Below are 57671 nucleotides of genomic sequence, written 5' to 3'. Positions count from 1 at the left end.
AATGAGTTGCGTGAAGTCCGGCAAGAAATTAACCGCATTCAAGCCTTTTTGTTACAGCGCCAACATGAGGATGGCACTTGGCGCTTTTGTCTGGAAAGCTCACCGATGACAGATTCTCACATGATCATCCTATTGCGTACACTGGGGATTCATGATGAGCGTTTGATGGAGAAGCTCACTGCTCACATCACGTCTCTCCAACACGCTAATGGGGCGTGGAAGCTGTATCCTGACGAGCATGAAGGTCATCTGTCTACGACCATTGATTCGTATTACGCTCTGCTGTTATCAGGCAAGTATACGAAGAACGAACCGAGAATGGCTCTGGCTCGCTCGTTTATTTTGGAAAAGGGTGGGCTTACACAAGCGAACATGCTGACCAAATTTGCCACAGCCTTGACAGGCCAGTACCAGTGGCCCTCGCATTTTCTCGTTCCCGTCGAGATTGCTTTATTGCCCCCGAGCTTCCCTGTCAGCTTTTACGATTTTGTCGGGTACGCACGTGTTCATCTTGCCCCCATGATGATTGTGGCTGATCGCAAATATGTAAAAAAGCCTGACAATGCGCCAGACTTGTCCGATCTATACGCAGATACACCCATCTCTCGCGGTCTATATCCACATCGATTCCTAGAGAATTTCCTCAAAGAAGGGCAATCGTTCCTCGCCACCATCCACGATTCCTTGCAGCGGCTCCCCTTTTTACCCGGACAACTACACAAGCTCGCCCTACGGCGCCTGGAACAATACCTCCTGGCGCGAATCGAGCCGGACGGTACTCTGTACAATTATTCGACCTCTACCTTTTTCTTGATATTTGCGCTGCTCGCTCGGGGGTTTTCTCCGAAAGACCCACTTATCCAAAGAGCGATGCAGGGACTTACGAATAGTGTTTTCGATTATGAAAGCGGCGCACACTTGCAGCTCGCTACCTCAGCCGTTTGGGACACGGCGCTCTTGACTTCTTCTCTGCAAAAAAGCGGACTCTCTACCACACATCCCGCGATTCAAAAAGCAAACCGCTATCTTCTCCAGAAACAGCAGCATACGTACGGTGACTGGAAAATCCGCAATCCAAAAGGAAAGCCTGGCGGTTGGGGCTTTTCTGACTACAACACCATGAACCCGGATATTGATGATACGACAGCTGCTCTGCGCTCACTACGCCTGCTCGCCCGGACAGATATGACAGCAGCAACCGCTTGGAAACGCGGTCTCGAATGGCTATTATCCATGCAAAACTCCGATGGAGGCTGGCCTGCTTTTGAACGCAATACAGATGCTGATTTCATTCGCCACCTGCCCATCGAAGGAGCCGATACCGTCAGTACAGATCCGTCCTCTGCCGATTTGACAGGGAGAACCTTGGAATTTCTCGGAAACTATGCCGGACGAACATTGACTGACCCGCATGTAGAAAAAGGAGTCCGCTGGCTTCTCAAACATCAAGAGTCAGACGGCTCCTGGTATGGACGTTGGGGAATTGCGTACCTATACGGCACTTGGGCTGCCATTACCGGACTGATGGCGGTTGGCTTTTCTCCTACTGATCCCGCCATCCAAAAAGCGGTTGCGTGGCTGATTGCCAACCAAAATCCCGACGGCGGCTGGGGGGAATCTTGCCAAAGCGACCAGAAAAAAACATACGTCCCCCTCGGAGCAAGCACTCCCTCGCAGTCAGCATGGGCAATCGACGCACTGATAGCCGTGTCATCCAAACCGACGACAGAGCTGAAACGAGGGATTCACTATTTGCTCACTCACAATCAAGCAAATGACTGGACGACCCGCTACCCGACTGGCGGGGGGCGTCCTGGCGGCACTTACTTTGCTTATCACAGCTATCGTTGGATTTGGCCGTTGCTGGCTCTCAGCCACTATCAGGCCAAATACGCGAATACGTAAAAACCACCGCTACCCTCTTCCCAAACCAAAGTCTAACGGTTGGATAGGAACCTGGGGTGAATAAATCACAGCATGTAGCGGCGTATCAAATATAGAGTAGCAGGAAAGGACATCGGTGTCCCCAATCAGCACAATCGACGACTTAGTTACTCCACCAAAGCTGAAATCACCGACGTCTATTTTTTTATTCGTCACCTTCATATTCATGGAACTTTTTCTCCTTTCCCTAAAACTCGCGCCTATCCATACATCGTATGCAGCTCGCACTGGTTCGGTCGCAAAAACAGGTATGAACACCCAATGGCCTACGACATACAATACAGAGAGGATCTCTCCCAAAAGGATGTGCCGAACATGCCAGCATTCGTTGGAGTCATCAATGTAAACAACGTGGACGGCGTTTTCAATGTCGGAGACGTCCGTAAAATCGCACCTACCAGCTACGCCAAAACCTTCGCGGGTGGAGGATCATTCAATTCTGGTACGAATTTGTCCTTCAAAATTCCACATAGCGTCGTCTACGTCAATGAACAATCCGAAAATGATATCCCGCTTTTTGTAGAAGAAACAAACGATTTCAGGGCAAAGGGACGAGATTTCGCATGAATTTTTTTGTTACGCAGCATATCGTAATCCATTCGCTTAAGATAGATGGCATAAGCAACTCTTCGGTGTGCCAAATAGGAAGCGCAGGGATTATCAAGCCCGTTTCCAAGCTGTACAACACCGGCGGATTCACAGAGCCAGCTCCACAGTTGGGGCCTCTTCCCACAACCGGTTCGGAAGAATTCGTGCCCCTCATTCCGTTGGTTTCTCCCTCGCGGCTTCGCTAACCCGCTTTATGCTAGATGAAGAAGGATGGTCGTCATGTACATGGATCCCGAAATGATGCAGTATTTTCAACAGTTACATGACTATATACAATTGCAAAACCAAAAGATCGAGAAGATGAAGCAAATGCTTGAACAGCTGCAGCAAGATGTAAATGATCTCAAGGAAAAACAGATCCCTTCCGTCATCAAGAACGAGTACAAATTCGATCTGCTAAAGGTTGAGCGACTGGAAGGGACTCTCAATATCGGCTTAAACCCAAAAGGAAATGATGCTGGAATCGGTGATTTTTCCATCAATCAATCGATGGATGTCCCTAATCCGCACCAGAGCAATGCCCCGCTTTTTGACCGTGTCCAGAAAGAAATTTATCAATACCTGGAGACAGATGCCTACCGCGTTCTTGAAAATATCGAAACAGAGTGCAACTATCCACTGGATAACAATTATCGGGCCTTTATTTTGGATGACATAAAAAAACAGATCGATCAGCGGATTAAGTATTACCTGAGCGAGCTCCCTACTGATGAACTAGAACCAGAGCAACTCGATGTTATTGTGCAAAACACAGTCCAAAAGGTCAAACGGGATATCAACAAGACCTGCGAAACATTCGTGAAAAATTTGCCTCGGGAGGTGAACGAACCATGATGAGGTATCAAGTGATAAACGAAGCCATTTGTGTAAAGAAGATCTCCGTCGGTGCGCTCTCTTCTGCCGCTTCTTTGTTTATTGGAGACACACAGACTGTAGACCTCAGAGCGATTTATGAAACCCCACCCGAAAAAATGATTGTCGGGGCCTCGATCCCGATTGATACTGCTCTGCCTGCTTCATAAGGAGGGTTGTCTCCATGTACCGAAGGACCAGTCATGTCCACAAGCTGGATGTTATCTCGGTCGATACCTCATCTGTTCTGCAAATAGGTGATTCCCAGCAGATTGATGCTGTCTCGAACATTTTAGCCGTCCAACGCGAACAGGCCATCTTCTATGAAAATGAATTTATGTTCGAGGATTACTCGGTCTTTTCCGTTCCTTTAACTCCTCCTAGTCTCTCAGAACCGATTTGCATTGATACGTTCCACGACTGTCCGTACATTTTCATTCAAAAAGTGGAAGTCCCTTTCGTTGCAGGAGCGTCCGTCGTCCATCTTGGTTCTAACGAATCCATTACACTCGAAACGCGTATCGTTAATATTCGTCACATTTTCCAAGATGAGCCAAACACTGGAGGGAGGAGATAGCCTGTGCCTTCTGTCATTGGAGCTGTCAATATCAATAGCAATTCAGGTACTGTTAACTTCGGAGACACCCTCAACATATCGCCAAAAACAGCCTCCAAGACCTTCTCCGGTTCAGGAGGCGGCAACACAGGTAACGTCGTGAACACGCTCAATGGTGTCAACGCAACCAATACTTTGGACCCCAATGTCGTCGATCAACCGATGTTTGGGAACATCTAATCCCTGCAGTGTTAATGTTTTTTCATTGACACTGTTTTTATTTTGGCTGAAAAACGAAACAAAAAGGAGGCACGAGGCCCCCTGACTACAATATTTCAATATACCCTTCTGTTCCATGCACGCGAATTCGTTGCCCGTCTTTTATCAGAGTCGTAGCATTTTCCACGCCGACAACTGCTGGTAAGCCATATTCACGCGCGATAACTGCTCCATGGGTCATCAGTCCACCAACTTCGGTGACAAGACCTTTTATGGATACAAACAACGGTGTCCAGCCAGGATCAGTAAAGGAGGTGACTAATATATCTCCATCTTCTAGGTCTGCATCTTCCATGTTTAAGATGACGCGTGCTCGCCCCTCTATGACGCCGGTAGAAACAGGTAGACCTACAAGCGCATTGGCTGGCAGATTTTCCCGCTTGTACTCACCAGCAATAATTTCACCATCAGATGTGATTACACGTGGGGGAGTCAGTTTTTCAAAAAACTTGTATTCGTCTTTTCGTTTGCTGATGATCTCATCATCCAATTTGTTTGTGCGTACGACCTCGTGAAGTTCTTCAAAGGTGAGATAGTATATATCTTCCGTTTCATGAATGACGCCTGTTTGTACGAGCTGTTCGGCTTCTTTCAGTAAAGCCTGCTTATAAACGAAGTAGCGATTCATCATACCGTATTTCGGATATTCCCGGTAGCCGATGAAATTCCGGATGAGGTCGATCATTTGTTTGGTTTCTTTGGCTTTTTGTTCACCATCCGGTAATTGCTTCAATCTCTCTATTAACTCTTGCTCTTTTTCCAAAGCTTCCTGTCGCCCTTGTTCGAATTTCCGCTTGCCAGCATTCGGCTCAAAGTTTTTGATGTTACCTAGAATCATGGGGACAAGCATGATTGGTTTTTCACTCCAACGCGTTTTCGTTATATCGATTTCTCCGGAACATCGCATCCCGTATTTTGTGAGATAAGCATAGATTGCGTCTTGCGTCTCCTGTCCGCCTTCAAACTGAACCAATTCATCTAAAAAGCGATCATCTTTTACATGCTGTAAAAAATCAATGACTTCTGGATAAGGACGAATGATATCTGCAACATCCATGAGCGCCAGACCCATTTCCGAAGTAATATTGTTTGACACAGATTGAGACAGCGTGTCTGCTACGTTTTTTTCCCCTAACCACATGTTCATTTTTTCATTGATCCATTTTGAAGCATTCATAGCAGCCGTAATTACACCTATGTTTTGTGGATCAAATAATATCTTCTTTAATTGCTGGATGTCTTCCCGAATAAAATCAAATAAATCCGGTCCTGATTTTGTTTGGATGTTATGCTTTACCTCTTCGATCGATCTTTGGCTGCGCTTAATCAAATCAGAAACAATTGCCGGATCGTTTTCGAATTGTTCTTGAAAACCTAAAGACGCCATGCCTTTATTGCTTTTACCGGGATTCTGTTCATTTTTATCATTTGGGGACGATTGTATAAAATCGCCTCGCTCTAGGACGGTCATAAGTGCGTCTTTGATAAGCGGATCGGATTGTCCCAGGGTATCTAATATGGTTTGTCTGCTGTCAGGTGAAGCCAACATTTTTGTAACATCAACAAATAACCTTCCACCCGCTTTGCTCATCGGTGCGGGAGTCGTTAACAGGAAAAAAGACAGTCCCAATGGTTTCATAGGGTCGGTCATCATTTGTTGATGACCAACAGATACATAGACGTGATTCTCTTGATCATTCGCTTCAGGGATCGGGTATAAAGTCGTGATCGGCCGGCTCTGGACAATATAAAAGGTATCATCAACCAAACACCATTCGATATCTTGCGGGCAACCAAAATAAGCTTCGATCTGTCTTCCAATGCGGGCTAGTTGTAAAATTTGTTGCTCCGTAAGTGTTTGGGTCTTTTGCTGATCAGGATCGATCTGCTTTGTCTCAGTTCCGCCTTCTTTTCGTCCATAGATAGCCAAGTTTTTGGTTGCTATCCTCTTATCGATGATTTCTGCTTCCTGCACTTTATAACAATCAGCAGATACCAGACCAGAGACCAGCGCCTCTCCAAGTCCAAAACTGGCATCGATGGATAGCACCTTCCGGTTGGATGTAATGGGATCAGCGGTAAATAAAATTCCGGAAGCCTGTGGGAAAACCATCTTTTGTACGATAACGGATAAATAAACATGACTGTGGTCAAATCCATTTTGCATACGGTAGATGACAGCGCGATCCGTAAAGAGGGAAGCCCAGCATTTGCTAATGTGCCGCAAGATTGCTTCTTTGCCAATGATATTTAAATAAGTGTCTTGCTGACCTGCAAAAGAGGCATGTGGTAAATCTTCAGCAGTGGCACTAGAACGCACTGCATAAGCATGCTCCTCTCCAAATTGGGAGAGAGAATGAGTAACGGCTTTCACAACATCGGAAGGAATTTCTGCTTCCATAATGTTTTTTCGAATCTTCCTGCTGATTTCTTTGATTTGTTCTCGGTCTTGTACTTTTAGCATGGTTAGTCGATCCAACAACGCATGGTGCGTTTCGTTTTGTTCGATGGCCTTTTGATATCCGACTGTTGTTACACAAAATCCTTCTGGTACTTGTATTCCTTGAATTTTTGACAATTCCCCTAAATGTAACCCTTTTCCGCCAACAAGCAAAAGCTGCGTTTTTTCCATTTCCTGAAACCCGAGAACCAAAGAACTCATTCAATATCTCCCCTAACCATTCAATTGAGAAAAAAACATTTGACAAGAGTTCACCAGTATGGTACGATTGAAGTGTAAGATGCGATATCTATAACTGTATACATAACATAAACAGTCGTGGTCTGATTATATCATCGTGTCTGTTTATGTGCAATAAAAAGAACCTGGTACAACTGTCCAGGTTCTTTTTTGATTTTCCACTACCACCTGCTTTTACAAGCTCGCCTTAAAAGTTGTTTTTCGTTCGTTCGCAGCCCTGCCACGCATCAAATAGATTTCTAACAACCCGTCCTGATACTGGGCCTTCATCCCTTTTGAACTGACGGAAACCGGTAGAGCCAGCTTTCGATAAAAGGGGCCGTAGCTTCTTTCCCCTTGCGTGCGAATCCCCTGGTGCCCACTTTCCTTGATGATCCCCTTGACCTCCAGCCAACGTTGGTTGGAGAGGGTGATCTCCAGACTATCGCGATCGAAGCCCGGAAGTTCACAGGAAACAATGACCATTTGCTCTGACTGGAAGATATCCGAGGCAGGGGAAAAATGCGAATCGTCTACCTGCACGAAACCCATCGGTTTTTCCTTCGACTTTTTTTTCCCCTTTTTCACGGGTGGTACATGTGGCGCGGCGGCGGCGGCCGTCTTTTGTGCTGCTTGCTTATTAAGCGTCGCGATATTCTCCCAAAAATTTGTATCCAACACCTGTCCCATCTGGGTCAATGCTTTCCACGGATGATCTGGGTCAAAACCGAGCTTGGACAAACTTTCGGATGCTTTTTGCAACTGCTTCATGGTCTCTTGCAAATTTTTCATTACACACGCACTCCCCTTCCCAGCAGAGGCAAGACTGTCTATGTACGATAGAATATGTGCTTTTGCCTGGGGGGTGTGCTCAAGATTATCCAGTTTGCCCAATGTCAGCACTATCTGTCGCCGGTGCAGGCGGGGCCAAAATATCTGGTGGCGGCATATTACTATCCGTCGGCCCAGGATTCGGTTCGCCATTGCCATCTGGTACAGTAGGCGGTGTTACAGGCTCCTGTGTTGGTTCTGGAGCAGGTTTTGATGGTGTCGCTGGTTTTTGTGCTTTTGGCTGTTCTTTTGCACCTGTTGTAGACTTAGGCTTCGTTGCTGGCGTTCTCTTCTCCGCTTTCATTTCGACCTTTGCTACTTCTGCTACAGCTGCATCACTGAGCTGTTCACTCGGTCCAGCTACACCCACTTCTGTTTGCAGGGCAGTTCGAACAGCTTGCATGTTCTCTCTCGGCCACAAGGAATAAGGGGAACTCCAGATCGCCCCATTATCCAAAGTAACCATGTTGCTAGACGAAAAGCTGGCAAAATCGAGTGCCAATCCTTTTATTTGATCTTTCGAGAGATCGGTTTTGATATGCTGACCAACGGTATCCAGCACAGCTGTCAAACTCGATAATCCATCCATAGACATGCTCTTTTCTGCCACGGCCCGAATCACCTGCTGCTGTCTGCGGTTGCGATCGAAGTCGCTCGAGTTGTAAGCGTCCCCACGTCTGTCGATGCGATGACGGACGAAGCCGAGTGCCTGCTCACCGTTCAATACTTGTTTCCCTTTTTTCAAACTGCGGTATACCCCTTGCTTCGGCAATTCGTATACGAGATCGCGATCTACGTCAACTGTAATGCCGCCCAGCTTGTCAATGACCGCTGTGAAGCCTTCAAAGTCAAGCTGCACGTAATGCTCAACTGAGATCCCCAGCATGTGATTTAATGTTTTTTTGAGCATCGTCATGCCATTTTCTGTGACAGGCTTCCCTTTGATTTCCGCATCCTTCCTGATATTTTCACCTAATGCAAATACTTCATTGACCTTGTGATAGCCTGGATATCCTGGGATTTGAACACGGGTATCACGAGGCAACGATACCATGCTCAGCTTTTGCGTAACCGGATTGGCGACTGCAACGACGAGTACATCCGTGTTCAACATGCCAATGTTTTTGCGCGTATCCACCCCGACGATGACAAAGGCGATTGATTTCTTTTGTTCGTACGGCTTTTCTACGACAGGTTGATTCGGCAGCTTGTAAGGGTCAACTGTTACGATGTCCAACGTCCTGTTAAACTGGTTGAGGGCGAAGCCTGCTCCTACGGCCAACAAACAGAGGAATAAGCAACCCGCCAAGAGCAGATACATCCGCTTGCTTCGCTGGCCACGCTTGATCCGTTTACGCGGCTGTTTTGCAGGAGCTTGAGGCTTGTCATTCTTGGCTTGCACGTTCGGTTCACTCCTTTTTACTATCACGGGGTCCATAGTGCTTTGGGCTATTCATTTTTCAATATATTCTGGAAAACTCCCGTCTCATTTTACCACAACATGCCGTTAAATTGTAGAATTCTGCCGATTCAACTCGATCGGTTTTCCCTCTGAGTTCTTGCACTTGCGAATCGAAACAGGTAGTCTAAAACTGAGGAAAATCGGATAGATGAATAAGGGAATCGGAGGGACTTGAGAGTGGAACACATACAGGTGCTGATCGCAGGTGGCGGCATCGCAGGGTTGTCCGCAGCAATATGGTGCCAACGATTAGGTCTTTCTTGTCTTCTTATTGAAAAAACAGATAGACTCGGCGGCCAACTGCATCACATTTACAACGAGATTACCGACTTTCCGCCCCTTGTATATGACCAGGGAGCTGCCCTTGTAAAGGTACTGATCGCACATCCTTTCATCCAGCAGCAAAACATACGATTGAACGAATCCATTCTTTCTATTGATCAGGAAACGAAACAGGTGACCACTTCGAAATCCGTTTACCGTGTGGACTTTTTACTTATCGCCACAGGAGTTCGCTGGAATGAAATACCAGCCCTAGCTGATTGTCCGAGCGTCCTGTCGCCTTGGTTTTCTACAACTGCCCAAGCACACACCATCGCTGGGCAAGATATCGCCGTTATTGGCGGAGGAGATCGTGCATTAGAGAGTGCTGCAAATGTAAGTTTGCATGCCCGACAAGTCTATCTGTTGGTTCGGAGCAGTGGGTGGCGTGCTCGGCCCGAATGGCAAAAGAAAATCACAGGCCTCCCCAACATCCAAGTCCTGTGGGAAACACAAGTAAGCGACTATCAGGAAGAAGAGGCAAGGACTGTTCTGTCACTCACCTCTACGCGCGAAGGCAATCCGCCGGCGATCGTAGTTGATTGGATTCTGCCGCGAATTGGTGTTCATGGAAACACAGCTGGTCTCGAAGGCTTGGATACGTTTGGCGATGAGTATTTGCAAACGGATTCGTATCAACGAGTCAACTCTCCATGGATATATGCAGTCGGAGACGTGAGCAACGGAGCTGCTTATGCGAGTTTGTCTCTGGCAGTTGGTCAAGCGATGAAGGCGGTCAAACATATTTCCTTGCAAATTCAAAACAACAGATCAATGAGCCTGTAGAAGGAGAGCTTTGCATGCACGCTTTTTACGACGATTATGGCTTACCTGTCAAGCTAACCTTTTCCCCAGAAGAGTATCGTAACCACCAAGCAGGTCACGTCCTGATCTTCGCTTTTTATCAAGGTAAGCTGTTATTTACGCGCCATCGTACACGTGGTGTAGAGCTACCAGGGGGAAAAGTAGAAGCAGGGGAAAACAGCCTGTCGGCAGCAGTTCGTGAGGTCTATGAAGAAACCGGCGCCATTCTGGAAGGGATTGAGCGAATCGGACAATACACCATTGACGACTCGATGCGAAAAGACATTTATATCGCGAAGGTAGCGCATTATACAAGCCAGCCAAGCGGCTCAGACGTGCTTGCCACCATTGTGTTTGCGGATATCCCTCGAGATGTAAAAGGCAATCAGGAGTTTAGTCGCATTCTGCAGGATGATGTATATCCGCTCGCACTTGAACGAGCTTTACGCCATCCCTTCGCTGAATCTCAGCCATGATAAACAGGCTCGTCCCTGTCGCTCTCCGACATTGTATTCGGTGAGAATGACCGACAGAGACAGCCTGTTTATTGTTTTTCCTTTTCCTTCTTTCCCGACAACACACGCTTGACGAGCTCGTTTGGATCAAAACCATACCTTTCCATGGCTCTCTCACGTTGTTCCTCATGTACGGTCTCTGGTTCAATTCCCAGTACCTCTGATATTTGCCGCCACGCTTTCGTCTCGCTGTCTTTTGTCCCCTGTCCTTGCTGCTCGACCTGCTTAGGCTTCAAGAAAAAGATCGCAACTACGGCGAAAACGAGCGATAAACCTGCGATTGATAGAAACATGACCGTTCGGGAAATCTCGAGCAACCAGGTAAAAATAGGCGGGCCAATCGCAACACCGATAAAACGGACACCGCTATACAAAGATGTAATCATGCCCCGCTCTGTTTTTTGTACGGCCCCAACGATCATGGAGTTCAAGCACGGTAAAATCATCCCCGTGCCCACGCTGCCGATGACCAAAATGCCTATCAGAACATAAGCCCCCTGGACAAAGCTAGCCAAAATGTAGGACGTAGCCAGCAAAAACATGCCGATAATCACAAACAGACGCATCAGCTTCAGCTTCTTTTTGATGATGATTCCTGTCACATATGCCGCAATACTCATTACGAGCAAGGGAATCGCCAAGAAAAAGCCTTTGATGACACCATCAATCTTGTATTTTTCCTCCAATAAATCAGACAGGTAAAACAGTACACCAAACAACGTGAACAAGCAGATGCTCCCAATAAAAAACGCGGGGACAAGCCATTTGCCATGCTGCTTAAACACTTGCGCAATCGAATGCATGTACTGCTTGACGGGAAGCGGCTTCTTCTCCTGTTTCTTTTCCTTGGTCAGAAATAAAAACATCAGGAGGACGACACCGCAAATAATCGGAAAAGCTAAAAAGACCATGTACCATGAAATGAGAGCAAGCAGGGAGCCAAAAATCGGACTTAATACTTTTCCCATCCCATTAGATGTCTCCAAGAGCCCCAGCGCCCTACTCTCCGAAGCCCCCTCGAACAGATCCCCTACCAAAGCCATCGCGATAGGGGCTGTTCCGGCGGCCCCGATCCCCTGCAAGACACGCCCTCCCATTATGGCCATATAAGGTTGATCCAGCCACAGCGCGGCAAGCCCTGCGACCAAACCACCCAGACCATACAAGGCAAGGGAGATGATAATAACAATTTTTCTCCCAAATCGATCCGACAAATAGCCGGCAAAAGGGATAACAATACCTGCTGCAATCGAAAAAGCGGTGATCAACAAGCTCGACTGTAAGGAAGTGAGCTTCATTTCCGTTTTCATTGTTGGCAGTACAGGGATCAACATCGAGTTGCCCAGCACCATAACTAATGGAACCCCGACAAGCCCTATTAGGTTTTTCGCATTTTGTGCCATACGAAACTCCTTGTCTTACGCATAAGCGCTACCGTCCCAGCGCAACGCGTTAATAATCTCCCAGTCAGGTTCAACGCCTATTCCCACGCCAGTAGGAAGCGTCACTTCGCCATTTATGGGTCGCAGCGGAAACAATTGTGTAAAGGGGTTCTCCATAACGTCCCATTCGACAGGCTCAATTGGATGGCCATTCATCTTGGTCCATGCCAACAAGCAAGCTTGTGCAAATAACGTATACAATCGTGCCAGCGAGCCATCAAAGGAATGCGGAGACACGCGATAACCAAACTGACGAGCCATTTGCAAATGCGTTCGATAATCGTCAATGCCTCCCGTATGCATCAGGTCAGGCTGTGCAATATCGATGGCTCCCCCTTCATACAGGGGCAAAAACTGTGCGCAACGGATCAAGTTTTCTCCGCCAGCAAGCGGGATGGATAATGACGAACGAAGCTTGACATATTCGTTTGTACGATCCATAGGCATCGGCTCCTCCAGCCAAAGCCAATTGCTATATCGGGAAAAAAGCCCCTCCCACTTCCTTGCAGTCGCACAGTCGTAGCTCTGATTGGCATCTACTGCTACTTGAACTTTTTCGGGAAGCAAATTCATCAGTTTTTCGATGTGCGTCTGATCCTCTTGAACAGAGCGCCCGCCAATCTTTACTTTCACCATCTTGAAACCATCGTCGACTTGCTGGCTGACTTGCTTCCATGACTGTTGCATCCAGTCTTCTGTTTCACGATAGGATTGGAGGGAGGCGTATACCGGGATACGCGCATGGATCTGACCTCCCCAAAACTGGCACACAGATAGCCCGGCCGCTTTCGCCAAAATTTCCGTAAGTGCCATACTGACACCTGAAGCCGATCGCTGATGCCATTTCCCTATGACATCCACAATGGCTACTCTGTTATCCACCTGCTTACCCAGCAAGTACGGAATGATGCGCTCACAAAAGCCTTTGTGGAGCGTCGGCAGCCAATCGATAATTTCTCCCCAGCCATCTATTCCAGCCCGTGTGATAATCCGAATGAGATAGCTGGTTCGATAACGCTTATACCCATTCGCATCGCCATAAGCTTGCGATAGACGATGAAGAAGCGGATACGTTTCCACGCGCTCAATTTGCAGGTCTGCGGCTGCTACCTGCTCATGAGTAGTCATCCATGCCCTCTCGCTCTGCTCGCTCTCCCTGATAATCGTCATAGGAGAGGAAGTTTCCTTTCCCTTCCCCTTTTCTCATGTACTCCTCGTACGTCCCGCTTCTCATAAAATGCACACTGTCCGGTCCGTGATAGCCCTCAATATCGGTATAACCGATCTCCTCTACAGCTTCGACAAAGCCATCCGGCTCATTGCTCTCGATATACATTTCTTCGTAATCTGTTTTGTCGGGTTCCTGGTATGAAAAAGGAGTACTGGATGTCCCCCATGACTCGACAATTTGCCAAGCATCCTCACCGTCGAATCCGTTTTGTCCTTCTTTTTCATCCAAAGATGTACGACCGAATGGTGGCTGCAAAAACTCCTCTTCAATCGGACGCGACTCATTAACTATCGGCGCTGGTGCATGCTCCTTACAAGTTTGTGCCTGAGGCAATGCTTCCAGTCGCTCTACAGGTATTTGCTCTCCACAGACTGTACAAAGGCCGTAGGTGCCTTCCTCCATACGCTGTAGCGCCTGATCAATCTCTTTTAATGTCTCACGATCGAGACTGTCTAAAGCCAAATCTTTTTCCCGTTCAAACATCTCGCTGCCGATATCTGCCGGATGATTATCGTACATGGCAAACTCCTGCAAAGAGGTTGTCATCGGTTCTCTCATGCCATAATGGTCCTGTACGCGGTCTTCCAGTTCTTTTTTCTGTTCCAGCAGCTTTTCCCGGAAGCTGGCCACCATCTTTTGGTCCACGCTGTACACCACCTTTGTTTGGTTTCCTCAACAGGTAGTATGTCTTGGTCCCGAAGGAAATATGACCAATAAAAAAACCTGCCATCCCCAAAGGGAACGACAGGTCGATCAACCGATTTTTATTCTGTTACATGTGCGTAGTGTTGTTCTACGATATCAGCGCAACGTACGCAGAGTGACGCGTGCGACTCGCGAGTGCCAACATCAGGTTTTACTACGCGGCAACGCTCGCATTTTCCACCGTCTGCGGCAGAGACCACAGCAGCAATTCCTTCGAGTTGTACTGCTTCTGCTGGAGCAGACCCGCTGTGTACATCCACGTGAGCCACGATGAACAGGTCAGCCAGATCGTCCATAGCTGCCAATGTTTTCGCAACTTCTTCCGTTTGTGGGTACAGAGCCAGCTTCGCATCAACGGAGTTACCAAATACCTTGTTGCGGCGGGCTTCTTCCATGGCTTTGAGAACCTCGTCACGGATCGCCAGGAACGCATCCCATTTGCTCTCTGCTTCTGCTGCAAAGCTGAGATGTTGTTCGTCGCCTTCTGGCATATCCGTCAACTGCACACTCTTCTCTTCCACACCTGGAATAAACGCCCACACCTCATCGGCTGTATGCGGCAACAGCGGAGCAACCAGTTTCACCAGACTGAGCAAGCAATCGCACATCACTGTCTGTGCAGCGCGGCGTTTCAGACTGTCTGGAGCTTCTACATACAGGCGATCCTTGCAAATGTCCAGATAGAAAGCGGACAAATCAATGACGCAGAAGTTGTGAACCGCATGGAAAACGGTATGGAACTGATATTCATCATACGCTTTGCGTGCACGCTTCGCGACTTTTGCCGCTTTCGCCAGAACATAACGGTCCAGCTCACCCAGCTCTTCGTACGCTACGCGGTCTGTTGCTGGATTAAATCCATCCAGGTTACCCAACAGGAAGCGGAACGTATTGCGGATTTTGCGGTACACCTCAGCGATCTGGTTCAGAATCGCATCGGAAATGCGCACATCAGCCTGATAATCAACAGAAGCTACCCACAGACGCAAGATGTCTGCGCCCATCTTGTCAATTACTTGTTGAGGCACGATGACGTTACCGAGGGATTTGGACATTTTGCGTCCTTCTCCATCCAATGCAAAACCGTGGCTCAGGACAGATTTGTAAGGAGCTGTGCCATAAACGGCAACCCCCGTAGAGAGAGAAGAGTTGAACCATCCACGATACTGGTCAGAGCCTTCCAGATACATGTCAGCTGGCCAAGCAATGCCTCTTTCGCGCAAAACAGCCTGGTGGCTGGAACCGGAGTCGAACCAAACGTCCATAATATCCGTTTCTTTGCGGAAATCCTTGCAGTCGCATTTGGTGCAAGAAAGCCCTTCTGGTACCAGTTCATTTGCTTCACGGGAGAACCATACCTTCGATCCTTCTTTGCGGAACAGATCAGCAACATGGTTGATCGTCGTGTCGTTAATGATCGGTTCGTTACACGCTTTGCAATAGAAGATTGGAATCGGCACACCCCATACACGCTGACGGGAAATGCACCAGTCGCCACGATCCGCAATCATGTTTGCCAGACGAGTTTCTCCCCAATGAGGAATCCATTTTACATTTTTAATCGCTTCGAGCATTTGCTCGCGGAATCCGTCGATAGACGCGAACCATTGCTCTGTCGCGCGATAAATAACCGGTTTTTTCGTACGCCAGTCATGTGGGTAGGAGTGAGTTAAGAAGCTGAGCTTCAAAAGCGCTCCGTTTTCTTTCAGCTTTTCTGTAATCACTTTGTTGGCATCTTCATAGAACAGACCTTCGAAACCAGGCGCTTCACTAGTCATTTTTCCTTCGTGATCGACTGGGCAAAGGACACCCAAATTGTATTTTTGACCAACGTTAAAGTCATCTTCCCCATGGCCTGGAGCAGTATGAACGCAGCCAGTACCTGCATCCAGGGTTACATGCTCACCCAGGATGAGTGGAGACTTGCGATCGTAGAACGGATGCTGAGTTTCTACACCTTCCAGCTCTTGGCCTTTAAAGGTCGCAAGAATCTCTACGCCTTCCCAGCCAATTTCTTTGCTTGCAGCTTCAATCAGACCGTTGGCTACCAGGAATTTGCGGCCATCTACCTTCACAACGTTGTACTCGAGCTCAGGGTGCAGGCTGATCGCGAGGTTTGCTGGCAATGTCCATGGAGTCGTTGTCCAAATAACAACGCCTGTTTCTGTGTCCAGCTTGCCTTTTCCATCTGCTACCTGGAAGCTGACGTAAATAGAAGGGGAACGCTTGTCTTTGTATTCGATTTCTGCGTCAGCCAGAGCCGTCTCAGAAGACGGAGACCAGTACACGCAGCGCAGACCTTTGTAAATATAGCCCTTTTTCGCCATTTCGCCGAATACGCGAATTTGGTTGGCTTCATACTCAGGCAAAAGTGTTACATAAGGGTTTTCCCAATCTCCACGAACGCCCAGACGCTTGAATTGGTCGCGTTGCTTGTCGATATAGGACCAAGCATATTCTTCACAGCGTTGGCGGAAATCGTTCACTTCGATGCTGCGACGATCCAGACCTTGTGCATTGATAATCGCTTGCTCAATCGGCAAACCATGTGTATCCCAACCTGGGATGTACGGCGCATAGAAGCCTGCCATGGATTTGTAGCGAACGATGAAGTCCTTGAGGATTTTGTTCAGTGCGTGACCGATATGGATGTCTCCATTCGCATATGGAGGGCCATCATGCAAGACAAAAGACGGGCGGTCTTTTGTACGATCCAACACTTGTTGGTAAATATTTTGCTCTTCCCATACCGCTTGCATCTGTGGCTCGCGGCTTGGCAAATTTCCGCGCATGGGGAAATCTGTTTTTGGTAGCGCTAAGGTTTTGCTGTAATCCATGGCCTGATTCACTCCTTAAATAAATAAAAGCCTTCACTCATCCCCTAAAAGGGACGAGAGAAAGCTCCCGTGGTACCACCCTGATTGAACAAACCCGTACGACAAAAAAGCCTGCATCGGATTCGCTCCACTTCACTCATTCGTAACGGGAATGACGCGCTCACTTACTCACCTGTGCAACCATCAAGGTTTTTCGGTTTTCGGATATTGAACTCCCGGGTGATTTTCTGCGAAAGCAACTGGCCGGGTTTTCACCTTTTCCCGACTCTCTAGGCAGTGCTGGCTCACGTACTCTTCCCGTTCATCGTCTATGATTTGTATAAGCGTTTTCTACTTCTATAAGTGCTTTATTTCAAAAAAGTTGTCTTTCATTATAATACCATCATTGCTCGAACGTCAATGATTTATTCAACTGTTACAGGCGAATCAACTTGTGGTTGTTCAATACTGTCCCAGTCGCCATTCTCCAGCATTTCCAACTGTGCTTCCAAAAGTGTCCGAAAGCGCATACGGTAAACCGAAGCACGTTTTTTTAATTCTTCGATTTCGATTGCGATTTTGCGCGACTTCGCCAATGCTTCATTGACGATTCTGTCTGCATTTTTCTCAGCTTCTTTTAAGATGAGCTGCGCTTCCTTGCGGGCATTCGACTTCACATCCTCAGCTGTCTCCTGCGCCACCAGAATCGACTTACTCAAATTTTCTTCCAAGCTCTTATAGTAATCTACGCGCTCATTCAGAATGGCTACGCGCTCTTCCTGTTCTTTTTTCTCTTTTATCAAGAGCTCAAAATCTTTGATCACCTGATCGAGAAATTCGTTCACTTCGTCAATGTTATACCCACGAAAGCCTGTGCTGAATTCCTTATTGTGTATATCCAACGGCGTTAAAGGCACATGAACCCCCCACTTTTCCCGATAATTCGTCTTCAATCATTTCGACAGGATTAGCAGTGTTTCCTGCCGTATTTTACAATTTTTTGCGCCTTGGTCCATCTTATGTAACCAGTCCGACAATCATGCGCAGTCTTCCACTGCGTGTCGGACCTGCTACCTCAAGAATTTTGAACCGACCATAGCCTGCAAGCGAAACCATATCACTCATCTGGAGTTGATAAGACGGGTCTTCGATTACTTTCCAGTTGATTTTTACTTTTCCCGCTCGAATTGGCACCAGTGCTTTTGCGCGAGACATATTGTGTACTTCTCCAATGATCGCATCAATTCGCGGTGATGGCACGGTGATCGTCTTCTCTACAAAATTGGGTGCAGGCGGTGTGAACGCCTCCCATGCTACCCGCTCAAACTGAACAGATGCCCGATGAATTTGCGTCACCTGCGCACAGACAAAATCAGCGACCTCCTCTGCTACAATCGCATAGCTGCCAGCGGAATCTGTCAGCATATCTCCGAATTTCTCCCGCTTCATCCCGACACCCAGCATCGCCCCCATCACATCTCGATGCTCTAGCACATGAAAGCGCTGATCAGCCTTGATTGCCAACAAGGTAAGGCGATAATCATCAGGCTCGACTGGGAGGTACTCCGGATGGATGATAATACGAACTCGCTCGGCACCCTCATAGCCTCCATATGGAGAAACCTTCACATCTCTTACTTGTGAGGATAGACTCTGAAAAATCATCAACTGTCTAGGGTCTACAAAATCAGTAAGGCGCATGGCCTGCTTCCGCTCTACTTGCGTCAGCATTTCCAGCGCCCGTTCAACAAAGGGACGTTCTTCTTTTGAAAAATGGTCAAATATGCTCATCGTTTCACTCGCCTAGAACATGATTTGTTCCAAAATAGCGTACAGGCCAGATTGGGCAAAACGCAGGGCAATCAATGCGACAATCGGGGAGATGTCGATGAAGCCGAGCGGTGGGATAAACCGGCGAAATGGCGCCAAATAAGGCTCAACCAGTCTTTCCAGTAGCTGACCAATGCCTGTACCTCTCATTTGAGGAACCCATGACATCAAAATGTAAGCAATAATCATGTATTGATATACCGTGAAGGCAAAATTTAAAATCGAAATGACAGCAGTCATTAGCTCACCCTTTTACATTCGTCTTAAAAGGCTACTCTTCCAACACACTGGAGATCGTACCCTGAATATCTACATGGTCAGGTGTGCACACGAAGATCGTGTCTCCGACCTTTTGGATATCGCCGTTTAACGCATATACCGTCCCGCTCAAAAAGTCGATAATTCTCTTGGCTTGGTCTTTTTCCACGCGATGGAGATTGACCACAACAGGTCTACGATGACGCAGGTTATCAGCGATATCCTGTGCGTCACTGTAATGACGGGGTTCACAGAGAATCAAACGGATTCCCTCCTTTTCCCGTGCTTGAAACGGTACTACGTTGTTAGTTCGACTAATCGCTGGCTGGCGTTTGTGCGAGGACTCTTGCTCTTCTCTTTCCTCTTCCACCGTTGTCGTCTCTTCGATGTATTCCTCGTTTTCTAACCCCAGAAACCCCATCAATTTATTCATAACACCCATACTCTTCCTCCTCTCTTACTCCGTGGCTTGGTCTGCTTTCCTTTACTCCGGCTTGACCAATACCGATCCTAAACGAATATATGTAGCTCCCTCTTCAATGGCCACTTCAAAATCACTAGACATACCCATGGACAGCTCTTCCACCTGTGCGTGCGGGAATGCCATTTCGTTAATCCGTTGCTTCCACTCATAGAGTCCACGGAACACCTGTCTGGCTTCCTCTTGATTTTCGACAACAGGCGCCATTGTCATTAATCCAACGATACTTATATGTTTCATATTACTGGTTTCGCGCAAAAAAGCCAATACGTCATTGGGACTAAGGCCAAATTTTGTCTCTTCGCCGGATATATTGATTTGTAAAAAGCATTTTACGACATGATCCAGCGCTTCACCGCGTCGATTCAGCTCTTGTGCCAAAGAAAGTCGGTCAAGAGAATGGATGTACGGGAATCGTCCTACGACTTCTTTTGCCTTATTCGTCTGGAGATGCCCGATAAAATGCCAGATCCCTTTATCGCCGTGTAGCTGGTGCTTGGGCAGGGCATCCTGCACGCGATTTTCCCCGATATTCTCTACGCCTACAGCGAGCAAGTCCCCAATGGCATCTGCATCGACATACTTGGTCACGGCTATAATTTTTACTTCCTCACGTTTGCGGTTCGCCCGATCGCAAGCAGCCTGAATTCTTGCTTCGATGGATTGCAGTCGTTCTTTTAACAATTGTTGTTCCTTGGTCATAACGAACCCTTCCCTTTCTTTTACAGGTTTTCCTTCCAGCCGATATAGGAAGCCATGCGTCCAGTCGTCCCTTGTATCCCAGCTTCCTTGCGATGAGAGAAAAACAAGTCTGTTCTGCAGCTTGTACACCAATCCGTGGATAAAATATTCCCAGAAGAAATTCCTGCTTCGAGCAATATCTCTGTGTTCAGCTGACGAAGGTCCAGCATATACCGCTCTCCTGTAGAGGAGATGACTGCTTTTTCCCAATCGGCTGTACAAGTGCGTACCTGCGTCATGATTCGCTCATCGACTTCATAGCAACAGCCGCCAATGGATGGGCCAATTGCGACGAGAATGTCCTCTGGCTTTGCCTGATAGTGCTTCGTCATTGCCTTCACCATTTCCTCGGCAATACGGCCGACTGTCCCCTTCCAGCCTGCGTGGGCAAGTCCGATTGCACCTGATTGGCGGTCTAGAAAATAGAGGGGAACACAATCTGCATAAAACGAGGTCAGCAAGACTCCTTTTTCAAGGGTAAACAAACCATCTGTTGCAGATATGACGTCCTCCAGACTTTCTTTTCCGGCACCGCCTGCTGTGACCTGGCATACCCGATTCCCGTGCACCTGATCGGCGCAAGTCCACGCCGTAAAAGACATCCCGACTTGTTCTGCCAGCTTGCGTCTATTGGCTACTACGTTTGCAGATTCATCACCCACATGCAGCCCCATATTAAAAGACCCGTACGGTTGTTCACTTTCCCCGCCTGAGCGAATGGTAAACCCCGCCACTAATCCTGGAAATTGTTGCTCCCACTCTGTTAACGATAAGATTGACTTATCCTCTACCCTGACAAATGGTTCTCTCATGTTGTCACCTTCCTCATATGGCTAATCATACCATAGCCGAAAAGAAAAGAAAGGCCATCCGTGCCTTTCTCCCTTTACTCCTTAGTATTCATCTCCACCTGAAGTTTTTACTTCAACTTTAAGTGCTTCTTCCATCCGAACAAGCACCACATCTTTCCCGATCTTCACAATATTGCGCCAAGGAATGACATAATCGTTCCCGGCAGAAAAGAAGCCGAGAAACTTGCCTGGCCCCGGGACGACGATAGCTTCTACGCGCCCGTGACGCAGATCGATCTCCAAATCTGAAATTTGCCCAAGCCGTTTCCCATCAAGAATATTTACCACTTCTTTGGTCTGGAAGTCAGAGATTTTTACCATTCTTCCTCACCTTCTTTTCTCCGTTACTTTCAGTATATGAGTCCAAAGAGGAATATGTCCGCTTCTTTGGCAAAAAGTCAGGCGTTTGAAAACGAACTTTTCCGCTCGTACAAAAAACCCGAACGGTACAAGACCGCCGGGTCACCTATGTGGTTTCTCATTACGATTGAACGTGCTTTTGCATATGGGCAATTGCCGCTTTTTCTAATCGGGAGACCTGAGCCTGTGAGATACCGATTTCCTCTGCTACTTCCATCTGCGTTTTTCCTTCATAAAAGCGCATGGATAATATCATTTTTTCTCGGTCACCTAGCCGCTGCATTCCCTCACGAAGCGCAATTTCCTCTACCCACGTGACATCTTTGTTCTTCTCGTCACTAATCTGATCCATGACGTAAATCGGATCGCCACCATCCTGATAAATCGGTTCAAACAATGAAACCGGATCTTGGATCGCATCGAGAGCAAACACAACGTCTTCTTTTGCTACGTTCAATTCCTGAGAAATCTCGATAATGGTAGGCTCTCGCGAATGTTTGTTGGTCAGATTGTCACGCACCTGCAGGGCCTTGTACGCGATGTCTCGCAAAGAGCGGGAAACGCGAATCGGGTTGTTGTCCCGTAAATAGCGTCGGATTTCTCCGATGATCATCGGTACGGCATACGTGGAAAACTTCACATTTTGCCCGAGATCAAAGTTGTCGATCGCTTTCATCAACCCGATGCAGCCCACTTGAAACAAGTCATCCACGAACTCTCCACGATTGTTGAACCGTTGGATTACGCTTAGCACCAGTCGCAAGTTGCCGTTGACCAGCTTCTCGCGGGCTGCCAGCTCCCCACTTTGCAGACGCTCAAACAATTCCCGCATCTCTTTGTTTGTCAACACCGGAAGCTTGGAGGTATCTACCCCGCATATCTCTACCTTATTGCGCGTCACGTCTTTCCCTCCTCGAAGCAAGAAAAAAGTCCCTAACCCGGTTGTCTTGAAAGGCCGCGTAACTGACGCGTAGCCGACCAAGAAGGTGGCAAAAACCACCATCTGTTTCGGTTTAGGAACAGTATCCCCCCAAGCTGGGAAAATATGCGTTAGACCATCTTGTTGAATTCTTTTCGCAACCGTTTTATAATTCGCTTTTCCAAACGTGAAATATACGACTGTGAGATTCCCAACAAATCCGCTACATCCTTTTGTGTCTTTTCCTCTTCTCCCGCTAAGCCGAAGCGCAGCTCCATGATAATTCTCTCGCGGTCAGACAATTTATCCAGTGCTTTTTTCAGAAGCTTTCGATCCACTTGGTCCTCGATGTTTTTATAGATCGTATCATTCTCCGTACCCAAGACATCTGACAGCAACAGCTCATTGCCATCCCAGTCAATGTTAAGCGGTTCATCAAAAGATACCTCTGAACGAATTTTATTATTGCGGCGAAGATACATCAGAATTTCGTTCTCGATACAACGGGAAGCATACGTTGCCAGCTTGATGTTCTTGTCTGGATCAAAGGTATTCACTGCCTTGATCAGGCCGATGGTACCAATGCTGACCAAGTCCTCAATGTTAATTCCCGTATTCTCAAACTTGCGGGCGATGTAAACGACCAGACGAAGATTGCGCTCAATTAGCATACCGCGGACAGCCGGGTCACCGGACGGCAATCGTCCGAGCAGCAGCTCCTCTTCTTCTCTGGTCAACGGTGGAGGCAATGCTTCACTCCCGCCAATATAATAGACTTCTTCGGCGCGTACACCAAGCCAGAGCAAGATTCGGTACCAGGTCAATTGGAGTTGTAGGCGAAGTTTTACATACATGATTAGCCCTCCTGTTTGAGAATAAAGGTTGATTCTTCTGTATAAGTTTCCAACAAGGCTGGGTGCACGATGGCCTGATACTTGCCATCAGCGGCCAATGGGATCGGGTTCAGCCCGATCAGCACCCGTTCTGTTTCAAAACGAATCCCGTCTTGCACGACCATGACACGGTCTGGTTTGATTGCGAGTAAAAAATCCATTCCTCTTGACACGCTGCGATACGGGATCAAGCGTACCCGAGACTGCCATTCCAGCGGCAGATGGTCCCAAGATCCGTCCAGCTTCTCCCACACTCCACCGTTTTCATCGGCTTGTCGGAGAAGCGACGGCGGAAGCAAATGAGCGAACATGCGATTTTCCATAATCATGACGGGTATGCGTGTAATTGGCTCGTGGAGCTGATTTCCTGTGTCCACAAGTCCACGGCAAATGACTTTTTCCCCAGCCAGAGTAACGACGACATCGACAAGAAAGATTTCCATTCTTCGCGGTTCCTGGATCGCACGGTAGCTCTTTTTCCCAAGGAAAAAGATCAGGATAAAACCGATCAGAACAATCCCCAAAGTAGGCTTGAACCCAACGCCAAACCCATCATTATGTGTGACAACCAGTCCATTTACAATTTCACTCTGCGGTGCCAAAAAATACTGTAGCCCAAGCACTCCCCCTCCAAACACAAATGCGACGAAGTAAAAAATGATCAAGTTTTGCGCAAAGGACAACAACCTCCTGTTCCCAAAAGCAATCCACAGCATGATGACAGAAAAGAGCAATTTGACCCACCATTGATACATGGAAGAAAACACAGGAAAAAAGAAAAAGACCAGATACACGGAGCCGAACAGGGAGGCAAGTATCATTCTCCACCACACCATGCGCTCTTTGCGAAAATAAGCAGTAAACCAGAGTAACAAGGTATCAATAGCCACATTCAGGAGTAGAATGATATCAAGATACACAACCACTTGCTTTCCCCCTCATCTTTTGACCGACTTGGCAGCAAGCATGTGTCCTAGCAAAAATGGGAAATAGTAGGACGACTTCTATCAGTAAAAGCAGTATATATCAATGTGTATGTAAAGTCTGTCAATTCTTGACGGTGTTTTTTTGGTTTTTTTGTCTAACATTTTTCATCCAATCAACGAAAAAAGCCTTGTCCCCACTGACGGGAACAAGGCTTTTGACAGTCGTTTTTCGCTTTAGTTTTTGTTGCGGCGGCGATTGCGCAGGAATGCTGGAATATCCAGATTATCCAGGTTGCCCATGGAGAAGAAGGACTTGTCTTCCTCTTCTTCCTTCGCACGGCTGTTATTCGTATTGGAAACTGGTGTCGGACGATTGCCAGGCGTGTTGACCGCCTGTTGTTGACGGCGAGGGGCTTCCGGAGCCCGTTGAGCATGCTCGAAGCCTGTGGCAATAACTGTCACGACCAATTCATTCTTTAGTTCCTCGTTAATAACAGCACCGAAAATCATATTCACATCTGGGTCCGATGCGGAAGCCACGATGTCAGCAGCTTCGTTTACTTCGTACAAACTCAGGTTGGTACCGCCTGTGATGTTCATGAGTACACCACGTGCACCATCAATGGAAGTCTCGAGCAGTGGGCTGGAAATAGCTCGGCGAGCAGCTTCAGCCGCACGATTCTCCCCGCTGCTTACACCGATTCCCATGAGAGCGGAACCACGCTCAGTCATGATCGTCTTCACGTCAGCGAAGTCCAGGTTGATCAAGCCAGGTGTTGCGATCAAATCGGAAATACCTTGAACCCCTTGTCGCAGAACGTTGTCTACTTCGCGGAATGCTTCGAGCATTGGCGTATTTTTATCAACGATTTCCAAAAGACGATCGTTAGGAATCACGATCAGTGTGTCTACCTTTTCTTTCAAAGCAGCGATACCGATTTCACCGTGCTGGGAACGTCTGCGACCTTCAAAAGAGAACGGACGGGTTACTACACCAACTGTAAGAGCACCCATTTCCTTTGCGATTTCTGCAACAACAGGTGCTGCCCCTGTACCCGTACCACCGCCCATACCAGCAGTTACGAATACCATATCAGCTCCACGCAGAGCGTTCTCAATCAAATCACGGCTTTCTTCCGCCGCTTTTTTACCGATCTCAGGATTCGCACCTGCTCCCAATCCACGTGTCAGCTTTTCACCGATTTGGAGCTTCATATCGGCGTTAGAGAGTTGGAGTGCTTGCGCGTCAGTGTTCAAGGTGATGAACTCTACACCTTTCAATCCTCCCGCGATCATTCGGTTTACTGCGTTACTACCGCCTCCGCCGCAACCAATAACTTTAATTCGTGCAAAGGATTCCATATCCATATCAAATTCCAGCATATTGCTAGTCCTCCCCAATTCAACATAAGAAAACTTCGTGGCTACAGAAGCCTGTCAACTAAACACAATGGAACGAATCGATACCCGCATTCGTCATTGTAGTTAAGCTCGGTAAAGCGAAATCCATTAAATAAATTCGCTGAACCAGTTTTTTACTTTTTCCATCAAACCGCCGCCTTCTTTTGGCTTAGACGAGACGGTTTGCTTCTGAGTGCCCTTGAATGAGGGGGTGACGCGAATGCTGCGGCGCTCCATCAACTGCAAGGCATATTGAATCAAACCTACCCCGGTGGTGTAGGCAGGATCTCGCACTCCGATGTAATCAGGAATCGCAATTCGAACAGGTGCGTCCAATTCTTCTTTTGCCAATTCCAACATGCCCGGCATAGCTACGGTACCACCAGTTAGAACATAGCCACCTGCAATTTCGTCGCGATAGCCTAATTTGTATACAGCATCCTCGACTAATTGGAATATTTCCGCAGCGCGCGGCTCGATAATATTGGCCAAATCCACTTGCGTAAATTGCTTTTCGACCTCACTGCCAATCCGGTTCACCTTGAACTTCACATCTTCGGATGCTTCGTCAATAAGGGCACAGCCGTGTTTGGTTTTCACACGATCTGCCACATCTGTATGCGTTCGCAGTCCGAGTGAAATATCGCTCGTAATGTGGTCGCCACCGATGCCGATCACGGTGGTCGCTGCCAGTTTCCCCTGCTCGAATACACCGATCGTGGTAGAACCCGCACCGATGTCGACAAGAACGACACCCATATTTTTGTCATCTTTGGACAAAGCAACAGTGCTAGCCGCAAGCGGTTGCAAGAATATTCCAGCTACACGCAGATTGGTTCGTTGAGCACAGCGAACGATGTTATGTACGACCGTTTTCAACCCGGTCACAATGGTCCCTTCCATTTCCAGACGGACACCAATCATCCCACGCGGGTCCTTAATGCTCCCTTGTCCATCAACGATGTACTCCTTCGGGACTACCTCGATGATTTCACGGTCTGGAGGAATAGCCACGACCTTCGCTGCCTGAATTACGCGTTGAATATCTTCTTCTCGTATCTCACGGTCTTCGCTGGATACAGCGACAACCCCTTGGGTTTCATGCAGATCGATATGGTTTCCAGTGATCCCTACATACACTTCTTCGATTGAAACGCCAACCATGCGCTCTGCATGATCAACCGCTTCCCGGATGGCATGCACGGTTTGGTCGATGTCTACAATCACGCCCTTCTTGATGCCTTCTGAGTGTGATTGTCCGACGCCGATGATGTTGATGGAACCGTTGTTGATCTCGCCGATCATGACGCGTACTTTGGATGTTCCAATGTCTAGGCTGACTATGAATTCATTGCTTACCAAACCTGTGACACCTCCCCTGCTACGTCTTTTTTCTTGCTAAAGTGAGAACACCTGCATAAATTATTCCACACAGGACAACCATTCCCTTTTTTTCTTATTGATTTTTTGCAAAAAAATGACCATCTTCCCATTTTTCTTTGCGTTATTCTTGCTGATTGATCCATTTGGATAGAACAATTCTCCTAATGACTGCGAGATTGTTAAACAAGCGAACCCCAAAAGCCACGATCGCAGCCAAATACAGATCAATTCCCAAAAACCCTCCGATGAAGGCCAAGCCTGCTGCAAAAAGTGTGTTGAAAAAGAATCCAGACATGAAAATACGAACGTTAAAAGTACGCTCTAGAAACGAACGAATCCCCCCAAAGATCGTATCCAATCCAGCCAAGAGGGCTATTGATAGATAGCTGCTATACTCCTGGGGCACACGCCAATCCAGCAGGAAGCCGACAACAAGACCGACAATCAGTCCGATAAGCGGGAGCCACATGGTTACGAATCTCCTTTTTGTTTCACAGGTTTCATAAATTGAATGACACGTGTTTCGTTATTCGCTGAAATCATCAGCTTGTCCCGTTTTTCTGCCAGCACCTTTTTATTCGCCAGCTGGAAATTCTCCTCTACGCCCTCCAGCTTCAATGCGGACAATAATACTTCAGGCTCCCCCAATGCTTTTATCTCATACGGAGCTCTGATCGTCCTGGTATCGATTTGGATGACGTCTCCCACATTACGGATCGCAGTGGTAGCAATCAATCGATGTCCATTAATGGAAACTGCTTGTGCTCCGTTTGCAAACAGGATATTTACCAACCAGCGCAAATCTTCATCGTCAATCGTATAGTCTCCTACAACAGGCACAGGCATATGTTCATCCGTAACCGGTTCTTCAGGCGTATGGGCATCGACAACATCAATGATGATGCCTTCTCCCTCCGCTCCTACCATACCAGCCATTCGGCGAGTCCGTGCCAACTCCTCTTTCATAACGGAGATACTTTCATCTTCACTGAGTGAGGTTTCGTATTGGTAGTACAGCTGATTATACTTTGAAATGTCTGCGAGCAGGTTTTTGTGTTTCTCCAGTTCTTTTTGCAACGTGGTCCGAAGTTCCGCGATGCTGCGAGACTCTTTATGAATAGGATGAAGACTGCTTCGTAATTGCACAGTCAACATCACACCTATGATAGCACTAATAATGGCAAGAATAAATGTGATTTTACGGCTTTTTTGTAACATAGGTAAACGCATCCTTTATTTAGGAGTGTTTCGTTTTCGCGTCACCAACAAAGGCAGGCAGCTCGACCTTCTCTTTTTTGGCTACGCTTATTTGGACAAAATCTTGCAAGGAGTGCAAAACACCTCCCGGCAAGTTCAAAGCACTGTCTAGTGTGTCGGGATTCCCTATCGCTGTTACTACGAATGGAGCGGCCGACTTGATGCCGTTTACGATGATCGTAGGTCCAATGCAACGAATCTCGGAATTGCTCACCACACGCTGTCCGTTAATGCTGATAGCCTCTGCTCCTGCTGCACGCAGTTCATTGACGACTAGGCGCACATCCTGCTCATGCACGATGTAGTTCGCGATGTCTGCGCTGTTCGCTGCATTCTGGCTATCCTGCATCGTTATGACGATACCTGGTCCTTCGACAGCGACTACACCTGCCAGCATACGCGCTGCCTCCAGTTGACTGAGTGTATCAGCTGCCTCCGATTTGCGCTCCGCCATCGCCTCTTCCACTTTTCCCACCTGACGCTGCAAATCGAGCAGTTGATTTTCCAGATGCCGATTTTGCTCCTTCTCAGACAAAATCCGGTCATTCAATTGCGTTTCCTGTTGGAACAGCTGATCATTCATCCGTTCTTTGCGCGTAATCTTGTTCGTTTCGAAGGAAGTGGCCACTAGAAAGCCGGTAGAAAACGTCACGATGGTTAAATATAAATGAAATTTGCGACGACGACTCATTGTCTACTTTCCCCTTTTTCATTTACTGCTGTGGCTGCTCTTGCCCTTCCTGTATAGGAATAGCCCCTTGAGCCCCGTACGGAATGAACCACGGCTGCTCAAACAAAGAGAGCACCCCTTTTGTATCTGGCGGCAATTGTTTCACGATCGCCGGGTACCAGTTCATCATCTTGTCCAGCTTGTAGATGACGCTTCTTACCTCATTCCCGTCGCGCATGTACAGCGTTACACGTTGCTTGTCGTAAACCGTTGGCGTCAATGTAATATCCGAAATCTCCGCGAGTACGTCTGGCGATAATTTCGATAGAGACTTGGCGAGATGGGGAAGTAGCTCAGGTGAGGCCCACGAGCTAATCAATGGCCTGTCCACTACGCGCTTGGCGAAATTAACCTGTTTGAGCACATAGCCATTGTCCAGTAAGGCATAGCGGCTCCTGTCCTGCCCACTCCAAAAAGCGACGCGCTTTTGTTCGGTGATATGTAGCGTAATCAATCCGGGGAAAGAGCGGCTCACCGTCACATCTTTAATGGCCTCTAATGGTTTCAAGTTATTTCGTACACTGTTCTCCCATACGTTTAGAAACTGCATGTCCTTTATTAAGCCAGATTGTGCAATGATTTGCTCCGTCGTATAAATATCATTACCAATGACTCGAATCTCTTGCACCTTACTGTAAGGGGAACGGATAAAAACGATGATGAGAATGGTAAGAAAAAACAATACCAGCAGAAAGACCAGCTTGCGGTTGCCCCTTCTTCTGGGGCGTTGTTGCTTGACTTGCGGAATGCGTTCCTCATTTACCGCCATGGCCGTACCCTTCCTCATGTTTTTTAGGCTCATTGCCCAGACAGATGTAAATGACTGGATGTCCTTCGAATAAATGTCATTGAACAAAACAGGGAAAGCGGCATAACATTATGCCGCCCACTCTCCCTCGGTTAAATCGATACTCGTGATATATCGGCTCCTAATTGGCGCAACTGCTCTTCCAGCCGATCGTATCCACGATCGATATGATGGATCTGATTCACCGTGGTAATACCTTCTGCAGCAAGCCCTGCGAGGACTAAGGCAGCACCTGCTCGAAGATCAGTAGCTTCGACATTCGTAGCGGTCAATTTGTTGACACCCCGAATAATTGCGGAGCCAAGATCTACGTATATAGAGGCGCCCATTCGCGCCAATTCATTCACATGTTTGAATCTTCCTTCAAAAATAGTCTCTTTGATGACACTCGTTCCCCTAGCCTGTGACAGAAACACCATCAACTGCGCCTGCAAATCGGTTGGAAACCCAGGATATGGCGAGGTGATGATCCGGTCGTAGGCACGTGGACGGGAGGTGCTTTTGATTTCCATTATATCATGGTGGGTCTTGATTTCAACACCGCAGCTACGGGCGACCTCAATCAGTGCCATCAATTGCTCAGGCAGTGTATTAGTCAATTCGATATGTCCCTGTGAAATACCGACAGCCAGCAGATAGGTTCCTGTCACAATCCTGTCCGGTATGATCCGGTAACTGACGGAACGCAAACGAGGTACACCACTGATCTCAATCGTATCGGTGCCTGCCCCTCTGATCCGCGCTCCCATTGCATTCAGGAAATTCTGGAGGTCGATGATTTCCGGTTCTCGTGCTGCATTACATATTCGAGTCGTGCCTTTTGCCAGCACAGCCGCCATCATGATATTTTCCGTCGCGCCCACACTAGGAAAGGAAAGAAAGATATTGGACCCACGCAATTGTTTGGCCCGAAATGTAATGTAGCCTTCCGATTCTTCGATTTTGGCTCCCAGCGCAGTCAATCCAGCCAAATGCAAGTCAATCCTGCGCTCTCCAATGTCACATCCACCTGGCCTGGAAATCGTGACCTCACCCAGACGCGCCAGGAGTGGTCCCGCCAAAAAAATCGAAGATCGCATTTGGCTCATTAAATCATCCGGCACCTGCGGGACACAGACAGACGTTGTATCCAGATCGACACATCCGTCCTCATGCTTCGTATTCGCCCCAAGCAATGTCAAGATTTCAAGCATGACCTTAATGTCTTTTAGATGGGGGACGTCATAGATATAGAATTGCCCTTCCGCGAGCACAGCAGCGGCAAGAATGGGAAGAGCAGCGTTCTTAGCACCTTGGATCCGAAGCGAACCGGACAGAGGTCTTCCGCCTTCGATCGCAAAAGTCTCCAAACTTTCACCTCCGTGTTACCCCTCGCCCACCACCAGGACTTCCGGATGCAGGTCAATCCCATTTTTCTCGAGAATGGTGCTCCGAACGTGATTAATCAAGGTGAGGACGTCGGCAGCCGTTGCCCCTCCGCAATTCACGATGAAGTTGGAGTGTTTTTCTGAAACCTGAGCTCCTCCGATCTGATAGCCCTTCAGCCCAGCTGCTTCAATCAGGCGACCTGCGTGGTCATTGGGCGGATTTCTGAACACACTGCCAGCACACGGCATCTGAAGTGGCTGTGTATTGCGCCGTCGTTCCTTATTGGCAGCGAGTGTGGCCGCAATCTCCTTGCGATCGCCCGTCCTCAATTGAAAACGGGCCTCTAGCACGATCCCTTTTTGCTTTTGCAAAAGAGAAGTCCGATAGCTAAAGCTCAGTTCCTCGTTACTCAACACTTTACTTTCGCCGTTTTCGAAAAGGATTTCGGCATCAATAAGAATACGTGAAAGATCAGATCCGTGTGCCCCCGCATTCATATAGACGGCGCCGCCTACCGTACCAGGAATCCCTCCTGCAAACTCCATACCTGTTAATCCCATTTTGCCTGTCTCCACCGCCAGGCGGATCATGGAATATCCGGCACCCACACACACCTCTTCGCCCCTGAACTCACAGTGGCTCAAGCCCTCGGCCACTTTAAGCACGGCTCCACGTATCCCTCTGTCCCTCACCAGAAGGTTTGAACCGCGCCCGATTACACTCCAAGGAATTTCATGACGATGGAGGATCTGCAAGGCTTTTTGCAAGGATGCTTTATCCTTGGGTTGGATTAACAAATCAGCAGGACCCCCGATCCGCCACGTTGTATGATTAGCAAGGGGTTCATCGGTCCACACTTTTTCGATTCCTGCTTGCATGAGTTCATCTGCGATCTTTTTCATTTGTGAACCTCCTGATACGTTTGCTAGGTCGGACCTAGTCTTCTCACGTGTTTGCTCCATACTATGCGTTCGCCCAGATCGGCGTGACAATCGCCTATCTGATCATTTTTTTCGTGTAATTGCCTCTAATTGACGGACAATCTCCGTCGCCGCTTGCGGCATCCCCAAGGAAAGTGAACTATTTTTCATCTCTTCCCATTTCGCTGGATTGGCAAGGATATTTTCCAAGGAAAGCAGCAAGCTCTCTCCGGTAAGCTCCCGCTCTACGATAACATGAGCTGCTCCTGCGCGCTCCAATCCCCTTGCATTTTTCTCTTGATGGTTGTTCGTGACGTATGGGGACGGAATCAAGATCGAAGGCACACCTAGTGCCGTTATTTCTGCCAAGGTAGATGCTCCTGCGCGGCCAACCAATACATGCGTCGCTGCCAAAACATCCGGCATATTATGGACGAACGGAAGCACAGAAATGTTACTTGGAAGTGTTCCCAGTTCACGAAGCTGTGCCGAAATCGTTTCAAAATGAACGTCGCCCGTCACATATACAAAATGAGTATCGGCATATTTTCCCAACTGCGTAACAACCGAGAGCACCGCCTCATTGATTGCGCGCGCTCCCCTGCTGCCACCGAAGATCAGCACGATTTTTTTGTTGTTCTCCACGCCCAAAAAGCTACGGCCCGCCTCTGCATTACCATGCATGACTTCCGTTGCACGCGGATTTCCGGTCAGTACCGTTTTTGACGGGGGAAAATGAGCAAGCGATTCTTTGAACGAAACAGCCACACGTGTAGCTGAACGAGAAAGAAACTTATTGGTCAAGCCCGGCACTACGTTTTGCTCATGGATCATAGTTGGAATCCCCAAGCGCGAAGCTGCATATACGACTGGACCACATACATAGCCACCCGTACCAATTACGACATCCGGTTTGAAATCGCGCAGCATTTTCTTGGCATCACCAACAGCCCGGACGAATTTCCACAAGGTCTTCAGGTTGTCCAACGACAGCTTGCGTTTCAATCCGCTAATTTCTACCGATTGGAAAGGAATGTTTGATCTCGGAACCAAACCTGCTTCCAAGCCTTTTTTACTGCCAATATACAAAAAGGCAGCCTGCGGATTTTGGCGGGAAATTTCCCTCGCCACCGCAAGCGCCGGATAAATATGACCACCTGTGCCACCGCCTGTTAAGACGACACGCATACGTTCACACCCTTTTTTGAGAAGGAGTAGCAATAAGCTGATGTACATGCCTATTGCGTACTCCTGTTGAGGTTTCTATTATCGAGAAAAACGAGAGATGTTCAACAAGACGCCTACACCAGTGAGCATCAGTGTCAAGGATGAACCGCCGTAGCTTAAGAACGGCAACGTGATTCCTGTCACCGGAAACATCCCTGTCACAACACCAATATTGATGACAACCTGGATGGCAATCATCCCAATGATTCCTAGCGCAAGCAGGCTTCCGAACAAATCTGGAGCCGTAATCGCCGTCCGCATTCCCCTCCATAACAAGAGGAGGAAAAGCAGGAGAATGAGCGTGCCTCCAATAAAGCCAAGCTCCTCCGCGACAATTGAGAAAATAAAATCATTGTAAGGCTCTGGCAAGTACAGATGCTTCTGTCTGCTTTGTCCAAGACCAAGACCCAACAAACCGCCAGGACCTATTGCGTAAAGGGATTGGATGATTTGATAGCCGGTATTGAGCGGGTCAGACCACGGATCGAGGAAGGACGTAATCCTTTTGATTCGATAAGGGGCTGACAAAACCAAGCCGATGAAGCCAACAACTCCGATCATTCCCAATCCGACAAAATGACTGACTCGCGCACCTGACGCAAAAATCATGACAACTGCCGTTCCCATCAAAACCGTCCCAGTACCCAAATCCGGTTGAAGCATGATCAAGCCAAAACACAGAACGGGGATTCCCAAGGCAGGCATAAGACCTTTTCGGAACAAGACAATTTGCTTCTGATTATCTGAGAGCCACCTCGCCAAGAATGCAACAACTCCAAGTTTTGCAAACTCACCTGGTTGAATTCCAAAAGCTCCAAAACCAAGCCAGCTTTTCGAGCCATTTACTTCGATACCGATGATCAGAACCAGAATCAACAGACCGATGCTCACCAAATACCCTGGCTTGGCCCATTGCTTCCACACCCAGTAATCGATATTCATCGTAATGTACATGGATGTAATCCCTAACAGAGCGAAGATCAGTTGCCGTTTGGCAAAAAAATACGGATCGGAAAACGGTGGCTTTTGCGCCACGATCGCGCTGGCACTGTACACCATCACGATGCCAATTCCCAATAAAAAAAGTGTTGCAAAAATAATTACGAAGTCGGGGGCAGAGCGCACCTTGCTCATTGTGCCAGGTCATCCTTTCTCATGCCGTCCCGCTTTTGTCATTTTCGTGATGGTACCAATGGGACGTTATGCTAGGCTTGTTTTAAGTCTATGCACGCCGTCCTTAAACATGCTCCCCCTTGTCTCAAACGAAGGAAACATGTCCCAACTCGCACAAGCAGGGCTCAGTAAGACCACATCGCCTGATTCGGCCAACTGGGAAGCAGCAAGAACGGCTTTTTCCACAGTATCGACATGGATACGCTCATTAATCCCTGCTTCCTGAGCACGTTCCAGTAAAATCGGAGCTGTTTGCCCGAGAGCGATGACTGCTTTTACCCTGCCTTGGATTACAGGCAGCAGTTCCCGAAAATCAACACCACGATCCAGCCCGCCGCAAATCCATACGACCGGCTCCTTGCATGCTTGCAAAGCGCGCGATGCCGCTTCCGGATTGGTTGCTTTTGAATCGTTGAAGTATTTGACACCCCGAATCGAATCTACGAACTCCATCCGGTGCTCTACCCCTGGAAAGGTAGTAAGAACTTGTGTAATGGATTGCTTGTCCGCGCCTACGAGCTTCGCAACAAGAATCGCTGCCAGTGCGTTGTCCAGATGAGGAACGGTAATATCCTCTATCGCAACGATTGGCTCTGTATTCCCATTCCCATCCGCAAACAGGATCAAACCATTCTTGACAAAAGCTCCCTTTGGCACCTCTTGACTCTTGCTAAAATAGTAGATGGCTGCAGGGAGGTCTTTGCATTTTTCTACGATCTCAGGCTGGTCATATGGCAAAATAGCTGCGTCATCTGGCGTTTGGTTGGCAAACATTTTCAGTTTGGCTGCCAAATACTCTTCCATGGTGTGATGGTAATCCAGATGAGCAGGGTACAGATTGAGCAAAACACCGATATGCGGGCGGAATTCCCTCGTCCCCATCAGTTGGAAGCTACTCAATTCGGCAACGAGAAATTCGTCGGGACCAGCTTCCTCCGCCAGGCCGCACAACACGGTGCCAATGTTGCCTCCTACCTTGGCATCCAGACCCGCTTCTTTGAAAATCAGTCCGACGAGCGTCGTAGTCGTGGTCTTGCCATTGGAGCCTGTAATGCCGATAATCGGTGCCTTGGCAATCTGGGAGGCCAACTCCACCTCCGTCACAACAGGAATGCCTAGTGCCTGCGCCTGTTTGACGGGTGCTGCTTCATACGGAATCCCCGGATTTTTGACCACAAGGGATACGCCTTCATGAATGAGATCATCTGGGTGATAACCGCAAATGACCGGAATCCCCAACGATTCCAGCTCTTCTATCCCCACTGCTTCTTCACGCGGCTTTTTATCATTTACGACGACATGCGCACCAAAGCGGTGTAGCAGTTTTGCCACTGCGACACCGCTCTTTGCCATACCAATAACGACGACATGCTTATTATGAAAACGCATCATCTGATTGTCACCACCTCAAGGTATACACCCAATCCAGCAAAGAACATACCGACGAGCCAGAACGTAACAACCACGCGCCACTCTGACCAGCCTGTTAATTCAAAATGATGATGCAGGGGACTCATACGGAAAATACGCTTTCCACGTGTCTTAAAGGAGACTACCTGCATAATAACAGAGAGCGTCTCAACAACAAATACCCCGCCGATAATAGCCAAAAGCAATTCCGTCTTGGTCATGATTGCAATCCCCGCGAGCGCTCCACCAAGTCCGAGTGAACCGGTATCACCCATGAACACGCGTGCCGGATGTGCATTGAAGACGAGGAAGCCAAGTAGCGCACCTACAACAGCCGCACTAAAAATAGCAGTGTCATAGTCTTGACCAAACCATGCGATGATCGCATAAGCACCGAAAGCAATTGCTCCCGTCCCTGCCAGTAGTCCATCCACTCCATCTGTGATGTTAACGGCATTCGTTGTACCTACCAAGAGGAACAGCAGGAATGGGAAGTAGAAATAGCCGAGCTCCAGCTTCCACGGTGTGCCTGGCAGATGAATGGACGTGTCATGCCCCATCATGAGCAGCAAAATATAAGCGCCGATTGCCAAGACAATCTGACCAGCAAACTTCTGTTTGGCGGTCAACCCGAGGTTGCGTTTTTTCTTGATTTTGATGAAATCATCCAAAAACCCGATTAAACCGTATCCGAGCGTCACCAATAACAGGAAGTAAACTTCGATTTTCGTATTGGCAAACTTCAACACGGTAAATATGAGTGCCAAAAGAATGATGGTTCCTCCCATGGTGGGAGTTCCAGCCTTCTTATAATGGGATTGCGGTCCTTCCTCACGAATTGCCTGCCCAAATTTCAGGCGGCGAAGGAAGGGAATAAACAATGGGCCAATGAGTACAGCGATGAGAAACGCAGCGACGATCGTGACGATTAGGACGTTGTCAACGAACATGCCCGAGCCTCCTTTCTTTCGATGCAGTGTGTGGCATCTGTTCTATTCTTTGTTGTACCGGGCAATCGCTTCGCGCGCAACTTCTCGGTCATCGAAGGGCAGCACCTGGTCTTTAATAATTTGATACGTTTCGTGTCCTTTTCCGGCGATCAAGATCACATCGTCCGGCTTTGCAAGCGAAACTGCATGGGCAATTGCCTCGCGTCGGTCTGTCAGTGCCGTATAACGTTCAGGTGCCACTTCCGACAAGCCAGCCAGCATGTCATCGAGAATCGCCTGCGGCTCCTCCGAGCGCGGATTATCTGATGTTAAGACGGTCAGATCAGCATATTTCGTTGCAATCTGCGCCATGATTGGGCGTTTGGTTCGATCCCTGTCGCCTCCGCAGCCAACAATGCAAAATACGTTGCCACGGGCAAATTCCTTGACAGTCATCAATGCATTTTCCAAGCTATCTGGCGTGTGAGAGTAGTCGACGAGCACCGCAAACGGCTGACCAGCATCTACTGCTTCAAATCGCCCGTTTACGCCCGCCACCTCTTCCAGGCTCGCTTTGATCTCTTCTAGTGGAATACCTTCTGCGAGTGTAACCGCGATGGCTGCCAAAGCGTTATACACATTGAACTTTCCCATCAGCTTCAAGTTGAGACGCACACTACCAGCGAAACTTTCGACTGTAAAAGAAGTTCCTTTACTGGTGATTTCAATTTGTTTTGCCCTTACATCCGCTGGTTGATCGATGCCGTATGTAATGACTCGCGCCGGTGTAACGGTGGCATATAATTCGGACGCCTCATCATCCGCATTCAGTACAGCCGTTTTTAGACGGTCTGTGTCATAGCTGTTGCCCAGCTGGGAAAACAACAATGATTTGGCGTATCGGTAGTTTTCCATCGTTTTATGGTAGTCGAGGTGATCCTGCGTCAGGTTGGTGAAAACCGCTGTATGGATTTCGCAACCGCGAACTCTTCCCAGCTCCAGTGCATGTGAGGAAACCTCAATAATGGCATAGTCTGTGTTTACATCGCACATGCGACGAAAGCTTCTTTGCAAATCTATGGCATCTGGAGTCGTATTTTTGACTTCCTCCGTTACGTCTCCAATTCTCATATGGATCGTTCCGATTAAGCCTGTTTGCTTGCTTTGATCGCGCAAAATTTTGTCGATCAGATGCGTAGTGGTCGTCTTGCCATTTGTCCCCGTTACGCCAATGACTTTTACTTCTTTCGTAGGAGATCCGAAAATACGATCAGCCAGCATAGCCATTGCCCGCCGGGTATCCGGTACTTTGACAATAGTCGCTGGCACATCCAGATCTTGTTCGGATAACACGGCAACGGCACCATTCTTCACCGCCTGGGCCGCGAACGTATGTCCATCCACGGTATATCCAGTCAGACAAACAAACAAGTAGCCGGGCTTTACCTGGCGCGAGTCTGCTGTCAAACCCGTAATCTCCATGCTGTCATCCCCCGAAACCGTTACTGGCAACAAAGGCATGAGCAGATCCCGTAGAAACATGAAACAGGCACCCCATTCTCCAACTAGTATAGACAGAAATTTAGACATTTGTACTAGGCTACGCCGTTCATGCAGGCGCAGTCTTGACGAACAAAGGCAGAGCGAACGTAGACAAGCCTACTCCCCTCCGCCTTCGAAATCTCATTTTATAGCTAATTGGTCGATTTGTCACCAAGGTATATGCGAATTTTTCCGCCTTGATCAATTTTTACTCCGGGTGCAGGGGACTGCTGGATGACGTACTGGCCTTTACCTGAAACGACTAGCGGCAGAGTATCGTACGTTGTCACTACGTCTCTCATGGATTGTCCGACCATGTTTGGCACTTCAATTGGCGCCCTTTCTCCAAGTGCTTTGTTAATTTCCTTGGGGATGCCATCTTTTCGTTTGGGCACATTCAAATATTGCAGGGAGGATTCCATGATACTTTTTACACTCGGGGCGGCAATCAATCCGCCAAACGCCAGTGCTTTCGGATTGTCTACGGCGAAATATACGACGATCTGTGGATCATCAGCCGGCGCAAAGCCGATAAACGACACGATGTATTCCCCATCGACGTAACGACCATTTTTTACTTTTTGCGCGGTTCCCGTCTTTCCTCCTACCCGATACCCTTCAATATATGCCTTATTTCCCGTTCCTTGCGCCACCACACTTTCCAGCGCATGCCGAACTTTGGCTGAGGTCTCCTCGGTAATGACCTGTCGAACTTCTGTCGGCAAGGTCCTCGCTACGATATCGTGTGTCACACTATCCCGCCATTCTTTGGCGACAAACGGCTTCATAAGTTTGCCACCATTGATCGCGGCTGAGACCGCAGCCATTTGTTGAATCGGTGTTACCGATACCCCTTGACCGAAAGAAGTCGTACCCAGCTCTACCGGTCCCACTTTATTCAAATTGAATAACAGCCCGTTTTCTTCGCCGATCAAATCAATCCCTGTCTTTTGTCCGAAGCCAAATTTTTTGATGTAGTCAAAAAGTCGTTCTTTTTGCAGTCGCTGGCCCATCGTAACGAAGCCAGGGTTACAAGAATTCTCTACCACTTCCAGCATGGTTTCCTGTCCATGCCCTTGGCGCTTCCAGCAACGCAATCGCTTCCCGGCCACGTTTATGAATCCCGGATCGTAAAAGCCTTCATTCAGATTGATGACCCCTTCGTTTAAAGCGGCTGCCAGTGTCACAATCTTGAATGTGGAACCAGGCTCGTATGTTTTCCAGATAGGAAGATTTCTATTGTACACCTCTGAAGGATAGTCCCTGTACGCATCCGGTTGAAAAGTCGGGCGACTTCCCATCCCCAATATTTCTCCTGTTTTGGGATTCATGGCGATCGCCAGAACATCATCCGGCTGATAAGCGACCACCGCCTGATCCAGTTCGCGTTCGATAAACGATTGGATGGTACTGTCGAGGGTTAAATACATGTCCATGCCGTTTACGGGTGCTACGTATTCTTCGGTTCCACCAGGGAGTACGCGCCCTTTCGCATCTGACGGAAATGAGATATGTCCCTCAGTCCCCATCAAGAAAGGATCGTAAATTTTTTCAAGCCCTGTCAACCCTTGATTGTCAATACCTGTGAAACCGAGAATATGGGCTGCCATATTTCCATTCGGGTAAAAACGCTTCGTATCCCCTGCCAAGTATATACCTGGCAAATTCAGTTCTTGTATTTTTCTCGCCTTTTCAACAGACAGTTTCCTTCCACCTGGAATCTGGTTGTTGCTCATTTCTTTTTTTGTAATGGCACGAAATACATCTTCTTCTTTTTGCTCCAAAATGACGGCGAGCTGCCTTGCTGTTTCTTTCGGGTCTTTGATTTGCGCCCCTACCGATACAAGGGTGGGGACCGTCATATTCGTCACGAGCTCATTGCCGCTTCTGTCTAGAATGCGACCGCGATTGGGTTGAAATTTAATTTCCCGTTTGAGCAGTTCATCTGACATTTGCGAGAGTTTCGGTCCCTCTATCAATTGGACATAACCCAATCGAGTGACAAGTGCCGAATACAAAACGACTCCTACAATCAAGATGATAAAAATACGACGGCGTACAGTAGCATTGGATACCCGCAAAGCGAGTCCCCCCTCAAATAGGTTGTCTCTTCTTAACCTTATTCGCAGGGGGGACTAGTTAGAACTATGGAGTTGTCGTTGTTTGTGTTGGTTGCGTTGACTGGTCTCCTGGTTTGTCAGGAGGAGGGGCCTGTCCAGAAGCTGGCGGCTGCGCTGCCCCACCTTGTCCAGTTTGCTGACCGGAAGATGGTGGAGCCGGATTATTTCTCCCTGTTGGATTTGTAGTTGTAGTATTATTCGACCCCGGATTGTTTGGCGTGGTTGTAGCAGGCACCGTGCTACCCTCCTGACCAGGAGGAGGTGTTGCCGGTACAGATGGTTCCGACACGGATTGAAGCGTCACCTGAAGCAACTCTGTACCCTGGAGCACCGTTCCCGGAGGAATACTTTGTTGGGTGACGAAGCCAGTTCCAGTCGATTTCATTTCGAGATTGATCAAAGAGCTGAACTCCATGACGTCCCGTAATGATTTTCCTTTGAAATCAGGCATCTTCGTTCCTTGTACCCTGTCCGTTACAAGGATAATCTGTTCACCTGAAAGCACCTGATCATAGGCTTGTGGATATTGTTTGACGATTTTCGTACCTGTTCCAGCTACCGTAACCGTCAAATTGTCCTGCTTCGCCCGCATTTGTGCAGCTGTCGTGGACATTCCTTCAAACTTTGGCAATGTCTTCGGTGTAGCTGGTGAGGATGCCTGCACTGCCTGCGTTGCTTTTTTCGACGTTTCCTTTCCACTCTGTTTATTCTTGCCTACCGACAGATCAGGCTGCTGCTGCAAATATTGCAGGCTGCGTTCCATAATGGTTGTAAACATGGGAGCGAGCATCATTTGGCCCCACATTGCATACCATGCATCTGTTTGCGGATCGTCAATGACGACATAAACCAACAGCTTCGGATTGTCTTTTGGCGCAAAACCGATGAAAGAACCAACGTAACGGCCATCCATAATTTTCCCTGTGTTAGGATTATATTTTTGCGCAGTTCCCGTCTTTCCTGCGACCTGATACCCTTCGATCTGATATAGTGTACCAGTCCCGGGCCTCTCTGAGACAACCTTACCCAAAATGTCGCGTGTCTGTTTCGCAGTCGCTTCACTTACTACCCTCTCCACAACCTCACGTTGCGAGCGATTGACGACTGCTCCCGTGTGAGGATCACGCATTTCTTTTACTATATGAGGTTTTAGAAGCTCTCCTCCATTCGCGATTGCCCCTACAGCAGCAACCTGCTGGATCGCCGTAACCGTCGCTGCTTGACCATACGTTGTTGCAGCCCAGTCACGTGGTGAACGAGGTTTCTCCAGGTTGTTCAAATTTCCTGCTTTTTCGTAAGGAAGCTCAATTCCGGTTGGTTGACCCATCCCGAATTTTTTGAAGTATTTCTTCAGACCCTCCAGCTTCAAGCGTTCATAACCCAACTTAACGAACAATACGTTACTGGATCGCTGAACCCCTTCTAAAAAGCTGATGGTTCCCCAACCGGCACCATTGTTGTGGTCACGGATCGGAATCTGCCCCTTGATGGTGTATGCACCTGATTGATAGGTTTCATTCTGATTAAACATTTTTTCTTCAATCGCTGCCGCCAGCGTAATAATCTTAAAAGTAGAGCCCGGCTCAAACATTGTGGTGACCGCATGGTTGTTGTAGTTTTCAATCCCGTTGTAGTACATATTCGGGTTAAACTGCGAGCGGTTGCCCATCGCCAATACCTCACCCGTTTGCGGGTCGGTTACAATGACCGTCATGCCCTGCGGCTTGTACTGCTGCTCCACCTTATCTAGGGCTTGTTCTACATAATCCTGTATCTGGCGATCAATAGTGAGATATACATCTACGCCGTCTATTGCCGGAATGTACTCTCCTTCTCCGTCCGGCAGCTGGTAGCCTGCGCGATCCCTTTGGTAGGAAATATGTCCCTGTTTGCCAGCCAATTCTTCGTTCAATTGCAGCTCGATCCCCATTTTCGGTTCATCATACAAATCGAGATAACCGATCACATGGGAAGCGAAGGCGTTATTCGGATAAACCCGGCGCGTCGTTTCAGTCAAATAGATTCCTGGGAGTTGATTCTTTTTGAGCTTCTCACCACTTGGCAGTGTCGGGTACTGCAAATTTAGAATTCGGTTCCTTTGTTCTTCACTGATCTTCAGCCCGTAGCGTCCCAATTCCACGACTTTGTTCGGCTTGGTCAAATTCTTCACTAATTCAGGAACAGGCGCATTCAAAATAGGAGCCAGCATATTCGCTGTGTAATAAGGATCTTTCACAAAATCTTCGTCTTTATCATTGCGCGGCTTCAGTTTTGCGTTTACCGTGTACGCCTTCCCGTTATACGCCAAAATCTCGCCGTTTCGATCATAGATCGCCCCGCGCTTCGGCTTCAAGACTTGCTGCCTATCCCACTGCACTTGAGCCGTCTCCATGATATCGGTAGCTTTGACGGTCTGAAGCCAGTAGATTCGAAAACTCAACGTCGAAAAAATCAAAATCGTACATAAAGCTACCATGAGAATTCGCCAATTTACTTTTCGCTTCCATTCCATCTCCGATCATCTCCATCGCATCCAAAGATCGCCCGCTCCCTAAGCCAAGAGAATGTATTCTTGGGGAGACGAACACAAACTAGCCGAGTCAGGAGCAGACTCTGGCCCAGCTAAGAAAAAATGTTACCGCACATAAGGCGCAGTAACATTTAAGGTTTTTTGGGTTGTGTTTGTGGCAGAGAACTCGCCTGTACTTCTGTTTTGCCGATCGTATGTACAGCAGCTGGATTGTATACCATCCCCTGCTTCTCTGCTTCTTTTTGCAGGCGATCCCGGTTAGTCATTTGTTCAATTTGCAATTTCAACGTTGCATTTTTTTCTGCCGTTACACGGTTTTCATGTTTGGTGGTCTGGATTTCGTAATTCAACTGGGAAATTTGCGAGTAGCGGACACCCACTAGACCCAAGCCGACGACGGTTAACGAGATAAATAAGAGATACAGCAATTTTTCTCCGGTCGGAATCGTTGGCTTGATTCGAACCGTGCGCTTTGTTGTCTTCGTTACAGAGCGGGATTTTTGTTCCAACTCCATAGCTAAATTTCCTCGGTAGTAATAACTCATCGCTTCTCCCTCCCCTTTCTCGTCGATCCCGGTCTACAGCTTCTCCGCTACCCGTAGTTTAGCTGATCGTGCACGATTGTTTGCTTCCAATTCTTCTTCTGATGGCAAAATCGGCTTTCTTGTAATGACTTTTACTACCGCTTTATTTCCGCATGTACAAATCGGAAAGGCCGGCGGGCACGTGCACCCTTTTGAAAAGTCTTGATAAATTTGCTTGCAGATTCTGTCCTCTAGTGAATGAAACGTGATGACACTTACGCGGCCTTCTGGATTCAAAACCTCAATAGCATCGACGACGGCCTCTTTGAATGCATCCAGTTCATCATTGACTGCGATCCGAATTGCCTGAAAGGTACGCTTCGCCGGATGGGGTCCGGTACGGCGCGCAGCGGCAGGAATTCCTTCCTTAATCAACTCAACGAGTTCACCTGTTGTTTGGATCGGCTGCTTCTTCCGTTGTTGAACGATTTGCCGGGCAATTCGCCGGGAAAATTTCTCTTCTCCGTACAGCCAAATGATCTTGGCAATCTCTTCTTCATCCCACTCATTGATAATGTCATAGGCGGACAATGGCGCTTGTTGATCCATTCTCATATCCAAGGGCGCATCCGCATTGTAGCTGAAGCCACGCTCTCCCTCGTCCAATTGTGGAGAGGATACCCCAAGATCAAATAACACCCCGTCTACACCATCCAAGCCTAAATCTCTCACAATGTCTTTGATATGACGGAAGTTGCTCTTTACCAGCGTGACTCTGTCCATATAGGAAGCGAGTCTTTCGCGGGCATTATCCAGTGCCCAATCGTCCTGATCGATGGCGATAAGTCGACCGCCCTCCGTCAGCTTGGAAGCAATCAAACTGCTATGCCCAGCTCCGCCGAGTGTACAGTCTACATAAATGCCTCCAGGACGAATGTTTAGCCCTTCGACAGCCTCATCCATCAAAACGGTTACGTGATGAAACGACAATGTCGTCACTCCTGTTCTTCTCGCTGCTACAAATTAAAATCAACCAGTTTTTCGGCAATTTCTCCAAAAGAGCCTTCAGACTGGGCAAAATAATCTTCCCAGCGTTCCTTGCTCCATACCTCTACACGGTTTGACACCCCGATGATCACACATTCTTTTTGCATGCCTGCATGCTCACGTAAATTGGGTGGTATGTTTACCCTTCCCTGCTTGTCCCACTCGCATTCGGTGGCACCTGAAAAGAAAAATCGTGTAAATGCGCGAGCATCTGCTTTTGTAAATGGGAGAGACTTGAGTCTTTCCTCTAGTTGTTTCCACTCATCTTGCGGATAAGCAAACAAACATTGGTCAAGTCCGCGGGTAATAACAAAGGAAGTGCCTAGCCCTTCACGGAATTTGGCTGGGATCGTCAGGCGGCCTTTTTCGTCGATGCTGTGCTGATATTCCCCCATGAACACGCCCTGGTCCCCCACTTTCCTGTCGGTTGGCTCCACTTTCCCCCACTTTTCCCCACCTTGTACCTATTTGTTATTATAAAAAAAAATCCTGCGTTTGTAAGCAGGATTTTTTCGCATATTTTTTTGCCGGGAAAAGACGGGATTCGAGGGACTATTCGACCCAGCTTTCCAGGTAGGATTTTTGCTCATCTGTCAATTTGTCGATTCCGATGTTCAGAGCTTCCAGCTTGTACTGAGCCACCATTTGATCCAACTCGAATGGTACGTTCAGCACTTTCTTGCCAATGTTTTTGTACTGTTCATTGACATAAGCCAAGGATACCGCTTGCAGAGCAAAGGTCATATCCATGATTTCAGCCGGATGTCCGTCGCCAGCAGCCAAGTTCACGAGGCGGCCTTCTGCGAGCAGATACACTTTTCGACCATCAGCCAAGACAAATTCTTCAATATCTTTACGCACAATACGGGAAGAAGTCGACATAGCATTCAGATCGACCTTGTTTACTTCGACATCGAAGTGACCCGCGTTGGACAAGATTGCGCCATCTTTCATCACAGCAAAATGCTCTTTGCTGATGATATCGCGGTTACCTGTCACAGTAACGAAGTAGTCACCATGCTTCGCAGCCTCGAGCATTGGCATTACTTCAAATCCATCCATGTAAGCTTCTACAGCTTTGATTGGGTCGATTTCGGTTACGATTACTTTTGCGCCCAAACCTTTTGCACGCATCGCTACACCTTTACCGCACCAGCCATAGCCAGCTACCACAACGGTTTTACCAGCTACTACGAGGTTTGTTGTACGGTTGATACCATCCCATACGGATTGACCCGTACCATAGCGGTTGTCAAACAAGTATTTGCAGAATGCATCGTTTACGGCAACCATTGGGAACTCCAGCTTGCCTTCTTTCTCCAACGCTTTCAGACGCAGAATACCTGTTGTCGTTTCTTCTGCACCACCGCGTACTTGAGACAACAGATCACGGCGCTCGCTGTGCAAAATAGTGATCAGGTCGCCACCGTCGTCAATGATCAGGTCAGGACGAGTTTCCAGTGTTTTGATCAGATGCTCTTTGTATTCAGCAGGATCTGGATTGTATTTCGCAAATACACGGATACCGTCTTCCACCAATGCTGCGCAAATGTCATCTTGCGTGGAAAGCGGGTTGGAACCAGTAATGGTTACTTCAGCGCCACCAGCTTGAACTACTTTTGCCAGATAAGCCGTTTTTGCTTCCAAGTGCAAGGAGATCGCAACTTTCAGGCCTGCAAACGGCTGCTCTTTTTCAAAGCGCTCACGAATGCGGTTTAAGACAGGCATGTGTTCTTTTACCCAATCAATCTTCAGATGGCCGTTGTGCGCCAACGACATATCTTTTACGATGCTTTCAGATACTGTGTTCATGTACGGATGGACCTCCTTTTATCTCATAAAGCAACCTTGTCTATCATATCATACGCAAGTTCAACCATCATCAGTTTTTCCAATTATTTTCCTATTATCGGCAATTTACGCTCTGCGGTTTCTACCGTAAGCAGCTCCAAAAAACGCAACAACGCCTGAGGCATCCATTTCTTTTTATGGTAGACCAACTGTCGGAAAACACGGATATCCGGATGGGAAAACGAGAGTATTACTAGTGTACCATTTTTCACTTCTTCTTGTACGACAATTTTCGGAAGCAACGCAATTCCTAAATCATAGGCAACACATTGTTTTATCGCTTCCAGACTACCAAATTCAAAAGAAGATTCCACAGTGGCTCCTGCTTCACGCAACACCGATTCCATCAGCCCTCGGTAGCTGCATCCCTTTTCTGTGAAAATCCAGGTTTCTCCGGTAAAATCGTGCGTTTCAACCTTTTCTTTTTTCACCAGCGGATGGGTAGGTGCAGCAACAACAACTAGTTTTTCCTCACCTAAAACGATACTTGTCAGCTCAGATTGATCTTGGAGCCAATCGAGCACAAAGGCGAAATCGAACTTCCCTTCCTTTACTCCCTGCCTCAAGTCTTGGCAAATGCCCGGCGCAAGCATGATCCGCATACGCGGCTGCTCCAAGCGAAATTTTTGCAAATAAGGGGGTAAATAAAAGGCCGCCAATGACTCCACTGTTCCAATACTCAACGTTCCCGCCAGTTGCGCTTGCTCTGACAAATTCGCTCTTGCCTCATCTAATACGGTTAGCAGCTGTTCGCTGTAGCTGAGAAGCACCTCGCCTGCATGGGTAAGCCTGATTTTTTTGCCCCAACGCTCGAATAGGCTGACACCGAACTCCGATTCCAGATTTTGAATTTGGGTTGTCACACTCGACTGCGCGTAGCCTAAAATTTCTGCTGCACGAGTAAAGCTTTGGCATTTTGCTACTTCACGGAAGGTTTGCAAATAACGAGTATCCAGATTCCCCCCTCATTTCATCGGAAAAATCGATTCGAATCATCTAATATTATAGATAACTCCGATAATTAAGTCTATGCTACACTTCAGTTACCAACGACAAGGTAAGTAAAAAAAGTGAGGGATCTACCTATGGGGAAATTATCTACGCAAGCCCCCGGTCTAACCAAAACACTGCGACTTCCGCACATCGTCGCCTTATACATCGGGGCTGTGATCGGTTCCGGCGTACTGCTCATCCCCGGACTCGCAGCTGAGAAGGCTGGTCCTGCTTCCATTTTAGCTTGGCTCGTCATGTCTGTTCTCGTCCTGCCCATGGCCATTACAATGGGGCTGTTATCTGCTCGTTATCCCAGCTCAGGTGGAGTCTCTACATTTGTACGGACAGCGTACGGAGATCGTTTCGGAAACATGGTAGGCTGGTTCTTTCTCTTGTCTGTCCCGATTGGCGCGCCGATTCTGAGCGTTACAGGGGCCAACTACATTGCCATCCTACTGAACTGGAGTGAGTCGCAAGTATATGCGGGTGCTGCTCTGCTCCTTCTCGCTGTCCTTATGATGAACGTTGTGGGCTTGCATGTAGCTGCGCGTGTCCAAACGATTGTTGTCTCGCTGATTATCACGATTTTGATTTTGGCCGTTGTCGCCAGCATTCCGCATGCATCTGTCACTCACTTTGTCCCTTTTATGCCAAATGGTTGGTTGAGTGTCGTGCAAGCAGCAGGTCTGATGTTTTGGTGCTTCATTGGGTGGGAAGCCGTAACGCATCTCTCAGAGGAATTCGTCGATCCTGCGAAAAACGCGATTCGCGGTGTCTTGTGGAGTGCGGGAATCGTCGCTCTCTTGTACTTTGCCGTAGCCTTTATGACTGTGGCCACACATAGCTACGGGGTCGGCATCTCCGCTGCCTCGCTCAGCGTCATGGTTCAGCTCTCCTTAAGTCCGATCGGCGGATGGATTGTAGCCGTAACCGCCTTGTTCATTTGTATCGCTACAGCCAACGCTTACATTGGAGCTGCGTCCCGCATCGCCTATTCGTTAGCCCAAGAAAAGATCGCTCCCCGCTGGTTTGGCACCCTCCACGCCAAGTACCGGACACCAACCGGCGGCCTTCTGTTTCTCGCTCTTTGTTTTGTCATTGTTCTTGGCGTACTCTATTTCGACGTGATCGACTTGTCGAGGCTCATCGAACTGCCCAATGCTACCTTTTTTGCAACTTACATCGGCGGGTGTCTGGCTGGGGTCCGGCTCTTGCACAATAGTCGCGTAGGCCGAATCGCTTCCTGGACTTCTCTCGTATGTACACTAGGACTCTATCCTTTTTTGGGGTGGTCCGCCCTCTATCCCCTCGTGATTGCACTCGTACTTTTTATCTGGCAAAAACGTCATGCCTGACACGAAAAAAGGCTGGGGTCATGTCCCAGCCTTCTTTTCTTATTCATCTTTTCCAATCAGTCGAAACGTTTTGCCATCGCTCGAGGAAAGGTAAAACGTGCGATCAACGCTTCCGCCCAAATCTCCAGCATAATATTGAACCGTCATTCTGTATTTATTCATTCCGATTTTTGCAAAGTACATCAGCTCATTAAACTGCGGAAACCGGACATAATCATACACTTCATACTGCATAAACGAAAAATGCTCGCGTAAAAACGATTCGCTCACAGGCAGGTTGTTTTTCTTTACATACGCGACCAAGTCATCAAAGCGACGAATCTTTTGCTTATCCATCACGTCACCTACAAATGACGAGACAGCTTGTGTCATTGCCTTTTTCTCGCTCTCTGTTACATTGCCAGGGTACAGCTCGTCGATTTTTGATTCCAAACGATTTAGCAGGACGACTGCCTGTGCTCTGTTGATTTTGTCATCAGGCCGAAAGCTTCCATCTGGAAAGCCAGCCAAAATCCCCATTTTGTAGGCAGGGTAGACCGTGATCACCTGCGCTTCATTTTCGACCGAAAGATCCGTGAAAAATTTCGTTGTCGTTCCCCGATATTTTTCCCCTTCGGATTGATGCCCGATGGCTGCCAGCAAGGTTCTTGCCGCTTCCAACCGCGTCATACTATCCGTCGGTTTCCCAGATGGCATGATACCCGCTGAAGCCAAATGGTGATAAGTTTTTTCCGACCAACGTCCCGCAGCAGCCGGCAAGTAGGTCTCTTTGATAAAGCTGTCAGGCTCGTTGCCTGTGAAGGAAGGTATGACGCGTTCAATCAGGGATAAAAACTGTTCTTGCGTCACCGTTTGCTCTGGCTTAAAGGTCCCATCGGGGAATCCTTTGATCAATCCTTTTTTGGTAGCAATCCCTATTTCCTTTGCTGCCCAATGTCCATTTGTGTCGATAAAAGCAGGTGAATTGGCCACGTATTCTTCCCGTGCGTCGGCCTTTTTCAATCCTGCAGTTGCGATGCCCGTCAATAAAACCGACAAGCTTACAACTAGTAGAGTGGCTTTTTTCCCGATTTGTTGTAATGTAATCTGCATCCCGAGTACCACCTTTCCCCAAAAACAATCCATTACTACTAAGACGCAGAATTTGTCAGAAAAGTTTCGGCATAATTTATAGAAAAGTTTTCCATCTGCTTAAACAACAAAAAAATAGCCGGGTCCACTTCCAGGACGATCCGACTATTTTACGCTTCTTTTTACAGGTAATAAAGTTGATGAGTACCATCATGCGAAAATGGCGCATCTACTAATCGGTCAATCAAACCAAGACCATACTTATTTGCAAACGGGAAAAACGAATGCTTTCTTTCTTGCAGCCCACCTTCGGGCAACAAAGCGGTCTCAATTCGTTGGACGCGCACATGCTCCACGTCATCTTTTTGCTGTAGCGAACGAATCAGACGCTCTTCCAAAAAGGATACTTGCTCTAACAGCAGCTTACTATTTTTCTCAGCCAGACCACGCAATCCCCCATCCAGAGAAACGACCTCCTCTACCAGCGGGCGATAGATCGACATGATCGACTCCCGTGCCGAAGCGAACTGCTGCTCCAGCGGATGTGGTGCCTGATTTTTGGACCACTCGTCTTTCCACGCGGCAAAGTCAGTCAAGACTTGTTCAACAGACAGCCCCAAGCTATCCAGCAGTCTCAGCTGAGCACCTTCCACAAGGGTAATGGACATCCGAGGCAATACGATCGGCATCTGCATCCCAAATAGCTCGAATACCTCCCGATAAAACGCCCAATAAGCTATCTCGCCCGGACCTCCAATGAAGGCAAGCGTAGGAAACAGATGCTCCTGCATCAACCCACGGGTAACAACATTTGTGCTAAAACGCTCAGGGGAATCTGCAACCTGCTTGAGCAATTCATCGCGACTGTAAGAACGTCTCCGATTAATAAAGCGCTCCCCGTGACGTTCTAGCAGCAATCGATCATCGCCCTCATAGACGAACAGGTTGGCTTGATACTCTTCTACTTGCAATTGAAGTGGATAGCCAGCCGTTGAAATCCGATCCGCTGCCCGCAGCAACACCTTCGTCAATTGCTCATTGTTTTCAATGATCTGTGAAAAAATGGGTTGCTGCAGTTCACGAACAAACGGCAACGAGGATTCAACCAGAACAAGACCGTGCTTGCCAAACAATTTTGCCATCAAGCGAGCAAACCACTCTGCGACTGTAGGCGAGTCTGCCGCAGTCTGCGTCAGCAACTCACGAATCTGTTTGGTTTCGGTAGTCTCTGTCTGTCCCTGGAAAAACTTCTCTAGGAACTGCGTACACAGTTCAGGGTCCAGCGGTAGCGTACTTGCCGATTGGCGGCCCTTCTTATTCAGAGGCAGTCGCTCCTTATGCAGGCGCTTCCCTTCGTCCGCTCCCCAGTACACATGATCGATCTCATCGATGTCATGATCTTCGCCAGCAATCCAGAACACCGGAATGACGTTTGCCTGAAGCTCGGCAGACAGCCTCTTCGCTGCCTGGATCAAATGAACAGCTTTGTTGACCGTATAGAGTGGTCCACCCAAAACTCCTGCTTGCTGACCGCCGATGACTACATATGTGTCTGGCTGTTTGAGCAACTCGATATTTTTTAGTGCTTCAGGGTGAGTACCCATCTCTTTATTAAAACGATATAAACCTTCCACGAGCTGGTTCCGGTGAGGATAGGATTGACTTTGAAGCCATTCCACGCGTTCTCGATAGGACTGTTCACGGTAGGGGTTATGCACAAAAAACTGTAATGCAGAGGCATTTTGCTGCTGGTACTCCTGTGCCAGCGGATTCGCCAATGGAAGCGCGAGACATTCAACATTCATGCTAGCTCACCTTTCTTAGGGCCATGGTCAACCAAAATTATACCATGCTCCACAGCCACAAAAAACAAGACAACCCACTTTAATGGGTTGTCAAAGTGTAATACAGGCTCGTTCGCGCTCGCATTAAAATTGCGGAGGGGTGACGGACCAGATTAACAAAGCTTCCGTTTCTCCTGTATTTTCGATTGAGTGTGTTTTGCTGCTGTCAAATGAAATACTGTCTCCCGCTTCCAACACATGCTCTTCATCGTTGAAACGCGCTGTCACACTGCCGGTGATGACCGTGAAGCACTCTTCTCCCTCCGACTGGACGAACTTGTCGACAGCCATTTCTCCGGGCATCAGTCGCACTTCCAGCATCCCCAGCTTGGCGCTACCTCCCATCGAGAGCAGCGAATAAGTGCCCGTCGATTCAGGAAAGACCAGTTGTCTGCGTTTTTGCAAGCGAGTCACATGCACCTGCTTTTGATCAATATCTTCGAAAAAATGAATGATGGGTGACTCCAGAGCTTTGGTGATTTTCCACAGCGAATCCAGCGACGGCTGCGAAATACCACGCTCTACTTGGCTCAGCAACCCCTTGCTTAACCCTGTCTTGCCTGCCATAATTTCCAAGGTAAAGCCGCGTTCTTTCCGAATCATTCGAATCTTATGACCGATGGTCTCGATGGGAAGTCGCATAGTTCCAACCTTCTTTCTTATCGGAATAAATACGATATGTATCAACAGTGCTTTACACGACACCCATCGTTTTGATAATTCCGGTCGTAAACAGCACTATGTAGACGATTCCAAACCAGAGAAACGACAATCGCCAGGCTGAAAATCCTACCTTTTTAAGGGAGAGCCGCCCCTTCCACTTCATCTGTACCCACCCAAGGAGTATGGTTACCACCAGGTAAAAACAGAATACCCACCACCAAGCGGAAAATGCCTCGGGCCAGATCAGTTCGTAAGCGGAAACGGCAGAGCGAATCACCAAAAGATTCGTGATATTTATCGCGAAGCGGCTTGCCAATTTCTTATTCCGCGTCATTCCATACAAGATGAAATAAACGAGCGGAAACCCAAGAAACGGCACAACCGTCAGCGTCCCCCACAAATAGGCCCAGACATTCGCCAAAATGGTCATCTATTGTCGCCTCCCTCCTTCCGTATTCCCATGTCTGACTTAAGAAGGATAACGCGAAGCAAGGTTTCGTGAAGCGGAGTCGGAATCCCGGCCTTTTTTCCTGCTTGGACGAGATAGCCGTTGATAGACTGCACTTCCGTAGGTCTGCGCTTCTTTATATCCTGCAGCATGGAGGAAAGATTACGGGAAGTATTTCGGCAAATGGAGACAATTTCCTGCAAGTCTGCATCCTCGATTTTTTGTCCGGCAGACGCAGCCACTGCAGCTGCTTCCACAAATAAAGCACGCATGAGTTGTTGCGTATGTGAGTTTTCGAGGAGAGCACCATTTGGTATTTCAAAAAGCGCGGTTAACGGATTGATCAGCGCATTTGCGATGAGCTTTCGCCAAGCGAAGGGCTGTATTGCCTTTTCATAGATAGCCTCCATGCCTGTTGATATTGCCCACTCTACAAATGTGCGAATCAGTGGATCATTGCAATCAGAAGTCTCCCAAGAGCCTACGCGCAATGTACCAGTACCGGTATGCACGACTTCTCTAGGCGACAATCTCCTTGCTCCTTCCGTATTAATCGCAAAGAAGCACTGTGTCTCCGTTAAAACGGTTCGAAGCAATTCGTAATGACCCATGCCATTTTGCAAAGCGATCACTCTTGCCTTAAAGTCTAACCCTTGTAAAGCTGGAAGCACGCTATGCAAATCTGGCTGCTTAACAGTTAACAGATACAGATTCCCTTCAGGCAATCCTTCTTCAATGGGGCTGGCGGAGACGGGAACAGTGACTGACTCGCCATTCAGCTTTTGAAAGCTGAGCCCGCGTTCATTTAGCTGATTCGCCTGGAGTGAACTGCGTGTAACAATCGTGACAGGTTGTCCAGCAAGTGCGAGCCTTGCTGCATACAGCAGCCCGACAGACCCGCCACCTATGACTACCACCTGACTCGTCATTGGTTCTAGCAGCATTTGTTCACCCACATTAATCAATGCTTATTTTTCAAGAATAACAGAGTTTTCGGGATTGTTCAATTGATTGCCACAAAAAAAGATCGCAATTATCGAAATATTCCTAGACCCTCTCACATTTTTTTGTAAAAAAATAGGCTGTCGCCCTTTGACGACAGCCTGACCCACGATTTATACGGGATAAACAGCATGCTTTCTGTCCGAAAAAACGTGACGCTTTTCCTTGTAAACCTCGTAGCGCTGGATTAATTCGCGTCTCAGTTCGCTTGGAGGCACAACAGCATCTACAATCAAGTTCGATGCCAGCAAGTACAGATCGATGTCTTCCTGATATTCTCTGCGTTTTTCCTGAATAAATGCTTGGCGCTCTGCCGGGTCCTCAATCGCCTGTATTTTGTTACTGTAGACGGCATTAACTGCTGCTTCTGGTCCCATCACGGCGATTTGGGCACCGGGCAGCGCGAGGCAAGCATCAGGTTCAAATGCCGAGCTGGCCATTGCATACAAGCCAGCACCATACGCTTTGCGTACAATGACGGATATTTTTGGTACCGTGGCTTCCGCCATGGCGGAGATCATTTTTGCCCCGTGTCTGATAATGCCTGCCCGCTCTACGGCTGTCCCAATCATAAAGCCAGGAACATCAGCCAAGAACAACAGTGGAATGGAAAACGCATCGCACAGCGTGATGAATCGAGCCGCCTTGTCAGCCGAATCGACAAACAAGACTCCTCCCTTCACGCGCGGCTGGTTGGCAATGATTCCGACAGGCTTGCCATCCAGACGTGCCAAACCGGTAATCAGTTCTTGGGCAAATAACTTTTTAATTTCAAAGAACGAACCCTCGTCGACCAATGCTGTAATCACATCATGCATATTGAAAGCTGCATTTTGATTCTCCGGCACGATGCTGGTGATTTCTTTCGCTGTAGACACAGGGGCTTTTGCCAGTGCAGTCGGTGGCGTCAACGTATAGTTCGCTGGGAAGAAACGCAGATAGCTGCGCGCTGCTTGAATCGCTTCTTCTTCATTGGCAGCCAGTACGTCGCCGCATCCGCTTACGGAGCAATGCATGCGTGCACCGCCCAACTCCTCCAAGCTCACTTTTTCTCCAATCACCATTTCTGCCATACGCGGGGAGCCCAAGTACATGCTGGCGTTTTTGTCGACCATGATGACAATGTCACAAAAAGCTGGGATATAAGCGCCACCAGCAGCAGAAGGTCCAAACAAAATGCACACTTGTGGAATTTTGCCGGAAAGTTTCACTTGGTTGTAAAAGATTCGTCCAGCACCCCGTCGGCCTGGGAACATCTCCAATTGGTCAGTGATACGCGCTCCTGCTGAATCGACGAGATAGAGAAGAGGAACACGCATTTTTTCAGCTGTTTCTTGAATGCGAATAATTTTTTCGACGGTCCGCGATCCCCAAGACCCAGCTTTCACTGTCGAATCATTGGCCATCACGCAGACAGTTTGACCATTTACCTTGCCGATTGCGGTGACAACTCCATCCGCCGGCAGATCACCTGCCATGACATTCGCGAACAGCCCATCCTCGACCATGAACTCATCATCGAACAATAGCTTGAGGCGATCGCGGACGAACAGCTTGTTTTGCTCCTTGAGTTTGTCATGATACTTGGCATCGCCCCCTTGCACTACTTTGGCGATTTTTTCGTGCAATGTGTCTTCCAAATGTTTGGTCATCAGCGTAATCCCCCTCGTCACTCTCCGCGGTATATCGGTTTTCGTTTTTCTTGAAAGGCTGCGAGTCCTTCTAAGCGGTCTTTCGTCGGGACGAGCAGCTTGTACGCGTTGCTTTCAATCTGAAGTCCGCTAGCTAGCTCGACCTCCACTCCACAATCGATGGCAAACTTGGCTTGGGCTAGAGCAAGTGGAGCATTCGCTGAAATTTGCTCGGCCAAAGAAATGGCTGTCGCCATGAGTTGATCAGCGGGAACAATCCGATTGACCAACCCGATGGACAGTGCCTCCTCCGGAAAAACACGCCTTGCCGTAAAAATCAGTTCCTTGGCGACGCCTTTTCCAACCAGTCGAGGTAAACGCTGTGTTCCGCCAGCACCAGGGATGATCCCCAGCGATGTCTCCGTCAAACCCATCTGGGCCTGTTCACTCATGATCCGCAAATCGCACGCCAGCGCCAATTCTGTACCGCCCCCCAGTGCCAGCCCGTTAATCGCCGCGATGACAGGTTTCGGTAGCTTTTCCAGCTCTGTGAACGTATCTCGAATCGTTTGGATATAGACATCGACCTGTTGTGGTGACATGGAGCGCCGCTCTCTTAAATCCGCCCCAGAACAAAACGCCTTGTCGCCAGCCCCTGTCACAATGACCGTCCGGATGTCACGATCATGGCTGATTTCACTAATCAAGCCGCGTAGTGTCACGAGCGTTTCAAGGTTGAGGCAGTTAAAAACTTCTGGCCGTTGCAGCGTTAGTACGCCGATTGCGCCCTCTCTTTGCAGGCTAACCGTCATCTTCTATCCCCTCTTTGCGAATGTGTGGAAAATACAGATCATCCCGCTGGTTTGCTTGCGAGCGATGCCCGCAGCACTTTTGAGGGGAGCTCTTTACCCAACTGCTGCCCAATATACGCACCAGCCTCAATCAACTTCTCGAGATCGATGCCCGTTTCATAGTCCATTCCATGCAGCATGTAGACCAAATCTTCAGTCGAAATGTTGCCCGCAGCTCCTGGGGCATACGGGCATCCGCCAAGTCCGCCGATTGAGCTGTCAAAGATTCGGATTCCTTCCTCTAGCGCTGCTGCTACGTTCGCCAAACCAGTTCCTCTTGTATCATGAAAATGGGCGGCTAAGCGCTCGTTCGTAACATCTTTCACAAGTTCTCCAAAAACCTCATGTACCTGCTTCGGTGTTGCAACCCCTATCGTATCCCCGAGAGAAATCTCGTACACTCCCATTTCCAGCAGAGACTCTGTCACCCTGCGGCTATTGTCCAGCGGAACGTTTCCCTCGTACGGACAACCGAATACCGTTGAGACATATCCGCGAACTTTCATTCCGAGAGCCAGCGCTTCCTGGGCAACCTCCCGCAGAATCGGATACGTGTCTTCTATCCGTTTATTGATGTTTTTTTGATTATGGGTTTCAGAGGCAGACATGAACAGGGCAATTTCATTCAGTCCGCATTGGCGCGCCCGCTCCAGACCGCGAACATTTGGAACCAATGCGCTAAGCGTTACCTCTTGGCTGCGATTGATTCCCTGCAAAACCTCATCTGCATCCGCCAATTGCGGTATCCATTTCGGATTTACAAACGAACTTGCTTCAATCCGCTTCAAGCCTGCTGCCATCAGCTTATGAATCAACACGATTTTTGCTGCTGCCGGAACGATTGCGCTCTCATTTTGCAGCCCGTCACGAGGACCGACCTCCACGATTTGCACACGCACAACAAGTCACCCCCTCGCCTAGCGGTCGCTCAGTTTAGAAGCATTCTAATCCTATTCCAAAACGACAATGATATCGCCATCGTTGACAAAATCGCCAATATTCGCTTTTACTTCTACAACCTTGCCTGAGGCTTGAGCCTGTACAGGAACTTCCATTTTCATCGATTCCAGAACAAGAACGTCTTGTCCTTCATTGATCTCGTCACCCGGCTGCACCAGGACATTAATAACAGTTCCTGCCATATTGGCTGCTACTTGTTTCATGGATGGGTCTCTCCCTTACATATCATTTTAGTTAGCTCAGCGTTTTTCCGTGCTTGACGCTGCTCCCCGCTCAGTAACGAACCATGTCGTATAGTTACCTGCTCGGAATTGTTCATCCTGTAAT

At 48.2% G+C, this 57671-nt stretch carries 58 protein-coding genes and 1 other annotated feature (1 of these 59 only partly in view); of the genes, 10 read left to right on the top strand and 48 right to left on the bottom strand.

Translation table 11 applies throughout. The features are described from left to right. Positions 1-6 precede the first annotated feature (6 nt). A complete protein-coding gene (shc, locus tag C7R91_RS01570; RefSeq protein ID WP_047068308.1) occupies positions 7-1905 on the top strand; it encodes a squalene--hopene cyclase in 1899 nt (632 codons plus the stop codon). Positions 1906-1914: 9 nt separating this feature from the next. Here shc and C7R91_RS01565 read toward each other — a convergent pair whose 3' ends face one another. Further along, complete coding sequence (locus tag C7R91_RS01565) at positions 1915-2112, bottom strand: spore germination protein GerPD (protein ID WP_047068310.1); 198 nt, start codon at positions 2110-2112, stop codon at positions 1915-1917. 147 nt (positions 2113-2259) lie between these two features. Between C7R91_RS01565 and C7R91_RS01560 the strand changes: the two genes are divergently transcribed. From C7R91_RS01560 to C7R91_RS01535, 6 genes are read left to right on the top strand one after another with little or no spacing between them, the layout of a single operon-like run. Next, positions 2260-2511, top strand: coding sequence for a spore germination protein (locus C7R91_RS01560; protein WP_047068316.1), 252 nt, complete (start codon positions 2260-2262; stop codon positions 2509-2511). Beyond that, positions 2508-2738, top strand: coding sequence for a spore germination protein GerPB (locus C7R91_RS01555; RefSeq protein WP_083995009.1), 231 nt, complete (start codon positions 2508-2510; stop codon positions 2736-2738). The genes C7R91_RS01560 and C7R91_RS01555 overlap by 4 nt, the downstream gene beginning before the upstream one ends. Before the next feature lie 34 nt (positions 2739-2772). Next, positions 2773-3387 carry a spore germination protein GerPC gene (locus C7R91_RS01550; protein WP_047068317.1) on the top strand — a complete coding sequence of 205 codons (615 nt, stop codon included), beginning with the start codon at positions 2773-2775 and terminating at the stop codon, positions 3385-3387. Beyond that, a complete protein-coding gene (locus C7R91_RS01545; protein WP_052773366.1) occupies positions 3384-3575 on the top strand; it encodes a spore germination protein GerPD in 192 nt (63 codons plus the stop codon). The genes C7R91_RS01550 and C7R91_RS01545 overlap by 4 nt, the downstream gene beginning before the upstream one ends. Before the next feature lie 14 nt (positions 3576-3589). Further along, positions 3590-3982: a spore germination protein GerPE gene (locus tag C7R91_RS01540; RefSeq protein WP_047068318.1), complete on the top strand. Its 393-nt coding sequence runs from the start codon at positions 3590-3592 to the stop codon at positions 3980-3982. Positions 3983-3985: 3 nt separating this feature from the next. Beyond that, a complete protein-coding gene (locus C7R91_RS01535) occupies positions 3986-4201 on the top strand; it encodes a spore germination protein (protein ID WP_047068320.1) in 216 nt (71 codons plus the stop codon). A gap of 85 nt (positions 4202-4286) precedes the next feature. Here C7R91_RS01535 and ppsA read toward each other — a convergent pair whose 3' ends face one another. The 3 genes from ppsA to C7R91_RS01520 form a co-directional block, all read right to left on the bottom strand. Then, complete coding sequence (gene ppsA / locus C7R91_RS01530; RefSeq protein WP_047068322.1) at positions 4287-6902, bottom strand: phosphoenolpyruvate synthase; 2616 nt, start codon at positions 6900-6902, stop codon at positions 4287-4289. A gap of 213 nt (positions 6903-7115) precedes the next feature. After that, the gene (locus C7R91_RS01525; RefSeq protein ID WP_047068324.1) at positions 7116-7712 is read right to left on the bottom strand and encodes an Hsp20/alpha crystallin family protein; all 597 of its coding nucleotides are present in this window, start codon (positions 7710-7712) and stop codon (positions 7116-7118) included. Positions 7713-7797: 85 nt separating this feature from the next. Then, a complete protein-coding gene (locus tag C7R91_RS01520) occupies positions 7798-9153 on the bottom strand; it encodes an LCP family glycopolymer transferase (RefSeq protein WP_047068326.1) in 1356 nt (451 codons plus the stop codon). A 237-nt stretch (positions 9154-9390) separates the two neighbouring features. Between C7R91_RS01520 and C7R91_RS01515 the strand changes: the two genes are divergently transcribed. Together C7R91_RS01515 and C7R91_RS01510 are read left to right on the top strand one after the other, a co-directional pair. Further along, complete coding sequence (locus C7R91_RS01515; protein ID WP_047068328.1) at positions 9391-10320, top strand: NAD(P)/FAD-dependent oxidoreductase; 930 nt, start codon at positions 9391-9393, stop codon at positions 10318-10320. 14 nt (positions 10321-10334) lie between these two features. After that, positions 10335-10814, top strand: a complete 480-nt coding sequence (locus C7R91_RS01510) for an NUDIX domain-containing protein (RefSeq protein WP_047068331.1) — start codon at positions 10335-10337, stop codon at positions 10812-10814. 68 nt (positions 10815-10882) lie between these two features. Here the strand turns inward: C7R91_RS01510 and C7R91_RS01505 are convergent, their stop codons facing one another. From C7R91_RS01505 to C7R91_RS01340, 34 genes are all read right to left on the bottom strand, one after another. Further along, on the bottom strand, positions 10883-12256 hold the full coding sequence (locus C7R91_RS01505; protein WP_047068333.1) for an MFS transporter: 1374 nt from the start codon (positions 12254-12256) through the stop codon (positions 10883-10885). A 15-nt stretch (positions 12257-12271) separates the two neighbouring features. After that, positions 12272-13423, bottom strand: a complete 1152-nt coding sequence (locus tag C7R91_RS01500; protein ID WP_047068335.1) for a mandelate racemase/muconate lactonizing enzyme family protein — start codon at positions 13421-13423, stop codon at positions 12272-12274. Then, a complete protein-coding gene (locus C7R91_RS01495) occupies positions 13410-14183 on the bottom strand; it encodes a TraR/DksA C4-type zinc finger protein (RefSeq protein ID WP_047068337.1) in 774 nt (257 codons plus the stop codon). Before C7R91_RS01495 ends, C7R91_RS01500 begins: the two co-directional genes overlap by 14 nt. Positions 14184-14290: 107 nt before the next feature. Beyond that, positions 14291-17068: an isoleucine--tRNA ligase gene (gene ileS / locus C7R91_RS01490; RefSeq protein WP_047068339.1), complete on the bottom strand. Its 2778-nt coding sequence runs from the start codon at positions 17066-17068 to the stop codon at positions 14291-14293. 46 nt (positions 17069-17114) lie between these two features. After that, positions 17115-17382: a binding site (T-box leader), on the bottom strand. Positions 17383-17472: 90 nt separating this feature from the next. Beyond that, a complete protein-coding gene (locus C7R91_RS01485; RefSeq protein ID WP_007717747.1) occupies positions 17473-17964 on the bottom strand; it encodes a DivIVA domain-containing protein in 492 nt (163 codons plus the stop codon). Positions 17965-18064: 100 nt separating this feature from the next. Next, the gene (locus tag C7R91_RS01480; protein WP_047068343.1) at positions 18065-18838 is read right to left on the bottom strand and encodes a YlmH family RNA-binding protein; all 774 of its coding nucleotides are present in this window, start codon (positions 18836-18838) and stop codon (positions 18065-18067) included. A 12-nt stretch (positions 18839-18850) separates the two neighbouring features. Continuing rightward, positions 18851-19117: a YggT family protein gene (locus tag C7R91_RS01475; RefSeq protein WP_047068346.1), complete on the bottom strand. Its 267-nt coding sequence runs from the start codon at positions 19115-19117 to the stop codon at positions 18851-18853. Positions 19118-19148: 31 nt separating this feature from the next. After that, complete coding sequence (locus C7R91_RS01470; protein ID WP_015892082.1) at positions 19149-19577, bottom strand: cell division protein SepF; 429 nt, start codon at positions 19575-19577, stop codon at positions 19149-19151. Between the two features lie 42 nt (positions 19578-19619). Beyond that, positions 19620-20318 (bottom strand): YggS family pyridoxal phosphate-dependent enzyme, encoded by a 699-nt coding sequence (locus tag C7R91_RS01465; protein ID WP_047068348.1) that lies wholly within the window; start codon positions 20316-20318, stop codon positions 19620-19622. Positions 20319-20338: 20 nt separating this feature from the next. Continuing rightward, the gene (gene pgeF, locus C7R91_RS01460) at positions 20339-21169 is read right to left on the bottom strand and encodes a peptidoglycan editing factor PgeF (protein WP_047068350.1); all 831 of its coding nucleotides are present in this window, start codon (positions 21167-21169) and stop codon (positions 20339-20341) included. Between the two features lie 81 nt (positions 21170-21250). Then, a complete protein-coding gene (locus tag C7R91_RS01455) occupies positions 21251-21529 on the bottom strand; it encodes a YlmC/YmxH family sporulation protein (protein WP_015892085.1) in 279 nt (92 codons plus the stop codon). A gap of 160 nt (positions 21530-21689) precedes the next feature. Next, positions 21690-22469: an RNA polymerase sporulation sigma factor SigG gene (gene sigG / locus C7R91_RS01450; protein WP_007717728.1), complete on the bottom strand. Its 780-nt coding sequence runs from the start codon at positions 22467-22469 to the stop codon at positions 21690-21692. Between the two features lie 149 nt (positions 22470-22618). Further along, positions 22619-23341: an RNA polymerase sporulation sigma factor SigE gene (gene sigE, locus C7R91_RS01445; RefSeq protein WP_007717727.1), complete on the bottom strand. Its 723-nt coding sequence runs from the start codon at positions 23339-23341 to the stop codon at positions 22619-22621. A 2-nt stretch (positions 23342-23343) separates the two neighbouring features. Then, positions 23344-24306, bottom strand: a complete 963-nt coding sequence (spoIIGA, locus tag C7R91_RS01440; protein WP_047068352.1) for a sigma-E processing peptidase SpoIIGA — start codon at positions 24304-24306, stop codon at positions 23344-23346. A 234-nt stretch (positions 24307-24540) separates the two neighbouring features. After that, positions 24541-25689 carry a cell division protein FtsZ gene (ftsZ, locus tag C7R91_RS01435; protein WP_047068354.1) on the bottom strand — a complete coding sequence of 383 codons (1149 nt, stop codon included), beginning with the start codon at positions 25687-25689 and terminating at the stop codon, positions 24541-24543. A gap of 126 nt (positions 25690-25815) precedes the next feature. Beyond that, positions 25816-27069 (bottom strand): cell division protein FtsA, encoded by a 1254-nt coding sequence (ftsA, locus tag C7R91_RS01430; protein ID WP_047068357.1) that lies wholly within the window; start codon positions 27067-27069, stop codon positions 25816-25818. Between the two features lie 142 nt (positions 27070-27211). Further along, positions 27212-27559, bottom strand: coding sequence for a small basic family protein (locus tag C7R91_RS01425; protein ID WP_007717721.1), 348 nt, complete (start codon positions 27557-27559; stop codon positions 27212-27214). Positions 27560-27561: 2 nt separating this feature from the next. Continuing rightward, on the bottom strand, positions 27562-28308 hold the full coding sequence (locus C7R91_RS01420) for a DUF881 domain-containing protein (protein WP_047068359.1): 747 nt from the start codon (positions 28306-28308) through the stop codon (positions 27562-27564). Positions 28309-28327: 19 nt separating this feature from the next. Then, positions 28328-29038 (bottom strand): DUF881 domain-containing protein, encoded by a 711-nt coding sequence (locus C7R91_RS01415; RefSeq protein WP_047068361.1) that lies wholly within the window; start codon positions 29036-29038, stop codon positions 28328-28330. A 22-nt stretch (positions 29039-29060) separates the two neighbouring features. Next, positions 29061-29846, bottom strand: coding sequence for a cell division protein FtsQ/DivIB (locus C7R91_RS01410; RefSeq protein ID WP_047068363.1), 786 nt, complete (start codon positions 29844-29846; stop codon positions 29061-29063). Positions 29847-29977: 131 nt separating this feature from the next. Beyond that, positions 29978-31234, bottom strand: coding sequence for a UDP-N-acetylglucosamine 1-carboxyvinyltransferase (murA, locus tag C7R91_RS01405; RefSeq protein ID WP_047068364.1), 1257 nt, complete (start codon positions 31232-31234; stop codon positions 29978-29980). Between the two features lie 15 nt (positions 31235-31249). Continuing rightward, on the bottom strand, positions 31250-32155 hold the full coding sequence (gene murB / locus C7R91_RS01400; RefSeq protein ID WP_047068365.1) for a UDP-N-acetylmuramate dehydrogenase: 906 nt from the start codon (positions 32153-32155) through the stop codon (positions 31250-31252). A gap of 102 nt (positions 32156-32257) precedes the next feature. Next, a complete protein-coding gene (gene murG, locus C7R91_RS01395; protein WP_047068623.1) occupies positions 32258-33361 on the bottom strand; it encodes an undecaprenyldiphospho-muramoylpentapeptide beta-N-acetylglucosaminyltransferase in 1104 nt (367 codons plus the stop codon). 78 nt (positions 33362-33439) lie between these two features. Next, positions 33440-34534, bottom strand: coding sequence for a stage V sporulation protein E (gene spoVE, locus C7R91_RS01390; protein ID WP_047068366.1), 1095 nt, complete (start codon positions 34532-34534; stop codon positions 33440-33442). Positions 34535-34600: 66 nt separating this feature from the next. After that, positions 34601-35965 carry a UDP-N-acetylmuramoyl-L-alanine--D-glutamate ligase gene (murD, locus tag C7R91_RS01385; RefSeq protein ID WP_047068367.1) on the bottom strand — a complete coding sequence of 455 codons (1365 nt, stop codon included), beginning with the start codon at positions 35963-35965 and terminating at the stop codon, positions 34601-34603. Then, positions 35962-36933, bottom strand: coding sequence for a phospho-N-acetylmuramoyl-pentapeptide-transferase (mraY, locus tag C7R91_RS01380; RefSeq protein WP_047068368.1), 972 nt, complete (start codon positions 36931-36933; stop codon positions 35962-35964). The genes murD and mraY overlap by 4 nt, the downstream gene beginning before the upstream one ends. 42 nt (positions 36934-36975) lie before the next feature. Next, positions 36976-38454 (bottom strand): UDP-N-acetylmuramoyl-L-alanyl-D-glutamate--2,6-diaminopimelate ligase, encoded by a 1479-nt coding sequence (locus C7R91_RS01375; RefSeq protein ID WP_047068369.1) that lies wholly within the window; start codon positions 38452-38454, stop codon positions 36976-36978. A gap of 152 nt (positions 38455-38606) precedes the next feature. Beyond that, the gene (locus C7R91_RS01370) at positions 38607-40535 is read right to left on the bottom strand and encodes a stage V sporulation protein D (RefSeq protein ID WP_047068370.1); all 1929 of its coding nucleotides are present in this window, start codon (positions 40533-40535) and stop codon (positions 38607-38609) included. A 64-nt stretch (positions 40536-40599) separates the two neighbouring features. Then, positions 40600-43086 (bottom strand): penicillin-binding protein, encoded by a 2487-nt coding sequence (locus tag C7R91_RS01365; RefSeq protein ID WP_047068371.1) that lies wholly within the window; start codon positions 43084-43086, stop codon positions 40600-40602. 149 nt (positions 43087-43235) lie between these two features. Beyond that, positions 43236-43649 carry a cell division protein FtsL gene (ftsL, locus tag C7R91_RS01360; RefSeq protein ID WP_047068372.1) on the bottom strand — a complete coding sequence of 138 codons (414 nt, stop codon included), beginning with the start codon at positions 43647-43649 and terminating at the stop codon, positions 43236-43238. 33 nt (positions 43650-43682) lie between these two features. Further along, complete coding sequence (rsmH, locus tag C7R91_RS01355) at positions 43683-44627, bottom strand: 16S rRNA (cytosine(1402)-N(4))-methyltransferase RsmH (RefSeq protein ID WP_047068373.1); 945 nt, start codon at positions 44625-44627, stop codon at positions 43683-43685. A gap of 17 nt (positions 44628-44644) precedes the next feature. After that, a complete protein-coding gene (gene mraZ, locus C7R91_RS01350; RefSeq protein WP_007717680.1) occupies positions 44645-45076 on the bottom strand; it encodes a division/cell wall cluster transcriptional repressor MraZ in 432 nt (143 codons plus the stop codon). A 151-nt stretch (positions 45077-45227) separates the two neighbouring features. Beyond that, positions 45228-46487, bottom strand: coding sequence for an adenosylhomocysteinase (locus C7R91_RS01345; protein ID WP_047068374.1), 1260 nt, complete (start codon positions 46485-46487; stop codon positions 45228-45230). An 83-nt stretch (positions 46488-46570) separates the two neighbouring features. Then, positions 46571-47467 (bottom strand): LysR family transcriptional regulator, encoded by an 897-nt coding sequence (locus C7R91_RS01340; RefSeq protein ID WP_236697803.1) that lies wholly within the window; start codon positions 47465-47467, stop codon positions 46571-46573. Between the two features lie 144 nt (positions 47468-47611). Here C7R91_RS01340 and C7R91_RS01335 point away from each other — a divergent pair, with 144 nt between their 5' ends. Then, positions 47612-48874 carry an APC family permease gene (locus C7R91_RS01335; RefSeq protein WP_047068376.1) on the top strand — a complete coding sequence of 421 codons (1263 nt, stop codon included), beginning with the start codon at positions 47612-47614 and terminating at the stop codon, positions 48872-48874. A gap of 39 nt (positions 48875-48913) precedes the next feature. On the opposite strand, the gene C7R91_RS01330 is transcribed toward C7R91_RS01335, so the two are convergent. The 10 genes from C7R91_RS01330 to C7R91_RS01285 form a co-directional block, all read right to left on the bottom strand. Continuing rightward, the gene (locus C7R91_RS01330; RefSeq protein WP_047068377.1) at positions 48914-49966 is read right to left on the bottom strand and encodes an S-layer homology domain-containing protein; all 1053 of its coding nucleotides are present in this window, start codon (positions 49964-49966) and stop codon (positions 48914-48916) included. Positions 49967-50127: 161 nt separating this feature from the next. After that, on the bottom strand, positions 50128-51750 hold the full coding sequence (bshC, locus tag C7R91_RS01325) for a bacillithiol biosynthesis cysteine-adding enzyme BshC (RefSeq protein WP_047068378.1): 1623 nt from the start codon (positions 51748-51750) through the stop codon (positions 50128-50130). A gap of 123 nt (positions 51751-51873) precedes the next feature. Further along, complete coding sequence (locus C7R91_RS01320; protein WP_007717657.1) at positions 51874-52431, bottom strand: helix-turn-helix domain-containing protein; 558 nt, start codon at positions 52429-52431, stop codon at positions 51874-51876. Positions 52432-52483: 52 nt separating this feature from the next. Then, complete coding sequence (locus C7R91_RS01315) at positions 52484-52882, bottom strand: DUF3397 domain-containing protein (protein ID WP_047068379.1); 399 nt, start codon at positions 52880-52882, stop codon at positions 52484-52486. After that, positions 52879-53844, bottom strand: coding sequence for a ketopantoate reductase family protein (locus C7R91_RS01310; protein WP_047068380.1), 966 nt, complete (start codon positions 53842-53844; stop codon positions 52879-52881). The genes C7R91_RS01315 and C7R91_RS01310 overlap by 4 nt, the downstream gene beginning before the upstream one ends. A 171-nt stretch (positions 53845-54015) precedes the next feature. Then, on the bottom strand, positions 54016-55554 hold the full coding sequence (locus tag C7R91_RS01305) for an acyl-CoA carboxylase subunit beta (protein ID WP_047068381.1): 1539 nt from the start codon (positions 55552-55554) through the stop codon (positions 54016-54018). Positions 55555-55571: 17 nt separating this feature from the next. Then, a complete protein-coding gene (locus C7R91_RS01300) occupies positions 55572-56345 on the bottom strand; it encodes an enoyl-CoA hydratase-related protein (RefSeq protein ID WP_047068382.1) in 774 nt (257 codons plus the stop codon). A 38-nt stretch (positions 56346-56383) separates the two neighbouring features. Beyond that, positions 56384-57283: a hydroxymethylglutaryl-CoA lyase gene (locus C7R91_RS01295; protein ID WP_047068383.1), complete on the bottom strand. Its 900-nt coding sequence runs from the start codon at positions 57281-57283 to the stop codon at positions 56384-56386. 51 nt (positions 57284-57334) lie between these two features. Beyond that, positions 57335-57547: a biotin/lipoyl-containing protein gene (locus C7R91_RS01290; RefSeq protein WP_015892116.1), complete on the bottom strand. Its 213-nt coding sequence runs from the start codon at positions 57545-57547 to the stop codon at positions 57335-57337. 36 nt (positions 57548-57583) lie between these two features. Beyond that, positions 57584-57671, bottom strand: the final stretch of a protein-coding gene (locus tag C7R91_RS01285; protein WP_047068384.1) for an acetyl-CoA carboxylase biotin carboxylase subunit. The gene runs 1268 nt beyond the window's last position; the window shows 88 of its 1356 coding nt (coding positions 1269-1356); its start codon lies beyond the right edge, outside the window; the stop codon is at positions 57584-57586.

The organism is Brevibacillus formosus (assembly GCF_003013405.1).
GTDB classification, from domain to species: Bacteria; Bacillota; Bacilli; order Brevibacillales; family Brevibacillaceae; genus Brevibacillus; species Brevibacillus formosus.
Note: the sequence above shows the minus strand (reverse complement) of the source record. Positions and strands in the feature narration are given on the sequence as shown.

Excerpts from the sequence above, each read along its gene's own strand:
- C7R91_RS01500 (WP_047068335.1), bottom strand. The coding sequence starts at position 13,423 with ATGACTACTCATGAGCAGGTAGCAGCCGCAGACCTGCAAATTGAGCGC.
- C7R91_RS01365 (WP_047068371.1), bottom strand. The coding sequence starts at position 43,086 with ATGGAATGGAAGCGAAAAGTAAATTGGCGAATTCTCATGGTAGCTTTA.
- C7R91_RS01345 (WP_047068374.1), bottom strand. The coding sequence starts at position 46,487 with ATGAACACAGTATCTGAAAGCATCGTAAAAGATATGTCGTTGGCGCAC.
- C7R91_RS01540 (WP_047068318.1), top strand. The coding sequence starts at position 3,590 with ATGTACCGAAGGACCAGTCATGTCCACAAGCTGGATGTTATCTCGGTC.
- murB (WP_047068365.1), bottom strand. The coding sequence starts at position 32,155 with ATGAAAAAGATCGCAGATGAACTCATGCAAGCAGGAATCGAAAAAGTG.
- C7R91_RS01425 (WP_007717721.1), bottom strand. The coding sequence starts at position 27,559 with ATGTGGCTCCCGCTTATCGGACTGATTGTCGGTCTTGTTGTCGGCTTC.
- C7R91_RS01305 (WP_047068381.1), bottom strand. The coding sequence starts at position 55,554 with ATGACCAAACATTTGGAAGACACATTGCACGAAAAAATCGCCAAAGTA.
- C7R91_RS01330 (WP_047068377.1), bottom strand. The coding sequence starts at position 49,966 with ATGCAGATTACATTACAACAAATCGGGAAAAAAGCCACTCTACTAGTT.
- ppsA (WP_047068322.1), bottom strand. The coding sequence starts at position 6,902 with ATGAGTTCTTTGGTTCTCGGGTTTCAGGAAATGGAAAAAACGCAGCTT.
- C7R91_RS01420 (WP_047068359.1), bottom strand. The coding sequence starts at position 28,308 with ATGTTACAAAAAAGCCGTAAAATCACATTTATTCTTGCCATTATTAGT.
- ileS (WP_047068339.1), bottom strand. The coding sequence starts at position 17,068 with ATGGATTACAGCAAAACCTTAGCGCTACCAAAAACAGATTTCCCCATG.
- C7R91_RS01510 (WP_047068331.1), top strand. The coding sequence starts at position 10,335 with ATGCACGCTTTTTACGACGATTATGGCTTACCTGTCAAGCTAACCTTT.
- C7R91_RS01545 (WP_052773366.1), top strand. The coding sequence starts at position 3,384 with ATGATGAGGTATCAAGTGATAAACGAAGCCATTTGTGTAAAGAAGATC.
- C7R91_RS01565 (WP_047068310.1), bottom strand. The coding sequence starts at position 2,112 with ATGAATATGAAGGTGACGAATAAAAAAATAGACGTCGGTGATTTCAGC.
- C7R91_RS01560 (WP_047068316.1), top strand. The coding sequence starts at position 2,260 with ATGCCAGCATTCGTTGGAGTCATCAATGTAAACAACGTGGACGGCGTT.
- C7R91_RS01300 (WP_047068382.1), bottom strand. The coding sequence starts at position 56,345 with ATGACGGTTAGCCTGCAAAGAGAGGGCGCAATCGGCGTACTAACGCTG.
- ftsL (WP_047068372.1), bottom strand. The coding sequence starts at position 43,649 with ATGAGTTATTACTACCGAGGAAATTTAGCTATGGAGTTGGAACAAAAA.
- C7R91_RS01475 (WP_047068346.1), bottom strand. The coding sequence starts at position 19,117 with ATGACTGCTGTCATTTCGATTTTAAATTTTGCCTTCACGGTATATCAA.
- sigE (WP_007717727.1), bottom strand. The coding sequence starts at position 23,341 with ATGTATGTAAAACTTCGCCTACAACTCCAATTGACCTGGTACCGAATC.
- spoVE (WP_047068366.1), bottom strand. The coding sequence starts at position 34,534 with ATGAGCAAGGTGCGCTCTGCCCCCGACTTCGTAATTATTTTTGCAACA.
- C7R91_RS01555 (WP_083995009.1), top strand. The coding sequence starts at position 2,508 with ATGAATTTTTTTGTTACGCAGCATATCGTAATCCATTCGCTTAAGATA.
- pgeF (WP_047068350.1), bottom strand. The coding sequence starts at position 21,169 with ATGAGAGAACCATTTGTCAGGGTAGAGGATAAGTCAATCTTATCGTTA.
- murG (WP_047068623.1), bottom strand. The coding sequence starts at position 33,361 with ATGCGTGTCGTCTTAACAGGCGGTGGCACAGGTGGTCATATTTATCCG.
- C7R91_RS01550 (WP_047068317.1), top strand. The coding sequence starts at position 2,773 with ATGTACATGGATCCCGAAATGATGCAGTATTTTCAACAGTTACATGAC.
- C7R91_RS01505 (WP_047068333.1), bottom strand. The coding sequence starts at position 12,256 with ATGGCACAAAATGCGAAAAACCTAATAGGGCTTGTCGGGGTTCCATTA.
- C7R91_RS01310 (WP_047068380.1), bottom strand. The coding sequence starts at position 53,844 with ATGCTGCTAGAACCAATGACGAGTCAGGTGGTAGTCATAGGTGGCGGG.
- C7R91_RS01480 (WP_047068343.1), bottom strand. The coding sequence starts at position 18,838 with ATGAGCATATTTGACCATTTTTCAAAAGAAGAACGTCCCTTTGTTGAA.
- C7R91_RS01525 (WP_047068324.1), bottom strand. The coding sequence starts at position 7,712 with ATGAAAAATTTGCAAGAGACCATGAAGCAGTTGCAAAAAGCATCCGAA.
- mraY (WP_047068368.1), bottom strand. The coding sequence starts at position 36,933 with ATGTTCGTTGACAACGTCCTAATCGTCACGATCGTCGCTGCGTTTCTC.
- C7R91_RS01455 (WP_015892085.1), bottom strand. The coding sequence starts at position 21,529 with ATGGTAAAAATCTCTGACTTCCAGACCAAAGAAGTGGTAAATATTCTT.
- C7R91_RS01470 (WP_015892082.1), bottom strand. The coding sequence starts at position 19,577 with ATGGGTGTTATGAATAAATTGATGGGGTTTCTGGGGTTAGAAAACGAG.
- C7R91_RS01415 (WP_047068361.1), bottom strand. The coding sequence starts at position 29,038 with ATGAGTCGTCGTCGCAAATTTCATTTATATTTAACCATCGTGACGTTT.
- C7R91_RS01320 (WP_007717657.1), bottom strand. The coding sequence starts at position 52,431 with ATGCGACTTCCCATCGAGACCATCGGTCATAAGATTCGAATGATTCGG.
- C7R91_RS01315 (WP_047068379.1), bottom strand. The coding sequence starts at position 52,882 with ATGACCATTTTGGCGAATGTCTGGGCCTATTTGTGGGGGACGCTGACG.
- ftsZ (WP_047068354.1), bottom strand. The coding sequence starts at position 25,689 with ATGCTGGAATTTGATATGGATATGGAATCCTTTGCACGAATTAAAGTT.
- C7R91_RS01465 (WP_047068348.1), bottom strand. The coding sequence starts at position 20,318 with ATGACCAAGGAACAACAATTGTTAAAAGAACGACTGCAATCCATCGAA.
- C7R91_RS01375 (WP_047068369.1), bottom strand. The coding sequence starts at position 38,454 with ATGTTTCTACGGGATCTGCTCATGCCTTTGTTGCCAGTAACGGTTTCG.
- C7R91_RS01410 (WP_047068363.1), bottom strand. The coding sequence starts at position 29,846 with ATGGCGGTAAATGAGGAACGCATTCCGCAAGTCAAGCAACAACGCCCC.
- murD (WP_047068367.1), bottom strand. The coding sequence starts at position 35,965 with ATGATGCGTTTTCATAATAAGCATGTCGTCGTTATTGGTATGGCAAAG.
- C7R91_RS01290 (WP_015892116.1), bottom strand. The coding sequence starts at position 57,547 with ATGAAACAAGTAGCAGCCAATATGGCAGGAACTGTTATTAATGTCCTG.
- bshC (WP_047068378.1), bottom strand. The coding sequence starts at position 51,750 with ATGAATGTTGAATGTCTCGCGCTTCCATTGGCGAATCCGCTGGCACAG.
- C7R91_RS01335 (WP_047068376.1), top strand. The coding sequence starts at position 47,612 with ATGGGGAAATTATCTACGCAAGCCCCCGGTCTAACCAAAACACTGCGA.